51 protein-coding genes (1 of these 51 running past the window's edge) are annotated in these 57,671 nt (G+C 60.2%); 13 read left to right on the plus strand and 38 right to left on the minus strand.

What is annotated here, in order from left to right:
* The 15 genes from IH881_05300 to IH881_05370 all read right to left on the minus strand — a co-directional run.
* A partial coding sequence (locus IH881_05300) for a hypothetical protein (GenBank protein ID MCH7867092.1) occupies positions 1–627 on the minus strand: 627 nt, incomplete at its 3' end.
* Positions 628–685: 58 nt separating this feature from the next.
* Positions 686–1,081: a dihydroneopterin aldolase gene (gene folB, locus IH881_05305; protein MCH7867093.1), complete on the minus strand. Its 396-nt coding sequence runs from the start codon at positions 1,079–1,081 to the stop codon at positions 686–688.
* A gap of 32 nt (positions 1,082–1,113) precedes the next feature.
* Positions 1,114–6,756: a biotin/lipoyl-binding protein gene (locus IH881_05310; protein ID MCH7867094.1), complete on the minus strand. Its 5,643-nt coding sequence runs from the start codon at positions 6,754–6,756 to the stop codon at positions 1,114–1,116.
* Positions 6,749–7,375 carry a 4-phosphopantetheinyl transferase family protein gene (locus IH881_05315; GenBank protein MCH7867095.1) on the minus strand — a complete coding sequence of 209 codons (627 nt, stop codon included), beginning with the start codon at positions 7,373–7,375 and terminating at the stop codon, positions 6,749–6,751. Before IH881_05315 ends, IH881_05310 begins: the two co-directional genes overlap by 8 nt.
* The gene (locus IH881_05320) at positions 7,362–8,126 is read right to left on the minus strand and encodes a 1-acyl-sn-glycerol-3-phosphate acyltransferase (protein MCH7867096.1); all 765 of its coding nucleotides are present in this window, start codon (positions 8,124–8,126) and stop codon (positions 7,362–7,364) included. The genes IH881_05315 and IH881_05320 overlap by 14 nt, the downstream gene beginning before the upstream one ends.
* A gap of 26 nt (positions 8,127–8,152) precedes the next feature.
* Positions 8,153–8,401 carry an acyl carrier protein gene (locus tag IH881_05325; protein MCH7867097.1) on the minus strand — a complete coding sequence of 83 codons (249 nt, stop codon included), beginning with the start codon at positions 8,399–8,401 and terminating at the stop codon, positions 8,153–8,155.
* A 99-nt stretch (positions 8,402–8,500) separates the two neighbouring features.
* Positions 8,501–9,772 carry a beta-ketoacyl-[acyl-carrier-protein] synthase family protein gene (locus IH881_05330; GenBank protein MCH7867098.1) on the minus strand — a complete coding sequence of 424 codons (1,272 nt, stop codon included), beginning with the start codon at positions 9,770–9,772 and terminating at the stop codon, positions 8,501–8,503.
* Entirely contained in the window at positions 9,769–10,242 is a 474-nt protein-coding gene (locus IH881_05335) for a beta-hydroxyacyl-ACP dehydratase (protein MCH7867099.1), read from the minus strand. Before IH881_05335 ends, IH881_05330 begins: the two co-directional genes overlap by 4 nt.
* Positions 10,220–10,948: a 3-oxoacyl-ACP reductase FabG gene (locus IH881_05340; GenBank protein MCH7867100.1), complete on the minus strand. Its 729-nt coding sequence runs from the start codon at positions 10,946–10,948 to the stop codon at positions 10,220–10,222. The genes IH881_05335 and IH881_05340 overlap by 23 nt, the downstream gene beginning before the upstream one ends.
* On the minus strand, positions 10,945–11,517 hold the full coding sequence (gene fabA / locus IH881_05345) for a bifunctional 3-hydroxydecanoyl-ACP dehydratase/trans-2-decenoyl-ACP isomerase (GenBank protein MCH7867101.1): 573 nt from the start codon (positions 11,515–11,517) through the stop codon (positions 10,945–10,947). The genes IH881_05340 and fabA overlap by 4 nt, the downstream gene beginning before the upstream one ends.
* Positions 11,518–11,543: 26 nt before the next feature.
* Complete coding sequence (locus tag IH881_05350) at positions 11,544–12,545, minus strand: ketoacyl-ACP synthase III (GenBank protein ID MCH7867102.1); 1,002 nt, start codon at positions 12,543–12,545, stop codon at positions 11,544–11,546.
* A gap of 329 nt (positions 12,546–12,874) precedes the next feature.
* Entirely contained in the window at positions 12,875–15,688 is a 2,814-nt protein-coding gene (locus IH881_05355; GenBank protein MCH7867103.1) for a hypothetical protein, read from the minus strand.
* A gap of 124 nt (positions 15,689–15,812) precedes the next feature.
* Positions 15,813–17,459: a hypothetical protein gene (locus tag IH881_05360; GenBank protein MCH7867104.1), complete on the minus strand. Its 1,647-nt coding sequence runs from the start codon at positions 17,457–17,459 to the stop codon at positions 15,813–15,815.
* A 244-nt stretch (positions 17,460–17,703) separates the two neighbouring features.
* Positions 17,704–18,207 (minus strand): OmpA family protein, encoded by a 504-nt coding sequence (locus tag IH881_05365; protein ID MCH7867105.1) that lies wholly within the window; start codon positions 18,205–18,207, stop codon positions 17,704–17,706.
* 186 nt (positions 18,208–18,393) lie between these two features.
* The gene (locus IH881_05370; GenBank protein ID MCH7867106.1) at positions 18,394–19,194 is read right to left on the minus strand and encodes a hypothetical protein; all 801 of its coding nucleotides are present in this window, start codon (positions 19,192–19,194) and stop codon (positions 18,394–18,396) included.
* A gap of 189 nt (positions 19,195–19,383) precedes the next feature.
* Between IH881_05370 and thiI the strand changes: the two genes are divergently transcribed.
* Complete coding sequence (gene thiI / locus IH881_05375) at positions 19,384–20,895, plus strand: tRNA 4-thiouridine(8) synthase ThiI (protein MCH7867107.1); 1,512 nt, start codon at positions 19,384–19,386, stop codon at positions 20,893–20,895.
* 4 nt (positions 20,896–20,899) lie between these two features.
* Here the strand turns inward: thiI and IH881_05380 are convergent, their stop codons facing one another.
* The 6 genes from IH881_05380 to sppA form a co-directional block, all read right to left on the minus strand.
* Positions 20,900–21,538, minus strand: coding sequence for a DUF3106 domain-containing protein (locus tag IH881_05380; GenBank protein MCH7867108.1), 639 nt, complete (start codon positions 21,536–21,538; stop codon positions 20,900–20,902).
* A gap of 3 nt (positions 21,539–21,541) precedes the next feature.
* Positions 21,542–22,120, minus strand: coding sequence for a hypothetical protein (locus IH881_05385; GenBank protein MCH7867109.1), 579 nt, complete (start codon positions 22,118–22,120; stop codon positions 21,542–21,544).
* A complete protein-coding gene (locus tag IH881_05390; protein ID MCH7867110.1) occupies positions 22,117–22,770 on the minus strand; it encodes a sigma-70 family RNA polymerase sigma factor in 654 nt (217 codons plus the stop codon). The genes IH881_05385 and IH881_05390 overlap by 4 nt, the downstream gene beginning before the upstream one ends.
* Before the next feature lie 78 nt (positions 22,771–22,848).
* A complete protein-coding gene (locus IH881_05395; GenBank protein ID MCH7867111.1) occupies positions 22,849–23,697 on the minus strand; it encodes an alpha/beta fold hydrolase in 849 nt (282 codons plus the stop codon).
* Positions 23,698–23,771: 74 nt separating this feature from the next.
* Positions 23,772–24,179 carry a hypothetical protein gene (locus IH881_05400; GenBank protein ID MCH7867112.1) on the minus strand — a complete coding sequence of 136 codons (408 nt, stop codon included), beginning with the start codon at positions 24,177–24,179 and terminating at the stop codon, positions 23,772–23,774.
* A 51-nt stretch (positions 24,180–24,230) separates the two neighbouring features.
* On the minus strand, positions 24,231–26,000 hold the full coding sequence (gene sppA, locus IH881_05405) for a signal peptide peptidase SppA (GenBank protein MCH7867113.1): 1,770 nt from the start codon (positions 25,998–26,000) through the stop codon (positions 24,231–24,233).
* Between the two features lie 260 nt (positions 26,001–26,260).
* Here sppA and IH881_05410 point away from each other — a divergent pair, with 260 nt between their 5' ends.
* The gene (locus IH881_05410; GenBank protein MCH7867114.1) at positions 26,261–27,148 is read left to right on the plus strand and encodes a hypothetical protein; all 888 of its coding nucleotides are present in this window, start codon (positions 26,261–26,263) and stop codon (positions 27,146–27,148) included.
* Positions 27,149–27,198: 50 nt separating this feature from the next.
* On the opposite strand, the gene IH881_05415 is transcribed toward IH881_05410, so the two are convergent.
* Positions 27,199–27,681, minus strand: coding sequence for a VOC family protein (locus IH881_05415; protein ID MCH7867115.1), 483 nt, complete (start codon positions 27,679–27,681; stop codon positions 27,199–27,201).
* Positions 27,682–27,816: 135 nt separating this feature from the next.
* Between IH881_05415 and IH881_05420 the strand changes: the two genes are divergently transcribed.
* The 3 genes from IH881_05420 to IH881_05430 are packed head-to-tail and all read left to right on the plus strand — an operon-like array spanning position 27,817 to position 30,502.
* On the plus strand, positions 27,817–29,121 hold the full coding sequence (locus IH881_05420) for a HAMP domain-containing histidine kinase (GenBank protein ID MCH7867116.1): 1,305 nt from the start codon (positions 27,817–27,819) through the stop codon (positions 29,119–29,121).
* Positions 29,122–29,159: 38 nt separating this feature from the next.
* The gene (locus tag IH881_05425) at positions 29,160–29,717 is read left to right on the plus strand and encodes a response regulator (GenBank protein MCH7867117.1); all 558 of its coding nucleotides are present in this window, start codon (positions 29,160–29,162) and stop codon (positions 29,715–29,717) included.
* Between the two features lie 35 nt (positions 29,718–29,752).
* Positions 29,753–30,502: an SDR family oxidoreductase gene (locus IH881_05430; protein MCH7867118.1), complete on the plus strand. Its 750-nt coding sequence runs from the start codon at positions 29,753–29,755 to the stop codon at positions 30,500–30,502.
* An 11-nt stretch (positions 30,503–30,513) separates the two neighbouring features.
* Here the strand turns inward: IH881_05430 and rpoD are convergent, their stop codons facing one another.
* From rpoD to IH881_05505, 15 genes are all read right to left on the minus strand, one after another.
* On the minus strand, positions 30,514–32,385 hold the full coding sequence (gene rpoD / locus IH881_05435) for an RNA polymerase sigma factor RpoD (protein MCH7867119.1): 1,872 nt from the start codon (positions 32,383–32,385) through the stop codon (positions 30,514–30,516).
* Between the two features lie 169 nt (positions 32,386–32,554).
* Positions 32,555–34,444 carry a DNA primase gene (locus IH881_05440; protein MCH7867120.1) on the minus strand — a complete coding sequence of 630 codons (1,890 nt, stop codon included), beginning with the start codon at positions 34,442–34,444 and terminating at the stop codon, positions 32,555–32,557.
* Between the two features lie 35 nt (positions 34,445–34,479).
* Positions 34,480–34,677: a 30S ribosomal protein S21 gene (locus IH881_05445; GenBank protein MCH7867121.1), complete on the minus strand. Its 198-nt coding sequence runs from the start codon at positions 34,675–34,677 to the stop codon at positions 34,480–34,482.
* Between the two features lie 460 nt (positions 34,678–35,137).
* On the minus strand, positions 35,138–35,878 hold the full coding sequence (hisA, locus tag IH881_05450; GenBank protein ID MCH7867122.1) for a 1-(5-phosphoribosyl)-5-[(5-phosphoribosylamino)methylideneamino]imidazole-4-carboxamide isomerase: 741 nt from the start codon (positions 35,876–35,878) through the stop codon (positions 35,138–35,140).
* A 16-nt stretch (positions 35,879–35,894) separates the two neighbouring features.
* On the minus strand, positions 35,895–36,539 hold the full coding sequence (gene hisB, locus IH881_05455) for an imidazoleglycerol-phosphate dehydratase HisB (protein ID MCH7867123.1): 645 nt from the start codon (positions 36,537–36,539) through the stop codon (positions 35,895–35,897).
* 160 nt (positions 36,540–36,699) lie between these two features.
* Positions 36,700–38,061, minus strand: a complete 1,362-nt coding sequence (gene hisD / locus IH881_05460) for a histidinol dehydrogenase (GenBank protein ID MCH7867124.1) — start codon at positions 38,059–38,061, stop codon at positions 36,700–36,702.
* Between the two features lie 111 nt (positions 38,062–38,172).
* Complete coding sequence (gene prmC, locus IH881_05465) at positions 38,173–39,096, minus strand: peptide chain release factor N(5)-glutamine methyltransferase (GenBank protein MCH7867125.1); 924 nt, start codon at positions 39,094–39,096, stop codon at positions 38,173–38,175.
* 20 nt (positions 39,097–39,116) lie between these two features.
* Positions 39,117–40,193 (minus strand): peptide chain release factor 1, encoded by a 1,077-nt coding sequence (gene prfA / locus IH881_05470; protein ID MCH7867126.1) that lies wholly within the window; start codon positions 40,191–40,193, stop codon positions 39,117–39,119.
* 176 nt (positions 40,194–40,369) lie between these two features.
* Complete coding sequence (gene rho / locus IH881_05475) at positions 40,370–41,842, minus strand: transcription termination factor Rho (protein ID MCH7867127.1); 1,473 nt, start codon at positions 41,840–41,842, stop codon at positions 40,370–40,372.
* Between the two features lie 618 nt (positions 41,843–42,460).
* Positions 42,461–43,141: a polyphenol oxidase family protein gene (locus tag IH881_05480; protein MCH7867128.1), complete on the minus strand. Its 681-nt coding sequence runs from the start codon at positions 43,139–43,141 to the stop codon at positions 42,461–42,463.
* On the minus strand, positions 43,138–44,088 hold the full coding sequence (locus tag IH881_05485; protein ID MCH7867129.1) for an RluA family pseudouridine synthase: 951 nt from the start codon (positions 44,086–44,088) through the stop codon (positions 43,138–43,140). The genes IH881_05480 and IH881_05485 overlap by 4 nt, the downstream gene beginning before the upstream one ends.
* A gap of 78 nt (positions 44,089–44,166) precedes the next feature.
* Positions 44,167–44,847: a helix-turn-helix domain-containing protein gene (locus IH881_05490; protein MCH7867130.1), complete on the minus strand. Its 681-nt coding sequence runs from the start codon at positions 44,845–44,847 to the stop codon at positions 44,167–44,169.
* The gene (locus IH881_05495; protein MCH7867131.1) at positions 44,844–45,908 is read right to left on the minus strand and encodes a P-loop NTPase; all 1,065 of its coding nucleotides are present in this window, start codon (positions 45,906–45,908) and stop codon (positions 44,844–44,846) included. Before IH881_05495 ends, IH881_05490 begins: the two co-directional genes overlap by 4 nt.
* A 71-nt stretch (positions 45,909–45,979) precedes the next feature.
* Complete coding sequence (locus IH881_05500; GenBank protein MCH7867132.1) at positions 45,980–46,579, minus strand: HNH endonuclease; 600 nt, start codon at positions 46,577–46,579, stop codon at positions 45,980–45,982.
* A 38-nt stretch (positions 46,580–46,617) separates the two neighbouring features.
* Complete coding sequence (locus IH881_05505; protein MCH7867133.1) at positions 46,618–48,045, minus strand: L-seryl-tRNA(Sec) selenium transferase; 1,428 nt, start codon at positions 48,043–48,045, stop codon at positions 46,618–46,620.
* Positions 48,046–49,067: 1,022 nt separating this feature from the next.
* On the opposite strand from IH881_05505, the gene IH881_05510 reads away from it, so the two are divergent.
* From IH881_05510 to IH881_05545, 8 genes are all read left to right on the plus strand, one after another.
* The gene (locus tag IH881_05510) at positions 49,068–51,023 is read left to right on the plus strand and encodes an Rne/Rng family ribonuclease (protein ID MCH7867134.1); all 1,956 of its coding nucleotides are present in this window, start codon (positions 49,068–49,070) and stop codon (positions 51,021–51,023) included.
* Positions 51,023–51,334 (plus strand): 50S ribosomal protein L21, encoded by a 312-nt coding sequence (rplU, locus tag IH881_05515; GenBank protein ID MCH7867135.1) that lies wholly within the window; start codon positions 51,023–51,025, stop codon positions 51,332–51,334. The genes IH881_05510 and rplU overlap by 1 nt, the downstream gene beginning before the upstream one ends.
* 70 nt (positions 51,335–51,404) lie before the next feature.
* Entirely contained in the window at positions 51,405–51,659 is a 255-nt protein-coding gene (gene rpmA / locus IH881_05520) for a 50S ribosomal protein L27 (GenBank protein ID MCH7867136.1), read from the plus strand.
* Between the two features lie 240 nt (positions 51,660–51,899).
* On the plus strand, positions 51,900–52,970 hold the full coding sequence (gene obgE, locus IH881_05525) for a GTPase ObgE (protein ID MCH7867137.1): 1,071 nt from the start codon (positions 51,900–51,902) through the stop codon (positions 52,968–52,970).
* Complete coding sequence (gene proB, locus IH881_05530; protein ID MCH7867138.1) at positions 52,963–54,099, plus strand: glutamate 5-kinase; 1,137 nt, start codon at positions 52,963–52,965, stop codon at positions 54,097–54,099. The genes obgE and proB overlap by 8 nt, the downstream gene beginning before the upstream one ends.
* A 75-nt stretch (positions 54,100–54,174) precedes the next feature.
* Positions 54,175–55,467: a glutamate-5-semialdehyde dehydrogenase gene (locus tag IH881_05535; GenBank protein MCH7867139.1), complete on the plus strand. Its 1,293-nt coding sequence runs from the start codon at positions 54,175–54,177 to the stop codon at positions 55,465–55,467.
* Positions 55,464–56,618 (plus strand): nicotinate (nicotinamide) nucleotide adenylyltransferase, encoded by a 1,155-nt coding sequence (nadD, locus tag IH881_05540; GenBank protein ID MCH7867140.1) that lies wholly within the window; start codon positions 55,464–55,466, stop codon positions 56,616–56,618. The genes IH881_05535 and nadD overlap by 4 nt, the downstream gene beginning before the upstream one ends.
* Before the next feature lie 8 nt (positions 56,619–56,626).
* Positions 56,627–57,424, plus strand: a complete 798-nt coding sequence (locus tag IH881_05545; protein MCH7867141.1) for a ComF family protein — start codon at positions 56,627–56,629, stop codon at positions 57,422–57,424.
* Here the strand turns inward: IH881_05545 and IH881_05550 are convergent.
* Positions 57,421–57,671 carry the final stretch of a response regulator gene (locus IH881_05550; protein ID MCH7867142.1) on the minus strand. The gene runs 823 nt beyond the window's last position, so 251 of the gene's 1,074 nt are visible here — the last part of the coding sequence; the start codon falls outside the window, past its right edge; its stop codon occupies positions 57,421–57,423. The two genes, IH881_05545 and IH881_05550, sit on opposite strands and share 4 nt — an antisense overlap.

Raw genomic sequence — 57,671 nt, forward strand, 5'->3', positions numbered from 1 at the left:
GAAGAAGTCCGCCAGCACCCCTTCCTCCTCGCTTGCGTTTTGATCCATTAAGAGCGCGACGTAGCGCCCACGGGCCAGCGCACGGAATAGTCCGAGCGAAGCACCCCCCATGCTGATCGTTTCGAGCCCGGCCCGTTGACGCCAATCCGTGACGATCTTGTCGAGATGCGGGTTTTTGAATCCATGTTGCACCGCGCTCACGGGAAGCCCTTGATGCGCGAGTGCCGCGGCGCAGAACTCCCACGAGCCAAAATGGGCCGTGACGATCAAGGCGCCGGGCTGGCCCGAGCGCTCTTGTGCCAGCGCGAGATTCTTGCGGCCCTCGATCGAAACCAGGTCGAACAACGCGCCGGTCTTGTCTGCGTGCATCAGGCAAACTTCGGCGAAGCTACGCCCGAGGTTTGCGAAGCTCTCGAGCAAGATCCGATCGCGGGTCTCGCCGCTCTTGTCCGGAAAGGCAAGCGCCAGGTTGATCCGCGCGATCGCAATCCTCGGGCCGCCAAGGCGCGCATAGAAAGAAGCCAGGGCGGCGCACGACTCGCGCGCGACTCTCGGCGGCAGGTTGCCGATTCCGATCAAGAGTGCGCGAAGCGCGACCCCGAGCGCACGATCGAAAAACTCGCGCATGAACCGCGCTCCCTGCTGGTACCGAGGGGAATGGACGGAACTACGGCACCCAGTATGGTCAACGTTCTTGGGGATTGCGAAGTCGGGTGATCCGAATTCCCCCCCAGTCGAGCACACCGGCGATCGGCTTCGACTTTCTCACTGTCAATCGCACGCTGTCGATCGGAAAGCTTTCAAACAGCGCATCCGCGATTCGCTCGCCCAGTGCTTCGACGAGCTGATGATCTGGACCGCCCACGACCTTGGCCACCACTTCGTAAATTTCTCCGTAGTCGATGGTTTTTGTGAGATCGTCCGTGCGGCCGGCGCCGCTGAGATCGAAGCCGAGTTCGAGATCCAGTCGTACCGGCCGGCGCATCTTCCGTTCTGCCTCGGTCACGCCGAGCGAGCATGGAATCTCGATGCCCTCGAGGAGAATGATGTCGCCTGCGCGACCGGTCTGGTGTGCGGACATGGTTTCGATCCTCAAGAAGATCATCGAGCGTGCTAGTCGAGCATGCTCTGTAGTTCGCGAATCAGTGTTTCTCGCATCGCGCTCGGTTCGATGATGCGTTCGAGCGAACCCACATCTCGGGCGCGCTCAACGCTGTGGATTTCGTCAAATTCGGCGGCGATCGCGGCTTGCTTCTCCAGGGTGACGTCCGCAATCATCGCATTGAGCGCCTCGCGGGCCTGCTGGGTCCCATCGCGCCGCAGCACACGCTCGCAACGCACGACGCGCTCGTCCGCGAGGGTACGCACTCGAACATCGCGCGCGAACACCACCTTGGCCGCGGGTCCCCCGCCGATCACCGACGCATAGGATCCAGAGAGTGCGAACGCGCGCAGCGAATCGTTGAGCTCCTGAGAGAAAACCACGTAGGCGCCACCGTGGTAGCGCGAGATGACCTGGAAGAGGATTGGGCCCTCGAAATTGACGACCGCGCTCGCGATTTCGGCGCCGTATTCGAGTTGTAGTTTGCGCAGCGATTCGGGAGAGCCATCGAAACCCGACAAATTGGCGAGCATCACCACAGGCCGCCGGCCGCTCGCGGCTCTGATGGCCCGGGCGACTTTCTTGGAGGACAAGGGGAACAGGGTTCCACCGGTCCAGGCTTCGGGTCCGTCAAACGGTCGGTAGCCATCCCGGGGAATGCTGTGGCTTTCAATTCCGATCATCGTGATCGAAATGCCGCCCAGATGGGCATCCCAGACGATTGCGGTCTCCGCCCCGACCATCTGGCGCCAACGTTCGAGATGACCTCCGTCCTGGTCGATCACCGACGCCATGACCGAGCGCATATCGAAGGGCCGCTTGCGACCGGGATTGGTCTTGTCGTCGAAGATTTCGCCGACCGTCTTGAAGTCGAACCCTTCTTCGGGTGTCAACGGGAACTCGCAGACTGATCGCTCTGTTGGATCGTTGGTGGGGAATGGGCGAACGCGCGTTTCTCCCGGCGCGATGTAGCTATAGCGGTAGTACTCGAACAACGTCAGGTATGCGTCGGCGAGGTTGCGCGCGTAGTACTGCGCCTGACCATTGGGGCCCATGATGCGTTCGAAGCCCCCGATCGCTTCTTCGTCTTCCGCCGAAACCGAGCCCGCCGCCTCGAGGGCCGCGCGACCGGTCAACACCATCGCCGATCTCGGCGTCATGATGAGCGCGCCGCGCGTATTCATCAACATGGTTGCCAGCGCATCGAAATAGCTCTGGGCTCCGATGTTTATCCCCTGGACGATGAGGTTGATCTCACCGCCACCCTGGGTGAACTGGACAATGCGACGGACCACCCGGGCAGTGGCGTCGAGGTTCTCGGTTCCACTGTCCATCGCGATCTTGGCCCCGCTCGAAACCGGCACCCATTCGAGCGGAACATTCAGATCATTGGCGAGGTCGAGGGCGGCAACGAGTCGGTCACACTCGCCGACCGCAAGTGCTCCCATGCCGCGGGTTGGATCCGAAAGCACAAGGACTCGCTTCATCCCCTCTGGCATCTTGTCGGTGGGGGTCGAGATCACCCCAAACACCACCGCGGAGACGTTCTGACCCGGAGGGCGCACGACCGCCACGGCCTTGGGTGCCTCCGACCGTGGGTCGAGCTCGTACTCTTCAAAGCTGCCCCGGGAAGTGCTCGAGATTGTTTTATTTCGACGGCGGGGATGAGGGACATCCTCAGGGACTTCGTCCGAGACGCCTCGCACATCCGAAGTCAGCATGCTGATGATTTCATACGGGAAAATTTGTCGACGCCGGCGCGCGCTCACCACTTTGCGTTCGTAGTCACCGGCGGGCAGCAATGGCTCGTCGTGGGGTTCGCGCCAGGAAATTTCCATCTGCGGCCCCGTGTCGGTGAATACGATCTCGATCGGTATCGCGTCCCTGTCGGGGGTGTCGCGATCGAGCACACTCAAACGGACCGTGACCTTCTCGAGGCCGAGATGCCGGGTCGCGGGCAGCAGACGTCGAGCCAGACGCGCCGCGGTCTCGCGATCGAGGAAGATCGCGGGTGTCACGGAAACCGCAATGCGATTCCACTGCAGACGGCGCCGGGGATCGCGAGTCTGTAGCACCGTGCGCAAGCTGCGGGCGGCCCGATGAAAGACCCGGACGAAGGCGGGGATGCGATCTTCAACGTCGGGCGTGACCCCGGGAGCGCGATCCCGTGCGTCGGCGAGCACGAAGATCCGCTCGTCTCCTTCTTCGTCTCGAGCTCGGCCATAGAAGGTGTAGATCCCCTCCTCGCTGTGTAGACGGTCGAGATCAAAGTTTTTCAGGCGATCGAGGTTGATGCGGATCGCCGTTTCCGGATGCAGATCGAGATAGCGGGGATTCAACACGTAACCCGCTCCGTTACTGGACTCAAAAGTTTTGAAGATGTCGTGCCCTGTGTCGTGGATCAATCCCAAAGTCAACCGACAGGGCATCTCGACCTTGTCCACGTATGCAACCACGCGCTTGACCAGGTTTTCGATTTCGTTTTTGTCCGAAAGCGAAGCCATGAATTCGATCGAATACGCCATGGACTTCTTGGATTTTGCAAGCACTCGCCGGGTTGCGGCCTGCAGCGCCTCGATGACCGCGATCGGATCGTCGTCATCGACGGACGAACCCGCGAACACCAAACCGATGTCCGGGTATTCGAAGCACAAGACGCGAAAACCGTCGGACTTCAGAAAGCTGCGATTGATTGGAACCGCCGGCGAGTAGACCCGCTGCACGTGGGCCGCCAGGGCGATCTCACGTAAGCTCGGATCCGCTGCCGTGATCCAGTTCCCCACCCGATCGAATACACGTTTGGCCGCCGCCGCGACTTCGAGCATGACATTGGCCGAGGGCTCGACGGGCCCGGTTTCACTCTTGCGCAAAAACGCTTCGAGATCTTTCGAACGCTGGTCGGCCTGGCGCTCGACCTCGCGCTTGTCGAACAACACGTAGTTGGCTTCGAGAGCGGCGTCAGAAAGCGTATCGGAGAGGCGACCCCGCATGCGGGTAATTCGAATGAGTGCCCCCGAGAGCTGGGGATCCTTTTCGAAGTCGATGCCCGCTTCCGACAACGCGATCAATTGTCGGATCACCGCCAGAACCAGTCGCAGGCGCAGCTCGGTCTCGACTTGAGAGGCAAACAGACGCAACACCGCGCGTTCGAGTGCGTCACTGGGGTCGAGTTGATGGACTCCGTAGTGTTCGAGAGCGCGGCGCAGAAGATCGAGGAACTCCTCGGCGATACCCGCTCCAGACGCCCGCAATCTGCGGATGAACATGCGGAAGCGCGCCGCGTTCGAAGGCCCGAAATCCCCGGACAGTGATGCCCGTGGCGCGGTGATGAACATTTCTTCGGTATCGACGAAGGTCGCCAACGCGTAGCGGATCTTCGACATCTGCTCGAGGAATCCCTTCGAAACTCCCTCTGGGATTGGCGCCTCGAGCAACGCGACCAGGCTTTCGCTGCGCGCGGGGTTCGCGTCAAATCCGAGCACGACACGCCGGACCTCTTCGAGCACCGCCTGGATCGCGGCCTTGCGCGAGGTACGGTCGGCGTGATCGGCGGTGATCAAATCCGGTTCACCCAGAGGCTTTTCGTCTAGCCGCCTGAAGAGCAGGGCGAGCGGGTCGATCTGCTCGGGCAGGGTGGCGCGTCGGCTCTTTGTTTCCGTTTCGCCATCGCCATTCGTGGGATCGATTACCAGCAGGACATCGCCAGCGCTCACCTGCTGGCCGGGGCGAACTCTGACTTCGGTTACCACACCCGAGACCGGTGCCTGGAAACCGATCTCCATCTTCATGGCTTCGACCAGTCCCAGCGCGTCACCCGCCTTGACCTCATCGCCTTCGACCACCTGGATGGAGACCACCATGGCCGGCGTTCCCGCGAGCACTTGTCCGGCGGTCTGCCAGTCGTAGCGAAAGGGGTGACCGTCGATCTCGATTCGCAGTCTCAGATCCGAAGCGTCGTAGAGAATACGACGCACGCGATCGTCGATCTCGAGTCGCGCGCGGTTGTCTCCCTCTTCGCGCATGTAGGCACCGACCACACGTCCATCGAGGTGGACCCGATAGCGCCAGGCGCCGGTGGCATAGACCATGGCGCGATAACTCTCACCGTCACAACTCACGTCGATCTGTTGACCCCGGGATGCCGGAATTCGCTCGGGGGAAATGCGCGATACGTCTGAATAGAAGTTGAGTCGAGCGGCGGCGCGGCGGCGCTGGTAGGCCAGGATTGCGGCCACGACCAGTGAATCCTGAGCCAGGGGATCCTGGTCACCCTCGAATGTTTCCTCTGCCTCTTGGCCGCGGCGGTCGAGCCAGCCGGTATCGACCGCACCGGCGCGATACGCCTTGCTGTCCAGGAGTTCCAGCAGGTAACCCCGATTGGTCGCGCCCCCCTGGATCACCAACTCCATGTCCAACAGCGCGCAGACGAGGCGCGCGCGGGCATCGTCGCGATCTTTCCCGACCGCGATCACCTTGGTCACCAGCGAATCAAAGTCGGGTGGAACCGTACTGCCGGCAACCACGCCGGAATCGATCCGCAGCCCCGAACCCATCGGAGGCTCGAAGCGAACGATCTTTCCCGGTGACGGCAGGAAACCCTGGTCTGGATCTTCCGCGCACAAGCGGGCTTCGATCGCGACGCCGCGCTCGGCAATCACGAGCGACTTGATCGATTCTCCCCGAGCGATCTTGATCTGAAGCTGCACCAGATCAATGCCGGTGATCTCTTCGGTGATCCCGTGTTCGACCTGCAAGCGAGGGTTCACCTCGAGAAAGAAAAACTTATCTCCCGCGAGCAAGAACTCTACGGTTCCGACCCCCGAATAGGAAACATGCGTGACGAGATGCACCGCAGCCCGCTCGATTTCCTTGCGAACCTTTGCGGAGAGATCCGGGGGCGGTGCTTCTTCGAGCACTTTCTGATGGCGCCGCTGGACCGAGCAGTCGCGAGACCCCACCGCAATGACGTTGCGGTGAAGATCTGCGACGATCTGCACTTCGATATGGCGACCGTCCTCGATCTTCTTCTCCAAGAAGAGCCGGTCGTCACCAAACGCACCTTTGGCCTCAGAGGCCGCGGAACGGAAGGCTTCGGCGATGTCTTCTTCGCGATCTACCATGCGAATGCCACGCCCACCGCCACCCGCAGTCGCCTTGATCACGACTGGGAAGCCGATTCGCTTCGCATGTTCGAGGGCATCGTTTTCGTCGCTGAGCACACCGCCGCTCCAGGGCGAGACGGGGACCCCCGCTTCTTCGGCGAGACGCTTTGAAGTGATCTTGTCTCCCAACTCTCGCATCGCCAGAGATGTCGGGCCGAGAAAAACCATGCCCGCTTCGGTGACGCGATCAACGAATTCCGGAGATTCGGCGACGAAACCCCAACCGGGCCATACCGCGTCGGCTTCGACACGTTTGAGCGCCGCAATCAGGCCGTCGTGGTCCAGATAGGCCGCCACAGCCCCCGCGTTGTTCGACAACGCGTAGGCGCGATCGGCCTGTCGCACAAAGGGTGCATCTCGATCGGGCTCGGTATAGAGGGCGATGACCTCTAGTTCGATTCCCTCTTGCAGGCGCAGACTCTTCACGGCGCGAATGCACCGGAGCGCAGCTTCTCCGCGATTGACGATGGCGAGTCTTCGGAATTCAGGCACCGCGACCTTCTCCTGTGCAACACGCAAAGGCAAGCCAGCTGCCGTGGTGAGAAAGCGAGACGCTGAGATCTAGCTGCCCCTGGCGATAATAGAGCCTCGGTATCCGATGCGCAGTTTTGCGAATTTCGAGCTGATCCCGCGAGTAATCGAAACGTCGAGAGATCGCGTCGCAGGCCAGATCGCGTACCGCCCTGCTTTCGCAGTCGGACGTCGCCGCCGAGTCGATTGTATCAATGCCCCAGAGCACAAGGGCGAAGTCGTTGGGCGCCGGCACCGCGATGGCGTGAATGCGCTCTGGTGTCTCATCAAACTCGACAAAGCAGGTCAGCTTGTCGTGTTGTACCTGGGTTGGTACCTGGGCGGGGTTCGTCGTGTTGTCTTCATCGCAGTCCACCGCAAATGCTCGCGGCGAGAATACGGTCGAGCTGTCGTACTTGCGCACGAGCTTGTAGCTCGCTTCCTTGGCGGCCCATAAGCGCCACCGTTGGTGTTCGGACGAGGGTGCGCGGTCGATCGACCGACGTTCGCTCGGACTGAACACCCGCTCGTCGAACCGGCTCCGATAGCTGGTTGCATCTGAATCGGGGTCGCGAAGATCTACGATGTCATTTCCGACCATCGAAATAGGCCTCTTCCATTTTTGAAAGCCGGGTCACTACCTGGGAAGCAAGATCTCGCGAACGCCGGGCACCCTTGCTGTCGGACTTCGGTTCGAAACATTCCATGCTGATGGAAATACGATCTCCCATGTTGGGGACGCTGCCCCATGACTCCTGGGTGTCTCCCCGCATGTAAATACAAAGCACTCGGCAACCCGGAGCCGCGGCGATGATGCGCCCCACACCCCAGGCGATCGAATCGGAAGTGACTCGACCACTGCGACTTCTTCCGCCTTCCGGAAACAACATCGCGACCTCGCCGCGGTTGAGTAGATGGATCACGCGAGCGAGCACGATCGCGACTGCTGACCGCTCGCCGCCGCGAGAAATCGGAATACACTTCGCGATGAAGACCAGAATCCGTGTGAGGCCCGTCCGGGCAAAGTTCTTTCGCTCCGGGGTGTTCCAGGGAAGTTCGTCAAAATGCACCGCATAGCGCCACCACGGCACGATCGCCCAGGAGATGATCATCGAATCAATCAACGTCAAATGATTGGGGCAGATCAAAAGAGGAGCGTCGGACTCCTCCCTCAGTCTCCGGTATTCAGCCCGCAGAGCGCTGACGTCGGCGATCCGATAGCCCATCACGAACCGCAGCATGAATACAAACGGCGGAATCCAAAGCGGACCGATCAGTCGCCCGATTTCTCGTTGGACCGCGTGTCGAATGCGAATTTGGCGAGGAACGCTTGGTGGCGTCGAGTTACTCACTCGGTACCCCCCTGGCCGAGAATATTTCAGTTCAGCTTGGAGACGATCAGGTTTACCGCGTCGCCGACCGTATTCACGGTATCGACGTCTTCGTCGTCGATTTCGATGTTGAACTCGTCCTCAAACGCGATCACGACATCCACCAGCCTTGCAGAGTTCACCTTCAGGTCTTCGAGGATGTTCGTATCCATCGAGACTGCGGCAAGCGCATCCTGGTTCTTCACCCACGGCGTCAGGATTTTCACCACGCCTTCAAGTACTTCCGACTGCTCCATGATTTCCCCCTTTGAAACTGCTTGTCATCATGCTTGTAACATTACTTGTAAACAACAATTACTTGAAAAGGAACAACACTCCAGACCCTGTGCCGGATTTCAGTCGTGCCATTTCTTGAGAATCAGACATGCATTGACGTCTCCGAACCCGAAGCCCGCTTTGACCAAGATTTCGAGATTGGACATTTCACCGCCCTGGTGCGGAATGGACGCTGCGAAGGGCTGAATTTCTGGGTGCACGTCTTCGCAGTTGATCGCCGGCTGCAGAAAACCGCCTTTCAACATCAAAATCGAGGCGACGGATTCGATGCCTCCAGCGGCTCCGAGCGCGTGACCTATCAGGGACTTGGTCGCGGTGATCATCGGAAAGTCGTCAGGTGCTCGCGAGAGTCCCCGAGACCAGGACGCCATCTCCTTCGGATCTGCCCCGGTTGCGGTGAGGTGACCGTTGATCGCGTCCACCTGACTGCCGTCGATCTTCGAATCGGCGAGTGCGGCTCGAATGCAGCGCCGGACGCTTTCGGGGTTGGGCGCCGTCATACTGCCGCCACCACGGTGGCCCCCGCAATTGACTGCAGAACCGAGTATCTCGGCGAAGACCTCGGCGCCCCGCGCTTCCGCACTTTCGAGGCTCTCGAGCAACACGACCCCGGCTCCCGAGCCGGGTACGAAACCCGCGGCACTTGCACTCATGGGCCGAGACGCCTTTTCGGGCTCGTCGTTGTACTTGCGAGACAAGACCCGCATCGAGTCGAAGCCCGCCCAGATATAGTGACTTGCGGCTTCGGCTCCGCCGCAGAGCATGCGTTCGGCGAGTCCCAGGCGAATGCGTTCGTAGCCCATCGAGATGGCCTCGGTTCCGGTACTGCAGGCGCTCGAGTTCGTCGTCACTTGATTGCCGAGAGCGAGTTGCCCCGAAACCCGGGCTGAAATCCCGCTCGCCATCACCTGCTCTACCGCGGTCGACCCCAGGCGACGCACCTTCTTCTGATTGGTCAGGGGCACGACCTTTTCTGCCGTCGTGTCCATACCGCCGATGCCCGTGCCCAAGATGGCGCCAGAATCCCAATCAGTATCACTGTCTGGACCGGGAACCTCGAGGCCCGCACTCGTCCAGGCTTCGATCGACGCCAGGCTCGCATAGCGATGGCTCATGTTCATCGCCATCAGCTCGTCTTCGCCAAAGGTCGCAGCTGCGAGTTCGTCCACACCGACAGGCGTGCCCGCCACGTGACAGCCAAACTTCGCGTCAGCCATGACTTGCTGAAAGCGAATTCCAGAACGTCCTTTACGCAGGGCCATTTCGAATTCGCGGACGCCATTGCCGTTCGGGGCAATCACACCGAGTCCTGTGACTACTACTCTCCTCATCTTGGAATTCCCATCCCGGACAGCACACCCGAACACACCAGGGTGCCGTCGTCGAGTCTCATTTCGGCTTCGCTGCGGAGCTTCTTGCGACGGAAAAACATCTTGCGTGCCGTTGTCGTCACGCGATCCCCTGGCTTGACGATTCCCGAAAAATCCACGTTGGCATCCGTGAAAATGGTGAGGAGGTCCTTGACCTCTTCCGCAGAAAATTCAGCGGCGTACAGATAGATACCAAATGCCACCACCGCGGCCTGGACCATGGATTCCACCAGGATCACACCGGGGGTTATGGGGTTGCCGGGGAAATGCCCGCGGTAGAAGTCAGCGTCTTCGCGAAAGGTGTACCGCGCGATGATGTGTTCGCTGTCGATTTCAATGATCTCGTCGATGAAGCGAAACGGTTCTCTTTGGGGAACTCTGGCGAGCACCTCTTCATGGGTCAACAGATCAACCACCGTACATGCCCCCATTTACATGCACTACGGTGCCGTTGATATAACTTGCCCGGGTCGCGAGAAAGGCAACCACGTCCGCAACTTCCGCGGCCGTCCCCATTCGTCCCTGCGGAATCCGCGCGAGAATGCTCTGCTTGACCTCGTCGGGCAAATCATCGGTCATCTCTGTTTCGATGAAACCCGGTGCCACTGAATTGACGAGGATGTCACGTCCCGCGAGTTCCTGGGCGAGGGACTTGGTAAACGCGTCGAGACCCGCCTTTACCATCGTATACGGGACCTGTCCGGGATTCCCGGTGTGGCCGACCACGCTCGAAATGTTCACGATGCGGCCCGACCCCTGGCGCAGCATGAAGCGCCGCAAGATCAACTTCGAGAGATACCAGGTACTCCGAGCCAACGCGGTCACCGAATCGTACTGCTCGAGATTCATCGCGAGTATCGGCGCGTTGACGTTGAAACCGGCGTTGTTCACCAGCACATCGACCCGGCCCGCCGTCTGTTTGAGTTCCTTGATCATCCCGTCGATGGCGGTTGAATCGGACAAGTCGGCACGCAGACAAAAACTATCCGGTAGTTCGGCCAGCAGCTTCTGTGCCTTCTCCTCGCTCGAGCGATAGTGGATACCGACTCGAAAGCCCTCGGCAGCCAACTTCCTGCAACACGCCGCCCCAATGCCGGTGGCTCCACCGGTCACGAGCGCTACCAGGGCTTCACTCATCGGTCGTTCCTTCCGCCGTGTGCATTCTCAGAGGAGAGTGGATAGTCGGTATAGGCGATGCCGGTAAACGTGCCGACCCGAGCTTTCTTGATCACGTAAATCTCTTCTCCGTCGACCAACACTCGAGCATCGCCCACCACCAGTGATGCTCCTTGCTTGCTGAGCAGGGTGTAGCGGCGAACGTCGACCTCGTAGCGCACCAACTTGTCGTGGGGGCGAATCTGTCCCAGGAATTCGACTTCCCCCACTCCGAGGGCGCGACCCGATCCGGGTCCTCCGCGCCAGGCGCAGTAGAAGCCGAGCAACTGCCACACCGCGTCGAGCCCGAGACAGCCGGGCTGAACCGGGTCGCCGTCGAAATGGCAGTGAAAAAACCAGTCGTCGAGTTTCACATCGCACTCGGCCACGATGCGGCCGCGCGCCTTGTCGGCTTCGATCAAGGTAATTCGCTCGAACATCATCATCGGCGGAGCTGGCAGCCGGGTTCGCAGAGTTTCGGGTGGATCCTTCACCAGACGACCGTATGCAAAGGCGAGTAACTCGTCCTTTGAAAAATGATCGCGGCCCATGAAGGCCTCGTAGGTCAGTTGGCCATTCACGCGTTCGTCCCCTCGGACATGCGTACCAGATAGCGTCCCCAGGTCAGGCCCGAGCCAACACCGACAAGTGCAATGTCGTCTTTGGGAAGCCACTTGTCCCAATTCATGGAAACCACCGAAACTCCACTGGCGGCACCGGTGTTGCCGTACCAGTCCACGTTGAAGTGATGAAACTCTTCCTTAATGTCGCACTTGCGACAGACGTTTTCGAGCATCCGCAGATTCGCTTGATGGCCGACAAAGTGGAAGTTGCGGTCATTTGCGACAAATTCGCTCTGGAGCTGTTGCAAGCCGGAGATCGTCCTCTTGATGGCAAACAGCTGAACCGAGCGACCTTCTTGATCGAAGAATCCGAGACGCGGGATGACGACCTTGCCGTGCCCCGAAGGATTTGATTCGAGGTTGCTTCCCGTGATCGTCGCGCGCCCGGGAACCCGCGCCGAGATCACCGCGGCAGCCGCAGCGTCTCCCCACAAAACGGCGCTGTTTCGATCGCTGTAGTCGACCGTGCGCGTCATCACCTCACTCGCCACGACGAGAACAAACTCCGGAAGCTTCTGCGGATCCATCATCGAAATCACCTGGATCGCAGCAAAGAAGCTCGTACAAGCGGATGCGATGTCCAGACATGGGGCTTCGATGCCCAGCAGATTTGCCATGCGCGCGGATTCGGCGGGGATCGCAAAATCTGGTGCGCAGCCACCCGCAATCACCATCCCAATCTGGTCGGCGCCAACCCCTGCCCGTTCCATCGCCATCGCGGCGGCGCGCCGCCCCATTTCGGCGTTCGAATACTCGGCGGCCTCCATCCCGACCCTGGGGTCCCGGTTGAGGGTGTCACGGAGATAGTCCAGCGGGAGCGAGGTCCGGCGGGAGCGAATTCCCACTCTATCCATGATCCAATCCTCGTTGGTCCCAATGTCCAGGGATTCGAGAAATTGATTGGTGATTTCGTTTTCTGGATGGAAATGACCCAATCCATGTAGATAGAGACTCAACAACTTACTCCAGCGACCCCCTAGAGGGCTCGCTACGACTTTGGTCCGTAGGTGGACTCAGAGTCACGGTTTTTCAACTACGGGGAGTATCCACGCCATGTTTCAGTGGCTCAGCGAACTCAGAAGCTAGCCAGATAATTAGACAGGGCTTCGCCATTCACGTGCAAAACCCTGGGGCAACAAACCGTTTGTATAGTGGGCGATGCGGAACGAACCCCTCCGCCGACCCGCTCGTCGCGGGTGTTCGGGGGAGCCTACCACCACCGACCGGAAATTTCCTGTGTCCCCGGGGGATAATTGATCAGCGGGGCGAAGAGCAAGGGAAATCCTCAAAGGGGCGAGCCTTGGCCCAATTTGATCTCCGCCAGCACCGACGGGAGCTGGTGGCGCCGAATCGCCCGGATTTTTGTGCCCCTGGGGAAAGCGTCTTTCAGGCGCCGAAAGTAGGCTCGGTCGGTTCGCGCATCCACGATCACCGTGATCCCGCGGTCAGTTTCGCTGCGGATCAAACGGCCGGACATTTGCTTGAGGTGCAGCAGCATTTTCCCCAGCGACGCCCGACTGAACGGGTCCCCGCCCGATTCTCGAATCCGAAGCTCCCGCCGCTTGCGCAGTTCAGTCGGGACCTCGAACGGCAGCTTTTCGATCACGACCGCTTGCAACACGTCACCGGGGAGGTCGAGTCCCTGCCAGAAGGTTCGAGCCCCGAGCAGCACGGCCCCACTCCGGGACTTGGCAAAGCGCTCCACCAGCGCCGCCGGGTCGTCGACTGCGTAACGCGGCGTGAGGATTTCGATGCCCGTTCCTTCGAGAGCCGTATCGAGCAACGCCGCGACCTCGTGCATACGCTTCAGGCTGGTGAACAAACCCAAGGTCCGCCCGGTGAGTTCTTTGGCCAGGACCGCGAGCACCGCGGCAGTTTCGGAGGTCGTATCCTCGACCGGCTTGAGTGCCACGACGCGCATGTTCTCGCCATAGGGAAACGGGCTTTCGACCGCGACTCGCTGGATCTTTTCACCTCCGCGTTCATCGATTTCGAGTTCTCCGAGGGACGCGAAAGCATCTCCAGCGATGAAGAGGCTGGCGGATACCGCTGCGAACGAATCGAGTGGATCCATGAAGCTCGCATGATATGAATCCGCTGGCGAGACGGGGCGGATCAGCAGGCGAAAGCGTTGTTGCGAACGTCCGAGCGACTCGAAAGACGAAACGTAATCCGGTGATCCCGCAAAGGCGGTGCGCAGCCCGTCGGCGGCGTCGCGAAGCTCGCCGATTGCGCGCTTGACCGGATCGTCGTCGTCGTCGCCACGATCTTCGTTTTTCGCGGGAGAGTGAAAGGCGTAGTCCGCAGCGTCGCGTTGCACCGCGAGGAGATCGGCTTGCCGGGCGATGCCGTCGATGTGCTGCGCCGCGAGCCGGGCAAACTCCGCGGCCTCCGGGTAGATGCGGTCGGGATCTAGCGGCAGCTGCAACTCTCCATACTCGCTTGCGAGTCCCGTCACGGATTTTCCCAGGCCAATGAAATCGAGATCGATCTCGCGACGCCAGGCCACGACATCGACCGCGACTTGCTTTCGCAAGCGAAGCGGCAGAAGCGGCTCTTCGCCCCGATCTGAGGGGCGCCCGAAAATTTCGTCAATGCGTTCCAGCACTTCGTCGGGGCTGATCAGTTGGGCGTATACGTCGTCCGCAACTCCCGCGACTTCGTGGGCTTCGTCCGCGACTACATGCGAAAATGTCGGGTAGTCGTTGGGCCAGCGAAGCAGGAGATCGTGATTTGCGACCACCAGATCCGCGCGGGACAGCGCAGCGCGCCGGGCGCCGAAGGGACATCCCGGCGTCTTGCCACACTCCTCGCGGCTGCAGTGTTCGGACCGCCTCGCCACCGACCGCGACTTCAGTTCGCGCAAGTTGGGATAGCGATGCAACAGGGCCGCGGGGAGATCGCCAATCTCGGCGTAGGGTCGCGTGCGCGCGCAAGCCAACAGGACCGCATAGGCGTAACGCTCTTCCGGGAATGAACCCATCTCGCGCCCTTCGTCCAATACGTCGGTCAGCCGACGTTCGCACGCATAGTTCCCGCGGCCCTTGATTGAAAGCGCGCGCAACTCCGGATAGCCGAAAAATCGCGCGGCCGCCGCAATGTCCTTGCGCAACAACTGGTCCTGGAGGAGTTTCGTGCGCGTCGAGATCACCACCGGCCCGCGCTCTCCAGTCCTGCGCCGCGAAAGCGCAAAGGGAATTGCCGCGGCGAGGTAAGCGAGTGACTTCCCGACACCGGTTCCGCCTTCCAGGAGCAGCGTGCCGCAGCTTTCGAAGTTGCGAACGAAGTGGCGCGCGAGTTCGATCTGTTCCTTGCGAACCCGGTAGCCCGGGAAGTACTCCCGCCCCCGCGCTTCGTCCGCCAGCACACTGGCGATCGCGTCTTCGTCGAAAGGAACGGGTTCGTGGTTCGACGGCGCGATCTGGATGAACTGATCGGGTGGGAGGTCTGGATCCGTGATCAAGGGACCACGCAACAAACGCAACCAGGGCGAGTCGGGTGCGTACCGATCCAGGGCGCGGCGCGCTACCAGGTAACGTTCCTCTCCCCGCTCTGCGCCGGACGCAATCGCGGCCAGCACTCGCCCGGTGTCGAGGGCGTCGGCGAGGGCGCGATGACGTTCTTCGCGCTCGAGCAACAAGCGAGTAAAGGAAGCCAAGCGCAGATCGGGCGCGTCTGGATGGGTCAGCGCAAGCAGGTCCTGGGTGTCGAGGAAGACAGCGTTCTTGAACTCTTTCGAGACGTAGCGCGTGAGGAAGCTGCGCTCGAACTCCGCGTTGTGTGCGATCAACACCCTGCCTTCGAGGGCGGCGGCTACGCGATAGCGAACTTCATTGAGACGCTTTGCTGCTTCGACGTCGCGATCTCGCAAACCCGTGAGACGTCGAATTTCGCTCGGCAGGGGCAGTCGCGGGCGAATTAGTCCGTCGAGCGCACGAACCTCGACTCTCGCCAGCGGAGCGGCCTCGGAGATCCCTCCGAACAGGTTCTGCGGATCGCTACCCGAGCCGGCAAGATCGAAAGTGAGGACACCGAACTCGAGAATCTCCGCCGACGAATCCGCGGGCAGGCCCGTGGTTTCGAGATCGACGATCGCCATCGCGCCGCAGTGTTCGAGCAGCGGCGCGAAACAATCCGCGTCAAATTCGAGTTCGTCGACGCCACACGGGCGTAAATCGAAACTGTCGTTCGATCCAGATTTGGCTTCGTTTTCTGCCCGGGAGTTAGACGTAGATTCCGCCCTTGAACTCTCGATCCTGTCGGATCATCACGTTGACGAGGGCGGGCTTTCCGGAAGCAGCGGCGCGCTCGAGAGCCGGCCGCAGCTCTTCGGGGCTTTCCACCAACTCACCGTGGCCGCCGAGCGCTTCGACGACCTTGTCGTAGCGAGTGCGGTTCAGGAGCGATCCGTCGAGCCGATCCCAACCCATCATCGCGCCCTGGGGTCGCATCATCTGCCCCCAGGCCCCATCGTTTCCGATTACGCCAATGATCGGCAGATCGAAACGCACGGCTGTATCGAACTCAAAGCCATTGAGGCCGAACGATCCATCTCCGTAGATGATCACTACGCGCTTGTCGGGATGCGCGAGTTGTGCAGCCAGCGCAAAGGGCATGCCGACACCCAGGGTGCCGAGCGGTCCCGGATCCATCCACGCACCGCGCCCCTTCACGGGGATGATCTTCGCAGCAGTCGCGACGATGTCGCCACCGTCGCCAATCACGATCGGTGCATCGAACGTGTCGAGCCAGTCCCGCACCTCGCGACACATTCGCTGGGGATCGACGGGCGACTCGTCGCTATTGAGTGCCGACTGGATCTTTGCTTCGGCGGCGTTCTCGAGTTCCCGCAGTTCATCACGGAAGGGAGAGAAGTCGAGCTTCAGGCCGCTGTTCTTCATCTCCTCGAGCAGTAGTTCGAAACTGCAGCCAAGATTGCCGACCAGCGGCACATCCGTCGCCCGGTTCTGCCCCATCAAGATGTTGTCCATGTCGAGCTGGATCACCTTGGCATCTTTGGGAATGCTCTTGCCAAAGCGCATGCGAAAGTCCAACAACGTGCCGGCCAACAAGATGCAGTCGGTCCTGGTGAGGGCTTCGCGGCGCGATCGGTTGAGGAACTCGGGCGAGTCATGGGGAACGCTTCCGCGTCCCATGCCGTTGCAGAAGGTCGGCATATGGATCTCGCTGATGAATGTGTTGAGCGAGTCTTCGGCCTGGGACCACTTGACGCTGGTTCCTGCCATCATCATCGGGCGCTCGGCCTTTGAGAGGAGCGCGAGGGCGTTTCGGATTTCTTCGCGGTCGGGCGAGATGCGCGGTGCCGTGGTGCGGATCCTCGGCACGATCACATTGTCATCGGCCACCTGGCCCATGAAGATGTCCATCGGAATTTCGAGGAATGCCGGGCCCGGGATTCCGGAAACCGCGTGGCGGATCGCCAGTTCGATGTATTCCGGAATCCGATACGACTCGTAGCACGCGTCTGCGTACTTGGTGATCGGACGCATTACGCCGATGTGATCCATCTCCTGGAGGGAACCACGTCGCATGTTGTTGAACGGGCCCTGTCCACCAAATACCAGAATTGGCGAGTTGGCCCGCCAGGCGTTCGCAACGCCCGTTACGCCATCCGTGACGCCGGGTCCCGCTGTGATCGCCGCGACGCCTATCTTGCCAGGATTGCAACGCGCCCAGGCATCAGCGGCGTGAACGGCGGCCTGTTCATGGCGCACGTCTATGATTCGAATCCCCTCGTCGAGGCAACCCTCGTAGAGAGGCATGATGTGTCCACCTGAAAGGGTGAAGATGACTTCCACGCCGGCCTGTTTTAAAGCCTTGGCGGCGAGCTGACCTCCGGAAAGCGGCATTTGGGGGACTCCTCTCGTCTCTCTATCTATTCGTTTCCAGTTCAGTCCAGGGCTTGTTCGACTCCGGCATGGAACGCGATCTTGAGCACGGGGTCGGCGCGATACGCGCGCCGCACCTCGCAGCCGATCGAGCGATTGGGCGCGATGCGCGCTAAATCACGGTATCACCCCGGCGTCCCGAGCGTCAACGCCAACAACGCCAAGACGCCAATGAGTGGCCAACGAGGTCAACGAACTCGGGGCGCTAGCGGGTGTGGAATTCCGCGCGGCGATTGAGTTTCCACGACGCTTCGTCATGACCCGTGCCCGCAGGCCTGGCTTCGCCATAGCTGATGATGTGCAGCTTGGATCCGGAAACCCCCAGCGCCTTGAGGTAATTGCGGACCGACTCGGCCCGGCGCTCCCCGAGAGCGAGGTTGTATTCTTCGGAGCCGCGCTCATCCGCATGGCCCTCGATTGTCGCAGACGCTTTCGTGCGCTGCAGAATTTCGGCGTTGGCCTTCAGCACGTCGCGCACCATGCCGCGAATCTCGGCGCTGTCGTAGTCAAAATAAGCTGTTCCGAGTGTGGCGGAGGACTCAGCTACGACATTGGCTACAGGAGTCTCGCCCTGGCTGAACTCACTTCCTGTTTCCGGGGAAGTTTCCGCACCGGACATGTCGTCGGTCGTATCGGAGGTTGTCGTGCATCCCGCCAGTATCAGTAGCCCGATTGCAGCGATGACGAGCGCAGTGGATCGTGTCTTCATTATTCCCTCATTCATTCATTCGGTGTAATTGAAAATTTCTTCGAATATGTCGTTGTACGCACACTACTTACCCGGGCCTCAGATGATGGACGTTTCGCCCACGACCCGCAAGCCGAACGCAGGTTTCGACCCATTCCTTTGTCACCGAGGCACGGTGTTCCGTGCACATTTATTGTAAAGGTCGTTTCACTCGGGCGCCGCCACCCGAGATTCTTCGGGGGGCTTCGCACGCGGAAACACCACCGAAGATCCATCGGCGAGAACCGTCAACATTCGGTGCACCAGGTCACGGTTGTCGGGAAGTTTGTCCAATCCACTGGACAGCAGCGCCAGGGCTTCCTCCCGGCGTTCCTTTGTCATGAGAATCTCGACGGCGCCGAGGTAGGCCCGGGCGACGGCGGATTCCTCCACCCCGGGGTCGGTGCCGCTCTCTCGATCGGAATATGGGGCGCCCGACGCGAGCGAGAGATAGATCTCGAGGGCGTGGGCGTCGTCGCCCTGCTCCAGGGCTCGTTCTGCGACTTCTAGTCCACTGCGGAGAATCAAGTCCCGGGTGCGGGGTTCTGCGCAATTTTCGGCTTCGAGGCGCTGGGCCAGCTCCAGGGCCCGACCCGCGCGTTCCCCAGACTCGATCGCCTGTTCGACCCCCACCGCGATGGCCGCGCAGTACTCCCTGTGCACGACCTCTCTCCAGGCATCGATCTGATCGCGGTAGGCGTCATAACGGGCCAGGGATGCCTCACCGCGACCCGCAATGAGATTTGCCCGGGCACTGCCGAGCAATGATCGCTGGTGTTGCGGGTTTCGTTCGAGGACCTGGTCGAAGGAGCGGACCGCCCGTTCGAATTCTCCTCGTGCCAGCGCCAGCTCCGCGAATTCCAGGGTCGCCTCGTCCCGAGCGGAAATCGAGGAACCGACAGGCAGGCTGCAGCCAAGGCACAGCGATAGCCCTGCCAGCGTGCCCCGCAATGAAACGGAGATCTGCAACTTCGACTGCCTCCGACACGTCGTCAAGCTTCGATGCCCTCGATAAATACCTGGAATCGCTCCTGAACGCGACCTCGGGCTTGGGGGGCGCCAAACCATTCGGTAGGGTCCGGCAAACCCGAACAACCCCCAGAATCCATGCCCCGATCCGAAGAACACAACTCAGCCAATTCTGCCGGAGAGCCGTCTGTGCCGAACCGTGCGCAGCAACAGCACGCCGACGAGCGCATGGTCCTGCTGCGTTTTGGCGGCGAGATCACCCTCAAGGCTCCCGCGACTCGCAGGCGCTTTACCAAGCGTCTGGTCAAGAACCTCAAAGACGCGATCAAGAGCGCGGGCATCGAGGCGACGATTGAGCGCGATCACGACCGAGTGTACGTCACGGCGCACAGCTCCGGTGATCTCTCGAATCTGGCCCGCTGTTTTGGGGTGCAGTCCATTTCGATGGTCGAACGCAGGGAATGGAAGTCGCTCGAAGATCTCGTTGAGCTTGCGACCTCACTCTACTGCGACGCGGTTCGCGGCCGACGCTTTGCAGTGCGGGTGCGTCGAGTCGGAGAGCGGCGCGATATCTGCGTTCGCTCACAGGAAGTCGCGCGCGCCGTAGGTGCGGCGCTGGACAAATTCGCCGACCGAGTGGATCTCGAAAATCCCGATGTCGAAGTTCAGCTCGAGATCATGCCCGGGTGGGTCTATTTCTTTTCGAGACGCATCCCGGGTCCAGGCGGCCTGCCGGGAGGAGTCGAGGGTCGGGCGGTGTCCCTGGTATCGGGTGGTTTCGATTCGGCAGTCGCGTCGTGGTTGATGCTCAAACGCGGCGTTTCGCTGGACTACGTGTTTTGCAACATGGGAGGACGCGCCCACCAGATCGGCGTGCTGCAAGTCATGAAGCAGATCACAGATCAATGGTCGTATGGAATGCGCCCACATCTACACAGCATCGACTTCGATCTGGTGACGCGAAATCTGCGCGAACGCAGCGAAACCCGCTATTGGCAGATCCTCCTCAAGCGGTTGATGTTGCGCGCGGGGACGATGATTGCCGCAGAGCGCGATGCCAGCGCAATCGTGACCGGCGATGTGGTGGGGCAGGTTTCGTCCCAGACCCTGCAGAACATCGCCGTCATCTCGCAAGCTACCTCGACCCCGATCTTGCGACCGCTGGTGGGATTCAACAAAGACGAGATCATCGCGATCGCGCGCAAGATCGGCACCGAGTCGCTCTCGAAGGGCGTCGAAGAATTTTGTGCGATGGTGCCCAGCAAGCCCGCAACTCACGCGTCTCTCGACGTAATCCTTCGCGAAGAAGCGCGACTCGACGGGGAGTTACTCGAGCGCGCGGTCGAAGAGCGAAGCGTGATCGACCTGCGGGCCCTCGACATCACCGCTTCCAAACGTTCGCGTCTTGCGACCGACTCGATCAAGGCGGGATCCGTGGTAATCGATCTTCGCTCGAGTGCGGCGTACCGAGGTTGGCACTACCCCGATGCGCTCCATCTGGATTTCAACGAGGCCCTGCGGGCGTACTCACACTTCGACAAGGATCAGGACTACGTGCTCTACTGCGAGTTCGGGCTCAAGAGTGCTCATCTCGCGGAACTGATGTGCAACGGCAAACTTCGCGCGTGCCATTTTGACACCGGGCTCAAGAAGTTGATCCAGTACGCGCGCGGGCAGGGGTTGTCGACTCCGGAGATCTAGCAGTCTATTGCTCGCTGGACTCATCGGGCTCGCGCTGTGACTCATCGAGCAGGCGTTCGAGCAGCGCGAGTCGTTCATCGGCCGGTAGCGCCCTGAGTCGCCGCATCTGAAGCCGTAGCTTTTCGCGCCTTTCATCGGGCATCTCAGCCCATCGCCCGGCATTCTTGCGAAACGCGCGCTGTTCATCTTTGGAGAGGGACATCATGTCGTGCAGGCGCTCGCGCAGCAGCTTTCGCTCGGCTTCGGGAAGCTCGCGCATGTTTCGGATTTTTTTGCGCAGTTCCTTTCGCTCTTCGGCGGGGAGCTGGTGAAGTCGGGCGCGCAGGTCGCGACGCTCTTTCGGTGAAAACTCGAATTGTCGAAGGGAATTTCGGGCTCCGTGGTCGTAAACGTAAGGAGAATTGCGATTAGACTCGATGCCGTTTCGTCTCCAGAACTTTCGATGTTCGTGTCGAATGGCCCGGCGCTCGGCTTCGGACAGAAAGCGCATCATGCGACGCTCGGATTGCGGAAAATCTGCGATCGCCGCATCGTCCATCGCAAACGAATCTTCGGCTGAGGCGCCGCCGACCCAGCTCACCCAGACGAGCGTTCCCAGCAAGGCAGTGGTCAATCGCGAGAGCTGTTTTGCGCGCGCGAACATCGATCAGCCCCTTCCTTCTTCCATTGGAACGACTTTCATCGGATCTGCCGCTGTGGGTTTTCCGGTGGTATCCAGGTCGTCCATCGCCAACAGGGCTTCGAGAAGATCGAGTTCCAAAATCATGTCGAGTTCGCGCAGGGTTTCGAACTCGAAGGCGATCGCGAGTTCTTCGTCCGAAGCGTCCTGGATTGCCGAATCACCGGTCGGACGTGTCAACCAAATCGCCATCAGGCCCACGGCAAGCGCCGCCACCAGCGGTGCGCCCCACCGGGCGATGGATCGTTTCGCACGCGGGGAATCGAATGAACCAACAGTGGAGACACTTTCGAGACGGTCGATTCGCTCCTGCAGTCGGGCGCGCAGATCGCTTTGTAGTTCTTGGTGTAGTTCTTGGTGTAGTTCTTGGTTTTGTTCAGGCTGCGGAATTGATTGCAAGAGCTGATCGATGGACTCGAACGCGGCAAGTCGATCGCGCAGCTCAGGCTCGGCCTCGATTTTTTGTCTGAGTTCGCGGGCTCGCTCCGGTGACAACTCGCCGTCGAGCAGCGCCGAGAGTTCGCGATCCAGTTCTCGCTCCCTCATGATCGAGTTTCCTTTCTCGTTTCCATCTTTTGTTCTTGCTGATGTTCTTGCATTCTTTCACTTTCACTTTCACTTTCGAGTTCAGTCTCCACCAAAGCAACTCGTGCCCGGTGGATCAGGGCCTTGACCGACTTTTGCGTTGTATCGAGTGACAGCGCAATCTCCGCGTACGACATCCCTTCGACTGCGCACAGCCACAGCGCCATCCGCTGTCTCTCGGGCAACAGGGCGAGGGCTTGCTCGACCCGCCCGGTGCGGCGGCGCACATCGAGTTGCTCGTCTGCAGCCGGCTCGCTCGAAACCAACTGCGAAACCAACTTCAATGGCGCCCTGGCAAGCTCGGTCGTTGTGTCGCTGCTCGTGTGTGGACGCGATCGCTGCGGCCGACGCAGTTCGTTGAGCGCGAGATTCGTCGCGATGCGGTACAGCCAGGTGGAAAACTTGGCGTCCGGTCGATAGCGCTCCCGGGCGCGATAAACCCTCAAAAAGGTCTCTTGCACGAGTTCCTCTGCGATGGCCGAATCGGCGACCATGCGCTCCAGATAGCGGAGCAGCGGCCGCCCCCAGCGATCGAACAACGGTTCAAAGGCCGAATCGTCGCCCGCGCAAAATGCGAGCATCAGCTCTAGGTCTGGGTCCGCGTCGCGCAATTCTGCCTCCGGATAAAAGTGAAACCCGCAAACTTCGAGAAGGTTGCGCGAGAACCCGGAAAAAAGTCCGCCGTCCGCTTAAAGAGTATCGAGAAACGCGATTACCCGGGCGTTGAACGCCTCTGGGTCCTCCAGGTTCGCCACATGTCCGATGCCTGGGAGAATTTCACACTCAGTCCTGCCGCCGAGTTTTGCCTGCATGACCTCAGCCGCACGCAAGAAGGTTTTGTCCTCCCCACCGACCAGGATCAGGGCCGGGCACTCGATCCCCGCCAGCGCATCGATGGCGTGTAGGGCGGGCCCCGCCACATAGCGCGCAAAAAACGCAAGGCCGCTCACACTCTGCTTGGCGATCGCGGCGGCCGCGGCTTGCGCGGCGGGGAGTTCTCGCCGACGCCCGACGCAAGTTTCCCCCGCGCGGCCAGCGAGAAAGGCATCGAGCCCGCGAGTTTCGAGATAGCGCGCGGTCCGCTCGTATTGCTCGGCCCACTTCTGGGCGGTTTCGGGATTCTTGAACCCGGGTCCCGTCGAGAGCAGCACCAGAGCTCGCACGAGTTCTGGACGGCGGGCGGCGAAATGAAGTGACGACAGTCCGCCGAACGAATGGCCCGCCAGGACGACGGGCTCATCGGGTGCACCCCAGCCGATCACCCGCGCAAGATCATCGACCACCTGGTCCATCGAATAGGCGCTCTTCTCTCCGGGAGCATCGGACGACCCGTGGCCGCGAAGATCGTGGAGAATCACCCGGGCCCCGGCAGCGACCAACGGTTCGACCTGGGGGCGCCAGTTTTCGTGAGTGGTGCAGTAGCCGCAAGAAAAGACTACTGGAATTCCTTCGCCGTGGGCCTCTACATAGAGCGCAGCGCCGTCGCTCGCCTCGATTGTTTCGATCCGGCTCTCGATCCGTTTCGGCGCATCCTGCACAGCGTACCTCCAGTCCAGTCAGCTACGAATCGTGCGTGATTGCGATGGGGCCGGCGAACTCGGAACCGCCGAGTTTACAGCAGCGCCCTGAGGGCCTCGGACATCTGAAGCAGTTGGTCCTCCATCGGACCCTTGATCGCAAACTCCGGCACCATGGGCTTGGTGCGCCCCTCCAAGGACATCCACACCCGGGTCTCGCGGCCTTCTTCTACCCGCACCTCTCCCCGGAGCTCTGCCCAGACCACGCCGTCGCATTCCTTTTCGAAGCGAATGCTGCCGTCGAGCAAAAAATCGAAATGGAAGATGGCCGTCCCGGACCGGCCCAATGCGGTGAAACTCGTTGAGGTTGTCTTGCGATCTCCAGCTCGGTCTGTGATTTCGCTTCGTCCCGGTAATATCGCGATCAGCGTCTCGTCGAGAAACAGGATATCGACGATTTCGTCTCTCGATCGATCTACTGCAAAGCTTGTCTCGAGCTGCATGGCTTCTCTCCAATGGGTCGTGGCCGGTTGCCAGGTGCCCCACCCGTGTGCTCAACGTATTTCGACGAGCACAGAGGGAATCAACAGGGGACTCCCCAAAGGCAGATCGACAATCCAATTGCGAAATACACTCAGCCCGTGCGGGAGGGGGATCAAACTCTCGACGGCATTGAGGGGCGAGACGGCTGCGTGCAGTCCCTGTAGTGTCCCGCTCTGAACGAGATCCGCAATCTCATTTACGAGAGAAGCGGGTTCTGGATACGAAATTAGTGCGACGTCCGTATCTTTCTTCAAACCTAAATCCGACAAAATCCATGAAACAGCGTCTCGAAATCCACCGAGTTCGTCGACCAAACCCACCGCCAACGCCTGCTCGGCGCTCCAGACCCTACCCTGGCCCAAGGTGTTCACCTGATCGGTCCCCAGGTCGCGACCAATTGCGACACGGTTTACGAACAATTCGTAAATTTCGCGGGTGAGTAGCTGCATCCTGTCTCGCGATTCGTTTGAGAGCGGTCTGAAGCTGGAATTGAAATCTGCGTAGCGGCCCCGCTGCAGAGACTCGACTCTAATTCCGAGGGTTTCGAGCAACTCCTCGAAAATGGGTCGCAGGGAGAAGACCCCGATTGAACCCGTCAGCGCCCCGGGAGAAATCACGATGGCGTCCGCAGCAGACGCAACGTAGTAGGCCCCTGACGCCGCGACATCCGAAATCGAAGCGACAACCGGCATGCCGGATTCCTTCACCTTCTTGACCGCGTGCCAGATGGCTTCGGCGGCCATGGCCGAACCCCCGGGACTGTCGAGCCGGATTACAATTCCCTTGATCTCCGGATTGTTCGACGCATCGTGCAGTGCCCGCCTGAATTGATCCGCCGAGAAAACCGGGCCGCCCGATCTTGAACTTCGCGCATTGCCCGACACCACGGCGCCACTGCCGTAGATCACCGCCAACTGAACCTTGGGATCGAAGCCAACACTGCGCGGATCGATGCTGCGATAGTCACGACCTTTGATGTTGTTGCCCCGGGCTTCGGGGATCTGTTCGAAATGGCGGATGCCGTCAATCAGCCCGCGCGACAACAGATCGCGGCTCCTTACCAGGCCTTCATCGATGATTGCCTGCACCGCATCGGGTTCGAGTCCGCGCCCCTCAGCGATCGCTGACACAAAGCGTTGATTGGCTCCGTCGAGCAGTGAGTTCAACATTTCCCGGGCGGCATCGGACATTCCGCGACCGGCGATGGATTCAACCGCGCTCTTGTACTTCCCCACCTTGCTGACTTCGATATCGATGCCGATCTTTTCCCACATGTCGCCAAAGTAGAGATACTCGGCAGACAGGCCGACAAGGGGCATGATGGCCCCTGGAACCACGTAGATTTCGTCTGCGGCGGTCGCCACGTAGTAGGCACGGTTCACCGCAAGGGAGTCGAGTTCGAGATAGGCGATGGTCTTGTGACCCGCTTTGCGCAACCTCTCGATCGCCCCGCGCAGCTCCGAAGCCTTGCCCCAGCCGACCGCGGCATTGCGGATGTGGACGATCACGGTTTCGATTCGGTCGTCGCGCTCCGCCAGTGCGAATAGCGAGAGCAGCGACAGGAAGGTTTCGCTGGTATCCCCGAAAACTCGGGCGAGCAACGTCGGACTGGTAGCCTCCACGTACGGACCAGAAATTTCGACGATCAGTGTGCTCCCGGGAGTGACATCTACCGCGCGACCTCTACCCAGGCTCCAGAAAAACCAAACAACCACCGCCAGCACGAGCAAGAACCAGAACCTTCTGTGACGGACTCCGCCCGATTGATTTCGTGAACTCAATGCACTTGCTCCATTTTGTTTTGCACTCCCGGCCGTAGGGTAGAACCTTGACAACGAATTATAGAAGGTGCGCGCAAGTTGCGGCTCCCGATCAGTGGGCGTTTCTCGCTGCTTAAGCTGCGGCTCCCTCTCGTCCGATAGTCCCCCATACGAGTAATCCAACCAACTCACACTAGATCGCCTTCAGGGGCACCACCGGGTGCGTGAATTCCGCATTTGTGGGTGGATCGAAGAAACGCGAATGGAGCCCAAATCCCTGTATGACCGGTTTTTTGCAGCGACTCCTGGCCCACAAGGTTGATCCGACACAACCCTCAGCCGGGACTGCGGATACCGCCCAGTTGCAGTTCGATCTCAAAGCCGCACGCGAACGGATCTCCGCCCTCGAAGGCGACCTCGAGGGCATGGAAGCGGAACTCGCAAAGGCTGAAGTCGAACGAGATCAGATCGAGAATCTCACCAACGACATGGCGGCCTCCCAGGTGCGCGCGGCCGCGACGGTGGGCGAACTCAATCGCGCCAAATCCGAACTCGAAGGAATGAATGAATCGCTCGCGGACCACGATCGCAACACCAAGCGGGCGCTCGCCGAGGCCAATTCGTCGAACGAAGCCAAGGATCAGATGTTTGCCGCCGTCACCAAGGCCATCGAAGAGATCAACGAATGCTTGAGCATCGCGTCGACAAGCTGTGAGGAGAACGCCAGGGCGTCTCGAGCGGCCGGGAGCGCAGCCGATAGCGCGTTGACTGAAGCGACCCAGATGGCTCAGCGCGCGACCGAGATCATCGATGTCTCGTCGGCGATTCGCACCGTCGCGGACCGAACACGCCTGCTCTCTCTCAATGCAAAAATTGAAGCCAGCAAGGCGAAGGAGTTTGGTCGCGGGTTCAGCGTCGTGGCCGACGAAGTAAAGAAGCTCTCCCAGGAGGCCTCGGAGGCGAGCGAGCGAATCGCGCATGTGGCCGGAGCAATCGAAGACAGCACAGGGAAGATTCGCAAATTGATCAGCGAAGTTCGGGAGACCACCGACGAAGTGAACACCAGCTCGGGCCGCATCGTCACGACTGCGAAGCGTCAAGAAATCGCGATCAACGAGCTACTCGCGGAGATCGGGGAGAAGCACGGCGGCAACGTCGATCTCTTCTGATCGCCGACCCGCGATCGGCGCAAGCCAATGCGCGAGTTCTCAACAGACTGTCAGTCCCCAGATGCCGCCGCGCGGAACGCCGAGATCACGTCGTCGGGTGCCTGCACGAGTTCGACCAACACGCCTTCGGCGCCGATCGGCGATTCTTCATTGCCTTTGGGGTGAATGAAACAAACGTCATACCCCGACGCACCCTTGCGTATGCCCCCCGGCGTAAAGCGGACCCCTTGTTCCCCAAGCCAGCGATACGCGACCGCCAGATCATCCACCCACAGTCCTACGTGATTGAGCGCGGGTTCGTGAACCTTGGGTTTTTTGTCCGGGTCGATGGGTTGCATCAAATCGACTTCGACCTTGAACAACCCTGCGCCCGCCACCGCAATGTCTTCGTCGACGTTTTCGCCTTCGCTGCGATACGTCCCTGCCGGCGTCAATCCGAGGGTGTCGATCCAAAATCGGCGCAGCGCTGACTTGTCCAGACCCCCAACTGCAATCTGTTGAAGCCCAAGCACACGAAACGGCCGATCCGACATCTCAAAATTCTCCACAGGTTGCCCTCTCGGGGCGCCAGTTGATTTGCGCCAATGACTCTAGCCGACACCCACCCCGCACCGAAACCAGTCGGGCTGCTACTCTCCTGCCTTCTCATTCATGCGAAAGCCAGCCTAATGCTCGACACCCTGCGATCATTCTTCGATCCGCCGATTTCATCCGATCCCAGCCAGATCAAGGCAAGACTTGCTTGGGTCGTGCGGCTGCGTTGGTTGGCTCTCGGCGCCCAGTTGTTGTCCATCATTCCGGCCCTCGAGTTCGAGGTGCTCCAGCGACACTTGCTGCCGGCCTTCATCGCCGTGGTCGCCGCCCTGGCTCTGCTCAACATCGTTTCCTGGGCGGCCCTGCGGAGACAAACCGACGCCCATCTCGGACACGTGTTCTTCCAGCTCGCCGCCGACATTGTCGCCTTGACCGCGCTGCTCGCGCTGACCGGTGGAGCCTGGAACCCGCTGATGCCGATCCTCTTTGTCCACATGGGTCTCGGCGCACTGCTGCTCGAAGGGCGACTGAGTTTCTTCCTCTTCGTCTTGCTGCTCGGGTGCATCGGATTCAATCAGGTTTACGCACAAATTGCGCCGGGCCTCGAGGCCAACCTGCTGCCCGCCTACTTGTTGTTTCCCGCACAGTTCATTGTTGCCGGTGTGTTCTGGATCCTGACAGCGTGGCTGTCGCGAACCTTGATGGCACTGCAGGCCCACTACTCATTCTTGAGCGAGCGCAAGACTCGCATCGATCGCCTGCGCGCCGTCGGTGCTCTGGCCGCGGGACTTTCCCATGAGTTTGCGACTCCCCTCAACACTGCAAAGCTGAAACTCGAACGTCTTGCACGCACCAATGATTTAAAGGACGACAGCGATTGGGCAACGGCTTCCGAAGCCCTCGAGCGCTGCGAAGAAATTTTGCGGCGCATGTCTGGTTCCCAGCTCGAACCCGAAGGATTGAAGCTCGAAGCCGTCGACGTAGCGATGATCGTCGAGCGCATGTGCGACAGTGCGTCGGAAGCTGACCGCGCGCCTGGAACATCAAAGATCCGATTCACTGATAACGGCCGCAGCCATCGCCGCGCGCTGCTTCCCGCAGTTGCCTTTTCCCATGCGATCTTGAACCTGCTCGACAACGCTCGAGAATCGACCCACGGCACCGGACAGATCGACGTCGATGTGAGCTCCCGGGGCGGACGGATCCAGGTGCGGATCATGGATCGCGGTCCAGGTTGGCCCGACGTCGTGCGCAAGCACTTTGGCGAACCGTTCATCACCACCAAGCCCGATGGAGTTGGACTCGGACTTTACTATGTTCATAATCTGACCGAGGCCGTCGGCGCCGAGTTCACCCTGGAGGATCGCGAGCAGGGCGGAGCCGTAGCGCGGATCTCGTTGCCCGCCCTGAGCCCGGTTGGAGAAACAACGCTGAGTTGAACTAACCTGTTCTAAACGATCGACACGAGCGAGTTGAGATGCACGATTCGAACGACACACAGTCCGAGCAGGAAGAAAAGACGCTCTTGATCGTCGAGGACGACGAGCGCTTTGCCGAAACCCTTGCCACCGAGTTTCGCGATCGAGGCTACACGGTGGCGCATGTCGCGGACATCGCTGCACTCGAAGTCACGGATCCGAGTGAGTTCAGTTACGCCGTGGTCGACCTGCGATTGCGCCGGGATAGTGGCCTGGACGCGATCTCCTCGATCAAGTCCCGCTCGCCGGGCACGCGGGTCGTCGTGCTCACGGGCTATGGAAGCATCGCTACCGCGGTACAGGCCACCAAGAATGGCGCGACGAACTATCTCACCAAGCCAGTCGACATGGATGAACTCGAGCACACCCTGGTCACTGGCGGTGCGGGGGACGAAACGCCGATTCCAGACGAGTTCCAGAGCCTCGATCGCCACGAGCGCGAGTACATTGAATACGTGCTCAACGAATGCGGTGGAAACATCAGCCAGGCTGCCCGTCGGCTTGGACTTCATCGCCAAAGCCTGCAACGAAAGTTGCGCAAGTTCACGCCGCGCTGATCTGAGTCGAGTTCGCAACGAAAGGAAGAATCCGTATGGGCCGTTTCAACGACCTGATCGTTCTGGTCACCGGCGCCGCGTCTGGCATTGGCAAGTCGAGTGTTCTGCGCATGGCCGAAGAAGGAGCCGCGGTCGTGTGCGCGGATATTCAATCCGAGGCGGCGGAAGCCACTGCGAAGGAAGCACGGGAACTCGGTGCTCGAGCGATCGCGCTCAGCCTGGATGTCTCGGACCCTGACTCAGTAAAGAGCGCAGTCGCGGCGAGCGTTTCGGAATTTGGACGCATTGACTCACTGTGCAACATCGCGGGCATCCTGCACTTCGACAACACCCACGATCTCACCCTCGACCGTTGGAACCAGATCATCGCCGTCAACCTCACCGGAACGTTTCTGATGACCCAGGCCGCCCTGCCGCATCTGCTCGAAAGCAAGGGCGCGCTGGTCAACATGGCCTCGATCGCCGGGCTCGCCGGTCAGCCCTGGAGCGCGGCCTATGCTGCTTCGAAGGGAGGCGTGATTTCGTTCACCCGATCGATCGCCGTCGAGTATGGCAAGCAGGGCATGCGCGCGAATTCGGTTTCGCCCGGCGGGATCCTGACACCGATGCTGGAGGAATTTCGGCTGCCCGACGGTGCCGATGCAGCGTTGCTCCAGCGCATCATGCCGCTGGACAAGATGCGGGAGGCGAGTACCGCTGCCGCCGTGGTGGCGTTTCTAGCGTCGCCCGATTCGATCCATATCAACGGCGAATCGATTCGAGTAGACGGCGGGACGCTGGCGTAGGTTTCGAGAGCCTATTCGAGAAAGCTTCGCAGGACCGAGCTGCGACTCGGATGTCGCAGCTTGCGCAGTGCCTTGGCTTCGATCTGGCGAATGCGCTCCCGGGTCACGTCGAAGTCGTTTCCGACCTCTTCGAGGGTTCGCTTCGAACGCTCGTCGATGCCAAAGCGCATCTTGAGGACTCGCGCCTCCCGCGCCGGCAAGCTCGAGAGTGCGTCGCGGGTGTGATTTGCCAAGCTCGCGCGGATCGCAGCTTCTTGCGGGCATTCGGCGTTTTCATCTTCGATGAAGTCCCCGAGATGGCTTTCTTCATCGCCGACCGCGGCCTCGAGACTCACCGGCTCACGGGCGATCTTGAAGACCATCTGAACCTTGTCGAGGGGCAGATTCAGTTCCTGGGCGAGTTCCTCGGGAGAAGGCTCGCGACCGAATCGCTGCACGAGATGGCGCGTTGCCCGCACCAGCTTGTTGATGGTGTCGATCATATGGACCGGAATTCGAATGGTTCGGGCCTGGTCGGCAATCGCCCGGGTAATGGCCTGGCGGATCCACCAAGTTGCATAGGTCGAAAACTTGTATCCGCGTTGGTACTCGAACTTTTCCACGGCCTTCATCAGGCCGAGGTTTCCCTCCTGGATCAGGTCGGAGAACTGTAGACCGCGGTTGTTGTACTTCTTGGCGATGGATACCACGAGGCGAAGATTTGCCTCGATCAGCTCTTCCTTGGCGAGATGAGCGCGGTCCGCGGATTCTGTATAACAATTGAGGGCGAGTCGCACTTCGTCGCCAGTCATCCTGCAGTCGGCTTCGAGGGCCTGGATGTCTTCGATGATCTCGCCCAGCAGCTCTTGCGCCTGGGCAATGCGGGCTGCATCGCCGCCCAATTTGGTCAACGCATCCTTTGCTTTGACACCTCGACCTCCGGTTGCCGCAGCGAAACTGCAGAATTGTTCGACGCTGACCATGAACGGGCGCACCACCATCTGTGCGCGACCGTCGAGCAGGCTGAAGGCTTCGCCGAGATCGCGAAAACAGTCGACCAGATCGGTGAAGCGCGGCCGTGAGAACCGCACCTTGCGAAGCCGGGTGAGCATCTTGCGATAGTCGGTGTCGTTCTTGGCCCGCAACTGAGATTGGATCTCGACGCTGGCGCCAGATTCTGCGATCTCGGCGTGCCGCTTGACGGTTTGGGTCTTGAGCTTCGCGATGTAGTTCACTGCCTGGAGGAACTGCTTGCGACGTTGTTCCTGCGGCGGTCCGTTCGCGTCGTCCAGTCCATCGACAACCCGGCGAAGACTGAGCTCTTCCGACTTGAAAAGTTCGCTCAATTCCATCACCGCCTCGATCCCCCAGGCGTTCCCCAACACGGCAAACTGGGCGTCGTGGGTCGCGGATTCGATTCGCTTTGCGATCTCGACCTCGCCCTCGCGAGTCAACAGCGAAACGCGTCCCATCTCGCGCAGGTATACCCGCACCGGGTCGCGCATTGCCGTGGCATCCGCGGCGGTGCGGGTCCTCGGCGCAACCTTGCGCACTCGGGTCGGCTTGTCGGGAAGTTTGGCGGTCGCGTTTCCGGCCTGAGAATCTGTCGGGAGTGCAGCGACGGTTTTCGTCGAGCGAGTGCGCTTGCTTCGAGTAGCGGCTTTGCTGGTGGCTTTACGGGTAGAGGCCACGCGAGCGGCGTTCTTCTTTTTCCTGTTGCTGGCGCTCTGCTTGTTGCGAGATTTCGTCGCCGGTTGTTGGCGCCTGGAGGCGGGCGTCACAGCGACGTCTTCGCTTTCGCTGCTCTGGGCTGCGCGCTGGGTTTGGTCCTTGGCATCACCACGTTCAGTGGGAGACTCGGTACGATTCAAGTCCGCGGACATTGTTGACGCGTTCGAGGCCATGGGGGGGGCTCCTTGCGATCAGCTGAGCCAAATTGAATCACACGCTTATACATGAATCAGTTGGCGAAACTCTGCTGCTATTTAGTCTCTACTACTCTGTCTAGTCCTGCTCGGTTCAGTCGTTCCAGGTTATCAAAATTTCGTGCATACGACGCGTCCCTTCATTCATTCATTGCGTCGTGTGATTAGAAACTCCCATTGCAGCACGCCGTGCCTCGAGCTGCTTCTGTTTCTTTGCCAGCAACTTGTCTACATCCGCGTTCGGATCGCGAAGTTGACGAGTCACCGAGCCTTCTGCCTCGGTTCGCTGTCGTCGGGCAAACCAACCCAGGACATCCTCGAGCATGCGTCCTGGGGAAGTTTCGCTGTCTTCGACGACGTCGTCTACTGCTACCCGGCGCAAACATGCCGCAGCCTCACTATCAAGCAAAGGTTCCAGGATTTCGAGATCGATCGCACCCGAATCGTCGAGTTTTCCGTCCTGCGCCGCGTCAATCAGCAGCGTCAAGATGGACTTCCATTTCCCCGCTGGAACCAGCCCGTCGACCTGTGTGCGCACGCGCTCGGTCAGCAGGGTCGGATGCAGGAAGGCCAACTGAGTCAACAAGTGAAGATGCTGCTCTTCGCGCCCTGCCAGGCGGTTTTCCACCAACCGCGGCGCGGGAGCTGCGGCAGCGCCGCGTTCCCCGGGCGCGCTCATACGATTCTCGCGCGCTCTCGCCTTGCTCAGCGCGCCTCGCACTACCTCTGAAACCGCGGCCGGGTCCGTGCCCGTCACCATGGCGAGACGTCTTGCGTACTCCGTGCGTTCAACCGGATCCGGGTAGAGTGCGATCAAGGGAGCCAGGTGTGCGACGACCGCCGCCTTTTCGGCTGGCGTCGTGCAACCGCGCTTGAGCGCGTTCTGGATCACGATCTCGATGGCGTCAGGCGACTCTTCGACCAATTTACGCAGCGCGTCAGGGCCCTGCTCGTTCAGGAAACTGTCCGGGTCCTGGCCTTGGGGCAAGAGCGCGGCACGCACCCGCAAACCACCGGGTAGCAATACGGGCAGCGCCTTTTCGACCGCGTTCTGCCCGGCGAGGTCCCCGTCGAAGAGCAGTACGATCTCCGAAGTGCGGCGCGCAAGTTGGCGTGCGTGTCCTTCGGTGAGTGCAGTGCCACAGGTTGCCAGCGATCCCGTGAGGCCCGCCCGGGCCAGGGCGATGCGATCGAAGTAGCCCTCACAAACGATTGCGCGGCCCGCTTTGCGAGTGCCCTCGAGCGCTTCGGGAAACCCGTAAAGCGCGTCGCGCTTGTGAAAGATGGGGGTCTCTGGCGTATTGAGATACTTGGGCTCCTGATCGGCGAAGATCGCTCGCCCGCCGAAGCCCACGATGCGGTCGCGCACGTCGCGGATGGGAAACACGATGCGACCTCGGAGCCGGGCGTAGCTGCCGCCCTTTGCCGCTCTGCGATTGGCGTCGCCTGCCTTCGCCTCGCGTTCAATCAAGAGCCCGGCCAGGATTGCATCGGCTTCGCTCACCTCGCCCCGGACAAGATCGGCGCCGAGTTCATCCCAGCTGTTGGGCGCGTAGCCGATTCCGAAGCGCTCGCTGGCTGCTGCATCAAAACCGCGCTCGGCGAGGTACTCGATCGCCCGCTCTCCGCCCGCGCCCGCGAGACTGCGGCGGTAGAACAGCTGCGCGCGCGCGTTGGCGGCGAACAGCAACTCTGTTGTACTGGGACCAGAACCGGGACCCGTACTGGAATCACCCCGATCGTTCTCTGGAACTTCGACGCCGCATTCGCGACCAAGAGTTCGAACCGCCTCGGGGAAGGAAAGGTTCTCGTACTCCATCAGAAATTTCATCACGCTGCCGCCCACCTGGCAGCCAAAACAATGAAAGATCTGTCGTTCGGGATTGACGTTGAAAGAGGGAGTCTTCTCTTCGTGAAAGGGACAACGGCCCTTGTAGTTTCGGCCGGCCTTTTTCAGATCAACGTATCGACCAATCAGGCTGACGATGTCAATTCGATCTCGAATCGTCGCGATGGTCTCTTCAGGAATCCGACCCACTTGTGCCCCAATCAGGGCGACGAACCCATCATCAATTAATGGGTCATTCGCCTTATCTTTTTCAGCGCCCGCTTGCGAGCAGCGGCAGCTTTCTTCTTCTTACTGATGCTCGGCTTGTCGTAATACTCACGTCGTCGCAGCTCAGTGAGAATTCCGGCTTTTTCACAGGTCTTCTTGAATCGCTTCATTGCCTGTTCGAAAGATTCGTTGTCCTTGACTTTGATCACGGGCATGCGTGCTTCTTGCTCCTGGCTTTCGCTAGTTGGGGACGTGTCCACCGGTTCACGAAATACCTGTTGGTGAGTGGTTTTCGATGGCGTCTCGTGACGAAATTACATCGAAAGAAATCGCTTTTTGAGGCCCTCTTTGTCCTCGTAGCGCCCTGTTTGATTACAGCCCACGATATGCCCTGTATCCTTATTTTTCGGCATATCGGAGGTAAAACACTACAGTGAATCGACTAGAGTGTTGCATTATTCCCCCTACTACTTGATTATTGTTCCAGAGCAGAAGGTTCTTCGATTTATTGCACATTCCCGAATGTCGCCTGCGCGTCAGCTGCTTGTTCCTGCCTCTCAGGCCCGCTCTTCGGGGTCCGGGGCGACTGGCTTCAGCCTAAAAATACCCGTCAAATCAACTGGCTTCACTCTAATCGGCACAAGCGCGTCACCCTAGCGCAGGGCGCTTGCCAGCTCAAGAAGTCTCGATTGCGGCGAGCGCCGACGCGAGGTTCACAGCACCGGTGTAGATCGCTTTGCCGACGATGATTCCTGCGATCCCGCTGTCCATCTGCTGTGAGGCGGCCACGATGTCATCCTCGCTCGACACCCCCCCGGATACGATTACCGGAATCGACACCGAACGCGCCAGCAAAACGGTCCCCTCGAGATTGGGCCCACTGAGCATTCCGTCCCGGGAGATGTCGGTGTAGACAATTGCCGCAACGCCCACGTCTTCAAAACTTCGCGCCAGATCGCTGGCATGGGCTTCAGTCGTGTCGAGCCATCCCTCGACCGCCACCCGGCCCTCCCGCGCGTCGATCCCGACGACGATCTGATTGGGAAAACTCCGCGCAGCTTCGCGCACCAACTCGGGCTCGCGCAGCGCCACGGTCCCCAGAATCACCCGCGAGACTCCAGACTCGAGGGTCTTCGCCACGGTTTTGATGTCGCGAATGCCACCGCCCAGCTGTACCGGGATGTCCGGACCGACGGCAGCCAGGATCGCCGCGATGGCAGCGCCATTCACCGGGCGACCCGCCTTGGCACCGTCGAGATCGACCACATGCAAGCGGCGGATCTGATGTTCGGCGAATCCCTTGGCAACCTGCGCGGGATCCTCGTCGTAGACGGTCTTGTCCTCGTAGCGTCCCTGGGCGAGGCGCACGCAGGATCCGCTCATGAGATCGATCGCGGGGATGAGTTCGAAAGGCATTGGCAACAGCTAGCCGCTAGAGCGCGCCCTTCACGGTGGGCAGACCCTGCTGTCGCGGGTCGATTTCCATCGCAATACGCAGCGCTCGCGCCAGGCCCTTGAAGATGGCTTCGACGACGTGATGTGGGCTCTCGCCGTAACTTCGATTGACGTGCAGGTCCAAGCCGGCGTGTTGCGCAAACGCCCGCACGAAGTCCTCGACCAGCGAGACATCGAACTCGCGGATCATGCGGTTGGAGAGTTCAACCTGATATACGACATAGGGACGATTCGAGACATCGAGCGCCACCTCGACCTTGGCCTCCGCCATTGGCAGCACAAAGCTTCCAAAGCGTCGAATGCCCGAGGCATCGCCCAATGCTTCCCGGAAGGCCTGCCCGAGGGCAATACCGACGTCCTCGATCGTGTGATGAAAATCCACCGCGACATCGCCCTTGGCCGACAGGTCGAGGTCGAAGAGACCGTGCTTGGCAAACGATTCGAGCATGTGGTCAAAGAACGGAATCCCGGTCGAAATCTGGTACAGACCCGTGCCATCCAGCACCAGCTCGACGTGAATGTCGGTCTCTTTGGTCTTGCGTACGACTGCTGCCCGGCGCTCGGCGCCGACCGCAGCCGTGTCCGTCTTTTGCTTCGCGTCGGTCTTTTTGTCGGTGTTCATCATCGCTGTCATCGCTGAAGTCGGGTCTCGTCCCAATGTGGCTCTACGGGAGATTCCCCGCAGGCAAAGCCGCATATCACAGGACTCTATATAGCGTCTTCAGCGATTTTCGTCTTCAGCGAAGATTGCTCGCGGGGGCCCGTCGATCAGACAGGGGCCGCTAGAGTTCGGCCTCGCGAGCCGCCTCGCGCTCGCGCCGGACCCGGCGAATCTTCTGCAGCCGCAGATCCACGGAACGACCCGGACCGGTCTGGCCTTCGACGCCGGCTAGACGGATCACCTCGGCGCCCAGCTCTCGCAACTTCGGAGGTTCAAAGGACAGAAACGCAGTGCGCTTCAAGAAGTCTTCTACGCAGAGTGGCGACAGGAAACGCGCGCCGCCGCCGGTCGGCAGGGAGTGGTTCGGACCCGCCAGATAGTCTCCGACCGCGACAGGGGTGTAGTGGCCGAGGAAGACCGCGCCAGCGTTCTGCACCAGCTTGTGCACGACGTCGGGCTTCTTGACGGCGAGGGCGAGTCGTTCGGCCGCGTACTCGTTCGCCAGGTCGATCGAAGCCTCGATGTTGGTTGTCACGACGATCGCGCCCCGGGCAGCCAAGGCCTTGCGCGCAATGTCGGCGCGTTCGAGGGTCTTGAGCTGGCGTGTCATTTGATCGTGCACTCGAGTGGCCAAAGTCTTGCAGTGGGTAATCAAAATCTGTTGCGAGTCCGCCGAACGCTCCGCTTGAGAGATGAGATCCGCGGCAACCCACGCTGGAGTCGCGCTCGAATCCGCGACCACGCAGAACTCGTTGGGCCCAGCTTCGGGATCGACGCCGACGAGTCCAGACAGCAGGCGCTTGGCGGCTGCAACTTCGCGCTCGCCGGGACCGACAATCTTGTCCACCCGGGGAATCTGTTCGGTTCCCAATGCCATTGCGACGATCGCGGGCGCACCCCCGACCTTGAAGACGCGATGAACACCCGCCACCCGCGCGGCCATCAAAATTTCTGGAGACACTTTGCCGTATCGATCCGGTGCGGTGGCGAGAATGATCTCCGGCACCTCCACGACCGAGGCCGGAGTCACGTTCATGATCACACTGCTGGGGCGAACGGTTTCGCCGCGAAGATTGTAGATACCGACTGTGTTGAGGGGGCGAACGCGTTGGCCCATGTAGGCCCCACCCTCTTCGCGCATTTCCCAACTGGAGGGGATCCGCTTGCGATGGAATTCGCGGATACGCATTGCGGCCTTGCCGATCGCCGCGCGGTCGCTGGGGTCGACTGATTCGCACGCTTCGTCCCACTCGTCGCGCCTTACCTCGAGCGAACTGAGCTTGGCACCGGTGGCCTGCTTGACGAGCGCGAGCAGCCCCGCGTCTCCTTCTTCGCGCACTTGGGCGACGACTTCACGCACCTTGGCTTCGATGCCTTCATCTCGCACGAGATTTCGATCGCACAGCGTCGACCACTCTTCGGCAAACGAAGCGTCGCTGGTTTTTAGCACGCGGAGAAGCTTCGTAGTGGTGCGAGTCGCCATAATTACAATCTCCCGGTAAACGCGGTGATCCGAAGATTCGAATCCACCCCGCTCGCTGCTCGAATTCATGTTCACCGGAAGAGTTCGCCGATGTCCATGAACAATTCGGCGTCAGCTTCCGGAAGTTGCCTTTGCTTGCGCTTGTCTCTCTTTCCCGATCCTCCCCTGGGCAGTCACGGCTCGCGCGCACCCGGCCAGATCGTGCAGAACCGAAACACCTGCGAGACCCGCCTCACGACACCAATCCATCACGGTGTCCGCCTGGCGAGGATCGAGTTCTACGAGAAACAATCCCCCTTCAATCAATGCCGTGCCGACCTGCGAAACCAATGGCCGGATCACCGCGTATCCATCTTCACCACCAAACAGAGCGACCTCGGGTTCGTGAGAAAGCTCCGGCGGCAGCGCTGCTCGTTCCGATCTGGCGATATAGGGGGGGTTGGAAACAACCAGATCGAAGGTCTCCCCAGGCACCGCTTCGAAGAGGCTTCCCTCGACAAAGCGAACCCTGTCTTTCAGCTGCAATAGATCGGCATTTGCGCGCGCAACCTTAAGCGCCGAGATCGAAACATCGCTTGCAGTCACCTGGGAATTGGGACGCTCGCTCGCGAGCGCGAGGGCGATTGCACCCGAGCCGGTACCGAGATCTAGCACGCGATACGCGCGATCCAGATCCGGCATGGCATCGAGCGCGGCACTGACGAGGACTTCGGTCTCGGGCCGGGGCGTCAGAACGTCTGAGTTGATCGAGAACCGCAGCGACCAGAATTCGCGCTCACCCAACAGTTGCGAAACCGGGACTCGCTGCTGGGCGCGCTTGCTCACCAGCTCGCGAAAGACTGCACGCTCAGCTGGCAGTACGGGCTTCTCGTAGTTGAGATAGAGGTCGAGACGATTTGTCTCCATCGCGTGGGCGAGCAGAATTTCAGCGTCGAGACGGGCAGTGTCGATGCCCTGCTTTTTTAGATGCTCGGTCGTCCATTGCAGTAATTCGAGAACTGTCCACGTGCGGTCGCGGGATTGGGTGTCTGCCATGTCGTCGTCTCGAGCCTTCCTTAGCCTTCGACCTGGCCTTCGACTTTGGCGAGCATTGCGCTCCGCACACCGTCCAACAGCTCCTGGAGATCGCCTTCCAGAATGTCGTCGAGTTTGTGGAGCGTGATCGATGCCCGGTGATCGGTGATCCGGTTCTGGGGAAAATTGTAGGTGCGGATCTTCTCGCTGCGTTCTCCGGTGCCCACCTGCTCCTTTCGCTCGCTCGCTCGCTCGGCATTGACGCGCTCGGTTTCGAGATCGAGCAATCGCGAGCACAGGACCTTCATCGCCTTGGCCTTGTTCTTGTGTTGCGATTTTTCGTCCTGGCACTGGACGACGAGGCCGCTGGGCAGATGGGTGATCCGAACGGCGGAGTCGGTTGTGTTGACGCTCTGTCCGCCGGGACCGCCGGCCCGCATCACGTCGATGCGAAGATCCTGGGGATCGATCTCGACGTCGACCTCTTCGGCTTCGGGCAGGACCGCAACCGTGACCGTCGAGGTGTGGATCCGGCCCTGTGATTCTGTTGCCGGAACCCGCTGCACCCGGTGGACTCCGCGCTCGTACTTAAAGCGACTGAAGACGTCTTTACCGTCGATCATCACGATGACTTCCTTGAAGCCACCCCCATGGCTTTCGGAACTCGACAAGATTTCGACCTTCCACCCCAGCCCCTCGGCATAGCGGACATACATGCGAAACAGATCGCCGGCAAAGAGCGCGGCTTCGTCGCCGCCGGTTCCCGCGCGGATTTCGAAGATGGCGTTCTTGGCGTCTCTCGGGTCTTTCGGAGTAAAATGCTCGAACAGCTTCTGATCGAGTTCCGCCAGTTCTGCGCCGAGACTTCCGAGTTCGCCGCGCGCCATCTCGGCGAGATCTGCGTCGGCGTCCTCGCTCATCTGCCCGGCTTCTTCCAATTCGCGAACGACTTCGCGATAGCGCTCACTGACTTCGACAACCGGGCGCAGGTTCGCCAGATCTTTGGCGAGGTCCTTGAAGCGACCCGGCTGGTTCGCGATATCGGGATCGGAAAGCTGGCCCTCGATTTCGCGACTGCGCTCAACGGCTTCGGCGATTCGTTCGAGGTACTTGGACATGATGAATCTTTCGCATCTTTCGCAATGACGCGTCGCCTTGGGCGAACCAACGCCCGCCACTCGCGGTTTTAGACGCGGGCGAGGGTATCGAATCCGTCGGACGGCAGCAGCCCGAACGACGGGATCGAGAATTGAGCTGGCGGAACAGGGCTAGGAGTCTGCGCGGCAGAAGGCTCCTAGGAGTTCATCGACTCCAGGAAGTCGTCATTGGAGTCCGTGGCCTTGATCTTGCCAAGCAGAAACTCCATTGAATCGACCGGAGACAGCGGCGCCAACACCTTGCGCAGGATGTACATGCGGTTGAGTGTCTTCTCGTCCAGCAGGAGTTCTTCGCGCCGTGTAGCCGAGCGATTGATGTCGATCGCGGGGTAGGTGCGGCGGTCTGCGAGCTTGCGATCGAGCACCAGTTCACTGTTGCCCGTGCCCTTGAACTCCTCGAAGATCACTTCATCCATGCGCGACCCGGTATCGATCAGTGCGGTGCCCACGATTGTGAGACTCCCGCCCTCCTCCACGTTGCGTGCCGCGCCGAAGAAGCGCTTGGGCTTGTGGAGCGCGTTCGAATCCACACCACCTGAGAGAATCTTGCCCGAATGCGGAACCACGGTGTTGTGGGCGCGAGCCAGGCGTGTGATCGAATCCAGCAGGATGACCACATCGCGCTTGTGCTCGACCAGGCGCTTGGCCTTGGCGATCACCATGTCGGCAACCTGGACGTGTCGACTCGCCGGCTCGTCGAAGGTCGAAGAAATCACTTCGGCCTTTACCGTGCGCCGCATGTCGGTCACTTCCTCGGGGCGCTCGTCGATCAACAACACGATGAGATACGCCTCGGGATGGTTTTCGGCGATTGCATTGGCGATGTCCTTGAGGATCATCGTCTTGCCTGCCTTGGGCGGCGAGGTGATGAGCGCGCGCTGACCCTTTCCAATCGGAGCAATCAGATCGATGATGCGCGTGGTCAGGCTGCCGTTCTTGGTTTCGAGAACGAATTTTTCTTCCGGGTAGAGCGGCGTCAAGTTGTCGAACAGGATCTTGTGCTTGGCGTTCTCCCGCGGCTCGAAGTTGATCTCTTCGACCTTGAGCAGGGCAAAGTAGCGCTCGCCCTCCTTTGGCGGTCGGATTTGACCTGTGATCGTGTCGCCGGTCTTGAGATTGAAACGTCGGACCTGAGAAGGAGAAACGTAGATGTCGTCGGGGCCGGCCAGGTAGTTCTGGTCGGGCGCTCGCAAGAACCCGAAACCATCCTGCAGTATCTGCAACACGCCCTCAGCGAAGATTTGCCCGCGTTTGGCCGTCTGGGCCTGGAGAATTGCGAACAGCAGGTCGGCTTTTCGCATGCCCGCCGCGTTTTCGATTTCTCGCTCCTCGGCAAAGACCGTGAGCTCCTCCATCGACAACGACTTCAACTCCTGGACGTAGATCTTCTCCTGACCATTGTCCTCGGCTGCTGCCTCTTCTTCCGCCAGCTCATCGTCAGACGGGAAATAGTCGCGCTTGGCGTTCTGCTGCGGCTTGTTCCCCGAGTTGCGATTGCCACCACCCCCTCCGCCCCGTGAGCGTCGACCGCGGCTCCGGCGCCGAGAATTCGACGAGTTGCTGGAAGGGGAATTCGAGTTGTTCGATTCGCTGGCTCGCTCAGTGCTCACAGATTCATCTCTCTCTTGGTTGATTCAGTGAAGTTGGATTTCATCAGATTGGTTTTCGTCTTGGTTTTTTGTGTTCGGTCGTTGTGTTGAATTGTCGAGCTGGATTGAAACCGCGTACGGGGAAAGTCTGGACCGCGGTGCGAAGGATGTTGGCGCGGTGGCGCCAGAAAGGTCGGAGTTCGTTCTGCTGGGCTCGGGATCAATCTCGTCCCGGCTGATGATACGCCTATGGGTTCTTCTCTTGGTGGTTCGGACATCTCTGCCCGAAAGTTGAACATCAAATTTTAAAAATCTGTTTTGGTATACGAATCTGATCTTCGACTTGCTCAGGGAATTGCTTACAGATCTTCGGAAGATTTCTTGAGGATCAGGGTGTTTCTGAACTGGAGCCTGACCAATCGATCTGCGACTTGCCGCTTTTGGTCGAACGGGGCGCTGGGCGGGTTGATCAGCGGCTCCGTTGTTTGCTTGGCCCCTACAGTAGACGCTACGCGCGATAACGCAATTCGTGCTCAATTTAAAATGCTGATTGGGGAGGAGCGAAGACCCCCAACTTAGACCCGGAGCCGCCGGCTGTCAACCCCTGAGAATGCACGAGAATTCAACTTAAACCCTTTATTATCCACTAGTTACGATAAAGTGAAGCATGCGGCCAGCGCCCTCGCCCTGGCGTCGAAACGAATGAAAGCGATCGGTTTCGCACGCCGTACAACTGTCTGCAAGCCGCTCGTAGCACCCGGCTCCAACACCCGCCCGATGCAGAGAGGCTTCTGCGAGAGCGGCCAACGACAAGCGTGCGTGACCCGGTCGGGTCGCGCTGGAAGCACGCGAAACGACGTCGGCACCAAATCTCGCGGCCATCGCGTCGAGCACGGGTTCGTCGACCTCGTAGCAGCAGCGACCAATGTGCGGCCCAATCACCGCGTAAATTCGCTCCCCCGTTGCTGCATTCCCCCGCAGCGCTTCGATTCCGGCCTCGACGACTCCCTTTGCAAGACCGCGCCAGCCGGCGTGAATGGCCGCGACCCCACCGCCGGATTCGCCGCACGCCAAAATCGGAATGCAGTCGGCAGTAACGACCGCGACCGAAGTCGCGGGCCGACTGCAGACGATCACATCGGCTTCGGACTCGACGAAGCGAGATTCTGTATCGACCTGGATTACATCTGCGCCGTGTACCTGGATCGGACGCAGGGTACCGACCGGTGCCACGCTGTCTCGGGTTCCAAATCCGTGGGCCACGCCAATGCTTTCGAGCAGCGGGTGCCGGATAAAACCATCGGGTTTGAAAGGCTTCATGTCGTTTCGCTTCCGGACCCGAAGTCTGCCAATGCGCGCTCGAACGCCGCGAGATCCTCGGGCAGCGGTGCTGTGAAGTCGAGCCGCTCCCCCGTGCGGGGATGCGAAAAAGCGAGCCGGGCAGCGTGCAATGCGGGCCGCTCGAGCTCGATGCGAAACCCGTGGCCGCGATGCTTGTCGCGTGACCGACCGTAGACCGGATCGCCGGCGATCGGCATGCCGGCCGAAGAAAGGTGAACGCGAATCTGATGCGTCCGTCCGGTCTCGGGCCGGATTTCGAGCTGACTGAGCCCCGCAGCGGGATAACGCGTGAGGACCCGCCAGTGGGTGAGCGCCCTTCGCCCCGACTCCGTGCGAATCGACATGCGTTTGCGATCCTTGGGGTGGCGTCCGATCGGCGCGTCGAGCGAGCCGTGTGCAGCACTCGGAAGCGAGCGAACAAATGCCCAGTACACACGGTCGATCGTATGGTCGTGAAACTGTTCCGAGAGGTGGCGGTGGGCATCGTCGTTCTTCGCCACGACCATCACTCCCGAGGTTCCCCGATCGAGACGATGAACAATTCCGGGACGCAACACGCCTCCGACGCCGGCCAGGTCATCGCAGTGGTGCAGCAGTGCATTGACGAGTGTTCCGCGCGCGTGTCCCGGCGCGGGATGGACAACCATCCCCGCTGCCTTGTCTACGACAATGAGGTCTGGGTCTGAGTACAAAATCTCGAGAGGGATGTTCTCGGCCTGCACCTCCATGGGTTCGGGCTCCGGAATCTCGCCAACCGCAACGTCGCCGATCGAAACCTTGCGGCTCGGGCGCACCACGTTCCCATTCAGCAGAACCTTTCCTTCCAGGATCCAGCGGCGTACCTGGGACCGGGGAACGTCGGCCCACTCGCTAAAGCAAACGTCTAGGCGCTGTCCTTCGTGCTCTGCATCGGCTTCGAAGCGCATACTTGTCTCGCTCGATTCGAAATTCAGGATAGCGTCGCTTCGTGTTGAACGACAAAAAACGGGGCTGGCCGAGGGAGGCTAAGGAGATGACGGTCGCAGCAGGCGCCTGGGCGGATTGCGCACGGCCTCGACCCGCACCATGTAGTTGGTAGCAACTCGATCTGCATCGAGACCGATCGCCCGGGCGTAGGCATGAACGAAGCCGCGGATGTAGACCGAGGCCGGGAGTCGTTCAAAGTCCTCGTCTTCGATGAAGCTTAAGTAACTCGCGCTGACCTTGGTGACGTCGGAGATCTGATCGAGTTCGACGCCCCTGCGCAGGCGAGCGCGACGCAATGCAGCGCCATTCAGATCATGGCTTTCCTCCTCGATCTCTGCGCCCAGATCGTCGATCACCTCGATCGCCGAGGACAACTCTGCGGGTGCTGCGCTCCCGCGTCCCGCACCCCCGGACCTCGAGTCCGCTGCGGGAGTATCGACTGCCGGGTCCGGAGACTGCGCATCGCCGGGCTGTGACGAAATACCCGCCTCGGCGTCGTACTTCGCGCGAACTTTCGGGTCTGCCAGGATGCGATAAGCCTCGTCGATGCGATTTCGGATGACCACTGCATCGTCGTGGTTGAAGATGGAGTACAGGGCCATCGAGTCGTCGGTATAGGCCTCGCGCGTCATTCGATAGGCGCGCTCGATCTCTTCAAAGCCAGCGCCGGGTGGGATTTCGAGAACTTCGTAGTGGTCGAGTTCGTCTAGTGGCTTCATTTTGGTGTCGTTCCCGGCAGCGTTCCGAACACTGTTCCCGAAAGCGAACCCAAAAAGGTTTCCGGAGCTGGCACCGCGTCTACGCGAGTGGTCGCGGCTGCCGGCCCGCCAGTCATCGAGAGCTTTCGGGCAATCCGCTCGAGATAGATGGACGCATCGGACTTTGGTCGATACTCGACCAGAGGAGTGCGGTTGGCAACCGATAGCCGCACATCGTCGTCTTGATTCACGTAGCCCAGGTATTCCGCATCGATCCCAAAGTACTTCCGACACACGCTCGACACCGCAAAGCCGAGCTTGATGTCCTCGGCGGTGCGAACGTTGTTGACCACGATGCGCGGTCGAAACTCACGCATGGTCTGCACGAACCGGGCACCGTCGGAGCTGTCGATCGCTTCGATCTCGCGCAACAGATCGAGCGGCGTACGAAGTCCCCGTTCATTGTGCTGATCCATTGCGATGGTGACGAGCTTTCGCACGCCGTGGCCGACCATCGCGAGTTGCATGCGGCGATAGAAGGCAGCACGCAAAAACGAATAAGCGTTCTCGACACTGGTCGGCTCCGGGGACAGGACGACCAGGCCTTCGTCTGCAACGAGAAAATAGTCGAGCACCGCAGAGTGGACTCCGGCACCCAGGTCGATCACCACGAAGTCGGCTTCCAGGCGTCGCATGGCTCGCATCAATCGGACCCGGCGAAGATGAGTAGGCTGGGCATCGCTGAGATGCGCGTGAGTTCCCGCAATCATCCGGAGCCCCGAGATTGGGGTGTCGACAATCAACTTGCCGAGATCATCTACCCGTTGAGCGACAAAGTCGGCGAGGCTTTCAGCCGGGGCCGGGACACCGAGACAGGTGTGGAGATTGGCACCTTCGAGATCGGAATCGACCGCAATGACGCGATGACCCGCACGCGCGAGACAGGTCGCGATGTTGGCGACGAAGAAGGACTTGCCGACGCCCCCCTTGCCGCCTCCCACCGATACGACCCGAGCACTGCCACCAGCTACACTCCGCTTCGCTCGGGCAGTGCCGTCAATTTCGTCAGGCGAGTCGCTCATTCACAGACCTGTCGCATTTGCAAACCCCTCACCGAACGCACTCCCCCCGAACGCCTGCCACTCATATCTTGTCACGCCGATCGAGAAATCTCGACCGTTTTTTCATATTCTCCCAAGAAGGGCCTCCACTCTTGATAGCGGACTCCGTGGGGCACCACGCTCATCAACGGCGACCAACGCGGTCGGCGCGGAGTGCGACGCAGTTTTACCCCGGCCTGCTCGGGGGTGCGGCCACCCTTGCGTCGGTTGCAGGGGATGCAGCAGCAAACGACGTTCTCCCAGGTCGTCTTTCCGCCCTGGGCTCGCGGGACGACGTGGTCGAGATTGAGCTGGGAGCGAGGCGGCATGCTGTCACAATATTGGCAGGTATTCGTATCGCGGGAGAAAATGTTCGCGCGGCTGAAGCGAACGTGTTTGCGCGGAACCCGGTTGTAGTAGCGCAGCACGATGACCCGGGGAATCGGAATCTTTCCGGTCAGTGTTCGGATGAAATCCCCGCCTCCGGCCACCGGACCGCCTCGCAGGCACCAGCGATCAAAGTCGAACATTTCGTAGTTTTCATTGACTGCGTTCGCGCCGCCCCGGTAGATCAGAGAGAAGGCTCGGCGGACCGATGTCACGTGAATCGGTAAAAATGAACGATTGAGGACAAGTACGCTCGAGTTCAACATCTCTTGCTAACGAAACCTACCCAAAGGGCCCGTGTCGTTCAACGGACCGCGAATTTGATAGCACTGGCGACAGCTTCCAAGTCTTCTTCGGCAAGTGTTCGCAGATCGATGCAGACAGCACCTTCACGCACACGAGCCAGAACCGGCGTTTCTGCTTCTCGCATCCTTCTCACAATACGATCCGTCGACAGTCCTTGCTGCGAACTCCGAATCGTCACCACCCAGCTTTCGAACTCCAGTCCGGGGAGTGAGCCACCCCCGACCAGAACCCGATCCTTGACAACGGCAAACTGAATCTGGTCGGTCGCGATGGACTTGATTCGGTCGATGAGCCGTCCGGCGCGAGTTTCAATTTGCTCACTGGATTCGAACATCATTTTAAGAATGGGGATGTCTTGCTCCGCCCGGCCTTCGAGCATCGCGTTGAGCGTCCAATCGAGGGCCGCGATCGTCATTTTGTCCACCCGCAGGGCGCGGGCGAGGGGGTTTTTGCGGAGCGCAGCGATCGTCGACTCGTTGCCGAGGATGATCCCCGCCTGGGGACCACCGATCAGCTTGTCTCCCGAAAAACAAACCAGGTCAACACCCAAGCGGACACGAGCTGGCGCGTAGGCGTCTCGCGGCAGCCCGCGATCGGTTAGATCAACCAGCGTGCCCGCTCCCAGATCTTCGACCACCGGGAGACCGTGGCTGTGGCCAATCTCTACCAGCGCTTCAAGGTCGACTTCGGCAACGTATCCCCGTTGCTCAAAATTGCTGCGATGAACCTTGAGAAGCAGCGCTGTGTCGGGCCCGATCGCCTGTTCGTAGTCCCGCGCATGGGTTCGGTTGGTGGTCCCGACCTCGACCAGTCGCACACCGGCGCGTTCCATGATCGCGGGAACCCGAAATGAGCCCCCTATTTCGACCAATTCACCTCGCGAGACTACGACTTCCCTGCCACTCGCGAGGGTATTGAGTGCCAACAAGACTGCGGCGGCGTTGTTGTTCACCACCGTGGCCGCCTCGGCCCCCGAAAGCAGGCAGATCTTGGCCGAGATCTCCGCCAGGCGATTCCCGCGGCGACCGGTCTCGAGGTCTAGTTCGAGATCCGAATACCCCACTGAGGCTTCGGCAGCCGCTTCGGCTGCACCCCGGGCCAGGGGCGAGCGACCGAGATTGGTATGGAGCACGACACCGGTTCCGTTGATGACCGGGCGAGGGTGGGGGCTCATGACTCTGGCAGCCTCGGCCGCCACCCGCACCGCCCACTGGGTCTCTGCGATCTGCTTCAATTCACTGGCATCTGCCCCGCGGGAAAGCATCGACTCAATTTCTTCGCGAGCAGACCGAAGAATTAAGCGAGAGGCAGCGAGGACCGCCCACTCGGACAGTTCGGGACAAGACCGAACTACTTCCCGGCACAGTTTGTCTACCGAGGGAAGGTGTCGTCGGGTGTCTGGGTTGACGCCGCCGCTCAGATCCATGATTGTTCTTTCAAGATTTTTGTCGGCCCAGGCTGGGCCGGCTCTGGAAAAGCAAAACTAGGTGCGGCCAGCAGACAAGTTGTAGGCAAGCCGCAACCACTACAAGCAGGAACAGCGAGAGATCAAGACAAACAGTACGGAAAGCGAGGGATGCACGCTCGGCCATCAGCCATCGACAACCAGATCGACTAGCAGATCCAGATTAAGAACAGGTTGATGGATGTCCGGAACCCCCCGCGGGATATGACACGCGCGTTCTGCCGAACGGAAGGTTCGAAGTCAGACGCGACGATTGCGAATTTGGACAAACATCCTTTAGCGGAGTACGGGATTCGCCCGGAGCAATAGAGCTAGACCAGTGCAACAGATTGAGACGAGTTCGTATCAGGATCAGTCGAGATCAAGAGTCAAACGGTCAAGAATTAAGTCGGGCCAGGTCCAAGGACATTGATTGAAGGACACTGCTTGACTGACGACTCGATCCGAGTGAATGAACGAATGCTGCAATGGTCAGTCGAGCCGCAGGACTTTCAATTGAGCCTGCAGCACCGAGTCGCTCCGGTCACAGAATCTCTTCTTCCTCTATCAGTCCACTGATCGCATCCAAGCCCATATCCCAGCGTAGTTTGTTTTGCTTCCAGAGTGTTGGTCATCTGAGATGGTCGGCGGCGGGGATGCTGCTTACGCATGGGACTCGGAAGACCTTGGATCCAGCCAGTGCCGCTATTGAAGTGAGGTCCTGTGCGAGTCGTAGATCAACAGTTTTTGTTCGGGATACAACCTGAGAGTGTCGTAGACCATTCGAGGTAACGAAGTCGCGCCTCGAATCCCAACTGATTCATCCCCGCCACGGCTGCCGATCGCAGCTGGACAAAAGACCCTCATGGTATCCCGATACGACTCGCCAGCGTCGAAGGGGATGGCTGTAGCTCTGTCAACGACCGTCGTTCTGCAACTTGTTATTTTGCAAGAACAGGAACAGGTCGGACGCTGCGGTTGTCACCCTCATCAGCGGGTACGCGATGCAAAATGAAATTGTAATCAACTCGGAACCCGGCGAGACCCGGGTTGCGATCCTCGAACGATCGACCTTTACCGAGCTCTACATCGAACGCGACAATGAACGCAGCGTTGTGGGCAATGTGATCAAGGGACGGGTCAGTCGAGTGCTGCCTGGTATGCAGGCGGCGTTCGTGGATATCGGCCTCGAAAAGGCCGGTTTCCTCTACGTGGGCGACTATTTCCCCGTACTCGAAGCCAATAAAGCCAACGGCAACGGCGACTCCGGCAACGGGCGTCGTCGTCGCGGTCGCACACGCACCCCGCCCAAGATCGAAACGGTCCTGCGCGAAGGCCAGGATGTCGTGGTCCAGATCGCCAAGGAGCCGATCGGCAGCAAGGGTGCGCGCATCACCTCGAACATCTCGATCCCGGGGCGCCACCTGGTGCTCACTCCCGGAGCAGGGCGTGTGGGCGTTTCGCGCCGCATCGAGTCCGACAAGGAACGTCGCCGCTTGCGGGAAATTGTCGAACGCCTCCGGGTAGACGACCTCGGCTTCATCATTCGCACTGCTGGACACGGAGTGCGGGAATCCGATTTCGAGGCGGACATTCGCTACCTCACGTCCGTCTGGAACGAGATCAAGTCAAAGATGGTAACCAGCGAGTCTCCATCGATTCTCTATACCGAGTTGGACTTGCCGCTCAAGATGATTCGCGACTATGCAAATTCAGAGACCTCCCAGATCTCCATCGATTCCGAAACCGTCTACACCGAACTCAAGAGCTTTGTCGATCAGTTCGTGGCCGATCCCAAGCCGAACATTCTGCACTACACAGCGGCGACCCCGATCTTTGACGAGTTTTCCCTCGAGTCGAAGATTCACGACAACCTCGAACGCAAGGTGATGCTCAAATCCGGAGGCCACCTGGTATTCGACCAGGGCGAGGCCCTCACCGCGATCGACGTCAACACGGGGCGCTTCACCGGCAAGCGCGACCTCGAAGAGACCATCCTCCGAACCAACCTCGAAGCGGTTCGCGAGATCGTGTACCAGCTGCGCTTCCGCAATATTGGCGGCTTGATCATCATCGACTTGATCGACATGGAGCCCGCGGATCACCGCGAAAAGGTATACCGGGCGCTGCAGGAGGCACTGCGGAGCGACAAGGCCCGCACCAATATCTTGAAGATCTCCGAACTCGGCCTGGTCGAGATGACCCGCAAGCGAACTCGGGAGAATCTCCTCCAGACCTTGTGTGAGCCATGCGACTACTGCGAGGGCCGCGGTTTCGTGCTGTCGCGCTCGAGCGTCGCGTTCAAGGTACTGCGCGAAGTTCGCAACGATCTACCCCGCTTCAGCAGCCGCCGCATCGCGATCAGCGTGAATCCACATGTCGCCGAGCAACTGTTGCGAGACGGCAGTTCGGCGGTGGTCAAGCTGGGTGAAGATCTTGGACGCGAGATCGAGATTCGCGCCCGACCGGGTATCCATCAGGAGCAGTTCGAGGTCCTGGCGCTGGACACCGGGCCGCCGGTCTCGATCCCGCTGCGCTGGCTGGACGGACCCGGCGAAAAGAAAGAAAATGGGAAGGACAAAAACAAGCGGCGGCGATCGTCGGGAAGAAATCAGAAGAAAAATGGCGGCGAGAAGGTCGACGAGCTGGAGGCAAAGGACAAAACTGCCGACGACGAGTCCGACCCAAGCGCCGAACTCACCCCGAGCGAGCAGCCGAGTCCGGATTCCCCGGAGGGGGTGCAGTTGGATACGGTCGAGAGGATCGAGGGCGAGCAGGACCCACTCCTCGCCAAGGCACAGGATCCCGACGACAAAGACGATGACAGCGCTGCGGCGGCGGACGACAGAGCTGCGGCGGCCAAAGAGTTGGACTCGATGGACATGGATACGCCCGAAGTGCTTGACGATCAATCGGAATTGCGGATACTCCCCGCCTCTCGCCAGCCTGAGGAGCCATGATGTACGCCGTTGTTAAAACTGGCGGAAAGCAAGTCCGGATGAACCCCGGAGATGCGGTCCGCATTGAAAAACTTGATGGCGAAGTCGGAGATACCATCGAGTTCAACGACGTCCTGATGGTCGGTGGTGACGAGGGTGTGAGAATCGGCACGCCCCAGGTCGACGGTGCCAAGGTGGTGGGCACCATTCTCGCCCAGGACCGTCATCCAAAAATCCGGGTGTTCAAGATGAAGCGCCGAAAGCGCTATCGCCGCACCCAGGGCCACCGACAATCGTATACGGAAGTTCAGATCGATCGCATCGAGGGCTGATCCAGCCGCTCGACTCGCGACGCGAGACAGACGACAGACGTATGACGTAAGACAAAGGGATCAAAGCACTATGTCGCACAAAAAGGGACAGGGCAGCTCACGCAACGGCCGGGACAGTAACGGTCAGCGGCGAGGCATGAAGATTTTCGGTGGCCAGGTGGTACGCGCCGGCAACATTCTCATGCGCCAGTGCGGAACCAAGATCCACCCGGGCAAGGGCGTTGGCGTGGGTCGCGACTACACGCTGTTCGCGTTGATCGACGGCACGGTTCGCTACGGCAAGTCTCGAGGCCGCACGGTCGCCTACGTAGACGTCCCTCAATAGTCAGCGCTGTAGTCAGCGCTGTAAGTAGTTACGCATCAGCCGATCCGAGAGTAGTAGACAACGCTCGTTTCCCCGGATCAGCAATCCCCAACTCAGCAAGCCCGTTCCTGAAATCCATCACGCGATGGCGACCGGTGCGCATCCGATCAAGGGCTGCGATTCGCTCGCCTCCCAGCCGGGCACCGACGCGCGGGCATGGCTCCTGTACTCTGTGCGCACGCTAGAACGAGGAAGACCTCGATGGGCACGAAAGCAAACTTTGTCGACGAAGTCTTCGTCAACGTAACCTCCGGAGACGGGGGCGACGGCATGGTGTCCATGCGCCGGGCGAAGTTTGAGCCCATGGGGGGCCCCGACGGGGGCGACGGGGGCCGCGGGGGCGACGTCGTCCTGGTCGCCGACGGAAACCTTCGCACCTTGCTCGATATCCGTCATCGTCGCGAGATCAAGGCGGAGCGGGGCGCCAACGGCGGAACCCGAGAGAAGACCGGCGCCTCGGGCAAGGCAGTCGAGATCCGCGTGCCTGTCGGAACCGAAATCTATGATCAGGATGCAGACGAGGGCAGCGCGCCGATCGTCGATCTCACCCTTGCAGATCAGTGCCACGTCATCTGTCGTGGCGGCAAGGGCGGCAAGGGAAACACCCGCTTCAAGACTTCCACGCGACAGACACCACGCTTTGCCCAACCCGGCCAGCGCGGAGAAACGCGCAGCCTCCGCATGACCGTAAAACTGTTGGCGGACGTCGGTTTCGTGGGCTTTCCCAACGCGGGCAAGTCCACGCTGCTGCGACAGATTTCAAAGGCTCGACCGCGCGTCGCCTCCTACCCGTTCACGACCCTGGTGCCCTCTCTCGGCGTCGTCGAGCGGGGAGAGCAACGCATTGTCGCGGCCGATATTCCCGGTTTGATCGAAGGGGCGAGCGAAGGGGCCGGCCTCGGAGACCGCTTCCTGCGCCACATCGAGCGCACCCGGGTGATCGTCCACCTGCTCGACTGTGGTGCGATGCTCACCGAGGGACGCGATTTGATCAACGACTACGACACCATACGCCGAGAACTCGGTCGCTATCGCGCAGACTTGATCGAGCGCCACGAAATTGTCGTGCTCAACAAAGTCGACCTACTTCACGACGAACGCGATATTGTGGCACTTGAAGAAGCCTTGCGGGATCGCGGCCTGCAAGCGTCGAGGATTTCAGGGGCCACCGGGGTCGGTTGTCGCGACCTCGTCAGCCTGATGTTCGACGCAGTGGCCGCGGCCAACGAAGCGGATACAGCAGATAAAGCCGAAAGTACAACCAATGAATAATGACGAGAGTCGAAAACTGCTCGCGCGCGCGCGTCGCATAGTCGTCAAGGTCGGGAGCAGCACCTTGACCCGGGACGGCAAGCTGCGACCGCGGAAGTTCTCGGACCTCGCGAAGCAAATTTCGGGCTTGGTGGATGACGGTCGCGAGGTCGTACTCGTATCCTCGGGCGCAATCGCAATCGGTGCGGCCAAGCTTGGATGGGATCATCCCCGGCATACGATTCCCGAGATGCAGGCGGCTGCCGCGGTCGGACAGATCGGACTCGTCGAGCTCTACCAGCGGCGCTTCGCAAGCCACGACCAAAAGATCGCGCAAATTCTACTGACTCGAATGGGCCTCGAAGATCGCGAACGCTTTTTGAACGCGCGACAGGCGCTGCACGAACTTCTCAAGTTGAAGGTCGTTCCGGTGGTGAACGAAAACGATACGATCGCGACCGAAGAAATCCGCTTCGGTGACAACGACAACTTGTCTGCAAACATCGTAAGCCTCGTGAGTGCCGATGCTCTGGTGATCTTGACCGACGTCGACGGACTCTATGTCGAACCCCCGATCGAGGGCCGGCGCAAACCGCAACTCTTCGATGTGATCGAAAAGATCACCCCCGAAGTCGAACACGCCGCCCAGGGATCGCCAAGCGCTTTCGGTCGCGGCGGCATGATCACAAAACTCGAGGCCGCGAGAACCGCTGCTCACACCGGAGCCGTCACCGTTGTGTGCAACGGCGCGACAAAAAATGTGGTCTCGCGCGTTCTCGCAGGTGAAGCTCTGGGCACAATGTTTCTCCCCGCCGCACGAATGGCGAGTCGAAAGCACTGGTTGGCGTTCACGACCCGGACCCGCGGTTCACTGATGCTTGACGAGGGTGCGAGTCACGCAATCGAAAAGCGGGGGAGCAGCCTGTTGCCGGCGGGGGTTACGTCACTTTCCGGCGACTTCAAGCGCGGTGACTCGGTGGCTTGCCTGGATCCCAAGGGACGGGAGATTGCGCGCGGATTGTGCACCTATGGCGCAGATGAAGTCCAACGGATCAAAGGTCTCCCCACACGGGAGATCGAGCGGGTGCTAGGATATTCGAACGGAGATGAACTCATCCACCGGGACAACCTCGTCATTCTATCTTCGTGAAGGTCGTAAAGGTCGTGAGCATCGCGAGCGCCGGTAGGAACCGAAGAGATACGCGCAGAACAGGAAGTGCGAGTCATGGAACAATCTCAAACGCTGGATCCGAATTTGAATCCCGAACTCCAAGAGCAAATTACGGGCCTGGCAACTCGAGCTGCGCGCGCTGCTCATGCGCTCGGTGATCTCGATACCGCGACAAAGAACGCATGGCTTTTGCGCTGCGCAGAACTGCTCGAAGAGTCCAAGGATGAAATCCTCGAGGCCAACCGACTCGATCAAGAAGAAGCGCGAAACAAGAACATCGCGGCTCCTCTAATAAACCGACTGTCGATCGCCGACGGCAAGTGGGACGACATGATTGCGGGGCTCCGCGATGTCGCCGCCCTGCGCGATCCAGTGGGGGAAGTGGCGGACAGTCACCTGCGACCCAACGGGTTGCGGGTCGCGCGCATGCGCATTCCGTTGGGCGTCATCGCCATGATCTACGAGTCGCGACCCAATGTCACAGTCGACGCCGCAGCACTCTGCATCAAGGCCGGCAACGCGGTCATCTTGCGCGGGGGATCGGAAGCCTTCCATTCCAATCAAGCGCTGGCCAAGGTCTTGCGCGCGGCCGCTCGCGAGACGGGAGTTCCCGAAGATGCCATCGCCGTGATGGGGACCACCGACCGCGCGGCGATCGACATCCTGCTCAAGCTCAACCGAGAGATCGACTTGATCATTCCCCGTGGTGGACCCGGGTTGATCCGCAAGGTGAGGGAAAACTCGACCATTCCGGTGATCTGTCACGACGAGGGCATTTGTCACATCTTTATCGATGCGAGTGCAGATGCGAAGATGGCCACTGAGATCGTTTTGGATTCGAAGCTGCGCCAACTCGCGGTTTGCAACGCCTTGGAGACGCTCCTGGTTCACCGGGATGCAAGCGAGACCGTGCTTCCCCAGGTGCTGAAGGCACTCCATGAAGAGGGCGTCGAAATTCGCGGCGACCAAACCGTCTGCGACGTGTTCTCCGAGGCGCGACCGGCGAGCGAAAACGATTGGGCAACCGAGTATCTCGACAAGATCTTGTCGGTGAAGGTCGTGGACGATCTCGACTCGGCAATCGACCACATCCGCGAGTTTGGCTCGAACCACACCGAAATCATCATCACCAACGATCAGGCAAATGGATCCGCGTGGCAGCGACGCGTCAATTCTTCCACCGTCGGGATCAATTGTTCGACCGCATTTGCGGACGGCTTCAGACTCGGGTTGGGTGCTGAAATTGGCATTTCGACTTCGAAGCTCCACGCGTACGGCCCGATGGGACTCGAGGGTCTCACGACCCAAAAGTTCATCTTGACCGGAGAGGGTCAACTGCGCGAATGAGCGCGGACGGACGTCGCATAGGAATCTACGGGGGTACGTTCAACCCGATCCATCGCGGTCACCTGCAGGCCGCGCGCGAAGTCGCGGGCGCCCTCGATCTCGAGCGAGTGATCTTCGTCCCCAGCGCACAGCCGCCGCACAAGACCCACGATGATCAGGACCCGATTGCTCCGGCACGGGATCGCTTGCGCTGGGTAAAGGCTTCGATCGCAAGCGAACCCTTGTTCGAACTCAACGATCTCGAACTCGAACGCTCGGGAGCGTCGTACTCGATCGACACCTTGCGCACCCTGGTCGGCGAATTCGCTCCGGCGCGGCTCGTATTCATCCTGGGACACGACGCATTCATCGAGATGGGAAGCTGGAAAGATCCCTGTGGCATCCTTCAGTTGGTCGACCTTGTCGTCGTATCCCGACCCCCGGCAACCCTTGACCACCTCGACCAGTGGCTTCCCGAATTCGCGCGCGAGTTGGTGGAGATCGCCGAGGACGGGCGCTCCGCGTTCTGCCGCAGGAGCGATACCCGCATCGACGTGTTGGCCATCGACGCGCTGGATGTTTCGGCGTCCGAGGTCCGAAGCAGGCTGGCCAGAGGGGAATCAATCGCGAAACTGGTACCCGAACCCGTCTGCGAAGCGATTGTTTCGAGCGGCCACTACATTTCGAGCAGCCACTACATGAAGAACAGCATGCAGAACAACGCAGATGATAAAATCAAGAGTGAAACGAAAGGACGTCCGGTGGAAATGATCGAAGACACGTTGCGCAAGAAGCTCTCCACAGTGATTGAAGCCGCGCTCGCGCGCAATGCCGATCGACCCGTGATTCTCGACGTGCACGAACTCACTTCGTATGCCGATTGTCTGGTCATCATGAGCGGCAACTCGAATCGGCAGGTGCGATCAATCGTCGGTCAGGTGGTCAAGGCCCTCAAGGCAGATGGCGACATACCTCTCGGGGTCGAAGGCGGCGACAACGCGACCTGGATGTTGATCGACTCCAACGACGTCATCGTGCACGTATTTGACCCCGATGCCCGCGAACTTTTCGATCTCGAAGCGCTGTGGGGCGACGCACCTCGAATCACCTTGGATATGCCCGAACTGACCCCCGTCAAAGCAGCGCAGCAGGCTACTACCAGCGTCGCCTGAGGGTTCGTTTGATCGCACGTCCGAAAGAGTTGGCGGGCTCCATGCTGCGAGGCTTGCTGGAATTTCTCTTGCCTCCGGTTTGTGCAGGGTGTGGCGCGCATCTACACGAGACCGACCACATTTCCGATCATGTTTTCGAGCGTGCTTGTGAGCGCGCGCCAGAAATTGAGTCTGTGCTGTGCGGCCCATGTTCGCGCGCACTGCAGTTCTTGAACCGTGAGGGCTGCCTGCTCTGTCAGCTGCCGACACCCAGCCGTCCCCATCGACTGTGCAGTCGTTGCAAGGGCGAGGGCTCTTCACTCGACGCTTGCACCGCCCGCGTTGCATTTGAAGGTCGAGCCGAGGGCTGGATCCGAGACTTCAAGTATCCCCGCAGTGGAATTGCCGGACTCTTGCCCGGCCCCGAGTCGATCGTCGTCGCACTCGCGCGCGATGTCTCCCAGATGCTCGTCCACCGCAGCCCCGACCTCGTGGTTCCCGTGCCCCTTCATCCGAGTCGCCTGCGCGCACGCGGGTTCAACCCGGCCACCACCCTCGCGCGGGCGATCGCCAAGCAAGTCGGCGGACGACTGACAACGGATTTATTGATTCGGCTCCGCGACACCCCAAGCCAAACCCACCTGGGGCGCCGGCAGCGGCGCAGCAACATTCGCGACGCATTTGCCTGCACCGCAGTTTCGGCGCCAGACATCTGGCTGGTTGATGACGTGGTGACGACCCGAAGTACTCTCGAAGAAGCGGCGCGCTGCCTGCGACGGGCGGGGGCGAAGAACATTCAAGCGATCTGCGCTGCGCGAACTCTCTAGCGCCCGATCGTTTCGCAAATGATTTGCCGCAAACGCCCGGGATCGAGCGGCTTCTTGAAGATCACTCCTTCGAGCCCCTCCATGCGCGCGCGCTTGATGATGTGGTCTTTGTCGTAATGAAAGGCAGTCATCATCAAGACGGGAAGATCGGGGTGGCTTTCTTTCAAGGTGAGGTAGAGCTTGTGGCCGTCCATCCGGGGCATCACGACATCGGTGAGCAGCAGATCGAATGTATTGCCGGCGAGAC

It is taken from the genome of Myxococcales bacterium, from assembly GCA_022563535.1.
In the GTDB taxonomy this organism is placed as follows: Bacteria; Myxococcota_A; UBA9160; order UBA9160; family UBA4427; genus DUBZ01.

Coding starts and splice junctions, on each gene's coding strand:
- folB (MCH7867093.1), bottom strand. CDS start 1,081: ATGTCCGCACACCAGACCGGTCGCGCAGGCGACATCATTCTCCTCGAG.
- IH881_05315 (MCH7867095.1), bottom strand. CDS start 7,375: ATGGTCGGAAATGACATCGTAGATCTTCGCGACCCCGATTCAGATGCA.
- IH881_05325 (MCH7867097.1), bottom strand. CDS start 8,401: ATGGAGCAGTCGGAAGTACTTGAAGGCGTGGTGAAAATCCTGACGCCG.
- IH881_05330 (MCH7867098.1), bottom strand. CDS start 9,772: ATGAGGAGAGTAGTAGTCACAGGACTCGGTGTGATTGCCCCGAACGGC.
- IH881_05335 (MCH7867099.1), bottom strand. CDS start 10,242: ATGGGGGCATGTACGGTGGTTGATCTGTTGACCCATGAAGAGGTGCTC.
- IH881_05340 (MCH7867100.1), bottom strand. CDS start 10,948: ATGAGTGAAGCCCTGGTAGCGCTCGTGACCGGTGGAGCCACCGGCATT.
- fabA (MCH7867101.1), bottom strand. CDS start 11,517: ATGGGCCGCGATCATTTTTCAAAGGACGAGTTACTCGCCTTTGCATAC.
- IH881_05355 (MCH7867103.1), bottom strand. CDS start 15,688: ATGGCGATCGTCGATCTCGAAACCACGGGCCTGCCCGCGGATTCGTCG.
- IH881_05360 (MCH7867104.1), bottom strand. CDS start 17,459: ATGCCGCTTTCCGGAGGTCAGCTCGCCGCCAAGGCTTTAAAACAGGCC.
- IH881_05365 (MCH7867105.1), bottom strand. CDS start 18,207: ATGAAGACACGATCCACTGCGCTCGTCATCGCTGCAATCGGGCTACTG.
- IH881_05380 (MCH7867108.1), bottom strand. CDS start 21,538: ATGTTCGCGCGCGCAAAACAGCTCTCGCGATTGACCACTGCCTTGCTG.
- IH881_05385 (MCH7867109.1), bottom strand. CDS start 22,120: ATGAGGGAGCGAGAACTGGATCGCGAACTCTCGGCGCTGCTCGACGGC.
- IH881_05400 (MCH7867112.1), bottom strand. CDS start 24,179: ATGCAGCTCGAGACAAGCTTTGCAGTAGATCGATCGAGAGACGAAATC.
- IH881_05410 (MCH7867114.1), top strand. CDS start 26,261: ATGACCGGTTTTTTGCAGCGACTCCTGGCCCACAAGGTTGATCCGACA.
- IH881_05415 (MCH7867115.1), bottom strand. CDS start 27,681: ATGTCGGATCGGCCGTTTCGTGTGCTTGGGCTTCAACAGATTGCAGTT.
- IH881_05420 (MCH7867116.1), top strand. CDS start 27,817: ATGCTCGACACCCTGCGATCATTCTTCGATCCGCCGATTTCATCCGAT.
- IH881_05425 (MCH7867117.1), top strand. CDS start 29,160: ATGCACGATTCGAACGACACACAGTCCGAGCAGGAAGAAAAGACGCTC.
- IH881_05430 (MCH7867118.1), top strand. CDS start 29,753: ATGGGCCGTTTCAACGACCTGATCGTTCTGGTCACCGGCGCCGCGTCT.
- rpoD (MCH7867119.1), bottom strand. CDS start 32,385: ATGGCCTCGAACGCGTCAACAATGTCCGCGGACTTGAATCGTACCGAG.
- IH881_05445 (MCH7867121.1), bottom strand. CDS start 34,677: ATGCCCGTGATCAAAGTCAAGGACAACGAATCTTTCGAACAGGCAATG.
- hisA (MCH7867122.1), bottom strand. CDS start 35,878: ATGCCTTTCGAACTCATCCCCGCGATCGATCTCATGAGCGGATCCTGC.
- hisB (MCH7867123.1), bottom strand. CDS start 36,539: ATGAACACCGACAAAAAGACCGACGCGAAGCAAAAGACGGACACGGCT.
- hisD (MCH7867124.1), bottom strand. CDS start 38,061: ATGGCGACTCGCACCACTACGAAGCTTCTCCGCGTGCTAAAAACCAGC.
- prmC (MCH7867125.1), bottom strand. CDS start 39,096: ATGGCAGACACCCAATCCCGCGACCGCACGTGGACAGTTCTCGAATTA.
- prfA (MCH7867126.1), bottom strand. CDS start 40,193: ATGTCCAAGTACCTCGAACGAATCGCCGAAGCCGTTGAGCGCAGTCGC.
- IH881_05480 (MCH7867128.1), bottom strand. CDS start 43,141: ATGAAGCCTTTCAAACCCGATGGTTTTATCCGGCACCCGCTGCTCGAA.
- IH881_05485 (MCH7867129.1), bottom strand. CDS start 44,088: ATGCGCTTCGAAGCCGATGCAGAGCACGAAGGACAGCGCCTAGACGTT.
- IH881_05490 (MCH7867130.1), bottom strand. CDS start 44,847: ATGAAGCCACTAGACGAACTCGACCACTACGAAGTTCTCGAAATCCCA.
- IH881_05495 (MCH7867131.1), bottom strand. CDS start 45,908: ATGAGCGACTCGCCTGACGAAATTGACGGCACTGCCCGAGCGAAGCGG.
- IH881_05500 (MCH7867132.1), bottom strand. CDS start 46,579: ATGTTGAACTCGAGCGTACTTGTCCTCAATCGTTCATTTTTACCGATT.
- IH881_05505 (MCH7867133.1), bottom strand. CDS start 48,045: ATGGATCTGAGCGGCGGCGTCAACCCAGACACCCGACGACACCTTCCC.
- IH881_05510 (MCH7867134.1), top strand. CDS start 49,068: ATGCAAAATGAAATTGTAATCAACTCGGAACCCGGCGAGACCCGGGTT.
- rplU (MCH7867135.1), top strand. CDS start 51,023: ATGTACGCCGTTGTTAAAACTGGCGGAAAGCAAGTCCGGATGAACCCC.
- rpmA (MCH7867136.1), top strand. CDS start 51,405: ATGTCGCACAAAAAGGGACAGGGCAGCTCACGCAACGGCCGGGACAGT.
- obgE (MCH7867137.1), top strand. CDS start 51,900: ATGGGCACGAAAGCAAACTTTGTCGACGAAGTCTTCGTCAACGTAACC.
- proB (MCH7867138.1), top strand. CDS start 52,963: ATGAATAATGACGAGAGTCGAAAACTGCTCGCGCGCGCGCGTCGCATA.
- IH881_05535 (MCH7867139.1), top strand. CDS start 54,175: ATGGAACAATCTCAAACGCTGGATCCGAATTTGAATCCCGAACTCCAA.
- nadD (MCH7867140.1), top strand. CDS start 55,464: ATGAGCGCGGACGGACGTCGCATAGGAATCTACGGGGGTACGTTCAAC.